Source organism: Stenotrophomonas maltophilia group sp. SKK55, assembly GCF_057179845.1.
Map to the genome: position 1 here is coordinate 618,558 of NZ_JBXUHP010000059.1, position 56,996 is coordinate 675,553.

Sequence of the window (56,996 nt, forward strand, 5' to 3'; positions counted from 1 at the left end):
GGTGCGCTCGATCTCGTCGCCACGGCCGACCAGGGGATCGATGCGGCCGGACCGGGCCTGTTCGTTGAGGTTGCTGGCGAATTCGGTCAGGGCATCGCCCTTCGGCTCGCCCTCCCCGCCTTCCATGCGGCCCTCGCCGTCGGAGGAGGAGGACGGCTGCTCGCCTTCCTCGCCCAGCTTGGCGATGCCGTGGGACAGGTAATTGACCACATCCAGCCGGGTCACGTCCTGCTGGTTGAGGTAGTAGACGGCGTGGGAGTCCTTTTCGCCGAAGATGGCGACCAGCACGTTGGCGCCGGTGACCTCCTTCTTGCCCGAGGACTGCACGTGGTACACGGCCCGCTGCAGCACCCGCTGGAAGCCCAGGGTCGGCTGGGTGTCACGGCCGTCATCCTCGGCCAGGCGGGACACCGAGGCCTCGATGGCCTGCTCCAGCTCCTGGCGCAGGCGTTCGGCGTCGGCACCACAGGCTTTCAGGACGGCCTGGGCGGACGGGTTGTCGAGCAGTGCCAACAGCAGGTGTTCGACCGTCATGAACTCATGCCGGGCCTCACGGGCGCGCTTGTAGCACTGGCCGATGGTGTGTTCGAGGTCTTTGCTGAACATGGATTACTCCGGCGGCAGATGGGAACAATATGCGGCCTGACTACGCGATTTCCATCACCCTAGCGGATTGCTGCGTTCAGATGGCGTTAGCACTGCAGAACGCTTGATCTTCGTTCACTCCAGAAGACCTCAACCGGCATGAGCGAACCCTACCTGAGCCGCTGGCGATTGCGGCGTGATGGCCCGGCCATCGAAACACCTCACGCCCGGCTCTGGCCGGTGCTGACCGCTGCCGGCGAGCCGGCGATGCTGAAGATCAGCAGCGAAGCGGAGGAGCAGAACAGCCATCGCCTGCTGCGCTGGTGGGACGGCGATGGCGCTGCCCGCCTGCTGGCCCACGCCGGGCCGGCGATCCTGATCGAGCGTGCCGGCGGCGACTCGCTGCGGCAACGCTCGATCGAGGGCGACGATGAGGCCTGTACCACGATCCTGTGCCAGGTCCTGCAACGGCTGCACCAGCCACGGAGCGCGCCGCCAGCGGAACTGGTCTGCCTGCGTACATGGTTCGCCGATCTGCTGCAGCCAAGGGCCGCGCTGCCGCCACTGCTGGAACAGTGCAGATCACTGGCGGAGGGGCTGCTGCGTGACGAACAGGAGATCCGGCCGCTGCACGGCGACCTGCACCACGACAACGTGCTGGATTTCGGCAGGCGCGGCTGGCTGGCGATCGATCCGAAGCGGCTGCTGGGCGACCGTGCGTTCGACTACACGACGCTGTTCAGCAATCCGGATCTCTGTGGCCCGGGCATCCACGTGGCCACGCGGCCGGAGCGGTTTGCCGCGCGGCTGGAACAGGTCACTGCACTGGCCGGCCTGGAACGTACAAGCCTGCTGCGCTGGATCGCGGCCAGTGCGGGGCTGTCGGCGGTATGGTTCAGGGATGATGGCGACCCGGCCGACGTGGACGAGGCGGTGGCGCGGATGGCGCTGGAGGCGCTGGCGGCGGGGTGATCTCGACCTGTAGAGCCGAGCCCATGTTCGGCTGTGCTTCCGGGAATGCGGAACATCTGAACGAAAAGCAGCCGAGCGCAGGCTCGGCTCTACAGGCCTCTGCTTCGGTAGGTGCCCGCCTTGGTGGGCACACTGGGTCCGGGATCGTTGTGCCCGGACGAGAATCGCCAGCCGGTCAGGCCTTTTCCATCGTGCACAGCAGCGGATGCTGGTTCATCCGCGAGTACTCGTTGACCTGGGCAACCTTGGTCTCCGCCACTTCACGGGTGAAGACACCGCAGACGCCGCGGCCGCGGGTGTGGACGTGCAGCATCACCTGGGTGGCCTTGTCTAGGTCCATGCTGAAGAACTGCTGCAGCACATCCACCACGAAATCCATCGGGGTGTAGTCGTCGTTGAGCAGCATCACCTGGTAGAACGGCGGCGGCGCCACTTCCGGGCGCGCGGGCTCTACGGCAACGCCGTGCTCGTGCTGGGAATCGGGGGAGGACTCATGGGGCATCCGTCCATTATAGGGGCTCGGGCAGGCCTGCGTCGGCCCGCCGCAGATTGGACGGCACGCACGCCCACCGTCACAATTGCATCCTCTCCCAACACTGTTTCACAGGATCTTCATGAAAAGGACCCTTCTTCCCGCCCTGCTGATCGCGCTGGCCGCTGCCGGCTCTGCCACTGCCGCAACCAGCGCCGACAAGTCCGTGGCCCGCCACCTGGACAAGCTGGGCTATACCTACGAAGTCGACGAGGATGGCGACTACCGCATGGTCTTCGACGTCGAGGGTGACCGCACCCAGATGGTCTACGTGCGCTCGGCGGTGGAGGATTTCGGCAGCCACAACATCCGTGAGATCTGGTCGCCGGCCTACAACGCCAAGACCAAGCAGTTCCCGGTGGCCGTGGCCAACCGCCTGCTGGAAGATTCGCAGGACGCCAAGATGGGCGGCTGGGTGAAGCAGGACACCACCGCCATGTTCGTGGTCAAGATCGACGCCGATGCCACCCCGGACCAGCTCAGCGACGCCATCGATGCGGCCATCCGCACCGCCGACGCGATGGAGCTGGAACTGACCAAGAAGGACGAGTTCTGAGTTGAACACCACGCCGGACCCGCGCTGGGCACCGCACGCCACCGTCGCCACGGTAGTGGTTGACGGCGGCCGCGTGCTGCTGGTCGAAGAGACCATTGAAGGCCGCCAGGTGCTGAACCAGCCGGCCGGCCACCTCGAGCCAGGCGAAAGCCTGGCCGAGGCAGCCCTGCGCGAGACCCGGGAGGAAACCGGCTGGACCGTGCAGCTGACCCATTTCATCGGCTGCTACCAGTGGACTGCCGGCGACGGCACCGCCTTCCTGCGCTTCTGCTACGCAGCGCGCCCGGTCTCGCACGACCCGGCCCAACCGCTGGATACCGGCATCGACCGCGCGCTGTGGCTGACCCCGGCCGAGCTGCAGGCCGCCGGTGAGCGCCAGCGCAGCCCGCTGGTCTGGGAGGTGGTGGCGGATTACCTGGGTGGCCAGCGCCATCCGCTTTCGCTGGTCCGGGAGGTCACATGAGCACGCCGCGCGTGATGGTGGGCGTCTCTGGTGGTGTCGACTCTTCGGTCGCCGCCTGGCGCCTGGTCCAGCAGGGCGAGGCCGTGGCCGGCCTGTTCATGCAGAACTGGGCCGACGACGGCAGCGGTGAATGCCGCGCCGAGGATGACCGCCGCGATGCGGTCGCCGTATGCGGCCTGCTCGGTATCCCGTTCCACTTCCGGGACTTTTCCAGCGAGTACTGGCAGGGCGTGTTCGAGCACTTCCTGGCCGAATACGCCGCTGGCCGCACGCCGAACCCGGACGTGCTGTGCAACCGCGAGGTGAAGTTCAAGCATTTCCTGGATGCCGCCCGCGAGCTGGGCGCCGAGCGCATCGCCACCGGCCACTACGCACGGGTGACCCAGCGTGGCCACCAGTGGCTGCTGCTGCGCGGCGCCGACCGTTCCAAGGACCAGAGCTACTTCCTGCACCAGCTGGGCCAGGAGCAGCTGGCGGCCACCCTGTTCCCGATCGGCGACCTGGAGAAGACCGACCTGCGGCGGATCGCACGTGACGTCAGCCTGCCGACCCACGCCAAGAAGGACTCCACCGGCATCTGCTTCATTGGTGAGCGCGACTTCCGTGAATTCCTCGGCCGTTACCTGCCGGCCAAGCCCGGCCAGATCCTCGACCCGGCCGACGGCAGCGTCATCGCCGAACATCCGGGCGTGTTCTATTTCACCCTGGGCCAGCGCGAAGGCCTGAACATCGGCGGCGTGCGTGGACGTCCGGCCGCGCCGTGGTACGTGGTCGGCAAGGATGTGGCCAGCAACGTGCTGTACGTGGATCAGGACCGCGACAGCAAGTGGATGCTGTCCGATCGCCTGCGCTCGGAAACCGCGCACTGGATCGCCGGCGCGCCGCCGGCACGGCGCTTTGAATGCACCGCCCAGACCCGCTACCGCCAGCCCGACGAGCCGTGTACGGTCGAGGTGCTGGACGATGGCAGCGTGCTGGTCACCTTCGCGCGCCCGCAGCGCGCCGTTACCCCCGGTCAATCACTGGTGCTGTATGACGGTGAGGTGTGCCTGGGTGGCGCGGTGATCGCCGCCACCGATGCGCCGCTGGAACAGCGCCTGCGCACCACCCCCTCCCCCTTTTGAGGTAATCTCTGCATGAGTTTCACTGTCGACGACCGCGTCCTGGCCCTGGCCGGCATTGCCCAGGCCCTGCAGCAGGTACGCCGCATCGCCGATACCGGCCATTCCGACGCCGCCGCCGTGCGCACCGCCGTGGACAGCGTGTTCCGTGTCGATGCGTCCTCGCCGCAGGCGGTGTTCGGTGACCGCCATGCACTGAAGGCCGGGCTGCGCCTGCTGCACAACTATTTCCGCAACCAGGGCCAGGATCCGATCCTGCCGAAACTGGCGCTGTCGGTGCTGCAGCTGGAGCGCCGCTTTGTTCAGGATGGCGCCACCGTGAACAAGGTTGCTTCGGGCATCGAGCGTGCCCAGCGCCAGGCCACCGAACTGGGCGACAGCGGCCACCCGGATGTGCTGGCCAGCCTGGGAAGCCTGTACGCGGACACCATCAGCCACCTCAAGCCGCGTGTGATGGTGCAGGGCAACCCGCACTACCTGGGCCAGGCCGGCGTGGTGGCCGAGATCCGTGCCCTGCTGTTGGCGGCGGTGCGCTCGGCAGTGCTGTGGCGCCAGCTGGGCGGCAGCTACTGGGACTTCCTGTTCGGGCGAAAGGCGATGATCGAGGCCGTGGACCGGCAGCTGGCCTGAGGGTGTGGGGTCAGAGCCCTTTTCCATGGAAAAGGGATCCGACCCCGAGACCGCACAGGCGCCGGAAAACTGGCGCATTCAGAATGCACTTCCAGGCACATCGACGTTAAAGAGAAAGGGGGGACGGCCGATACATCCTCCGTGCACCTCCCGAGAACGTCCATGTACTCACGCATTTTCATCCGTCTGGCCGCCCCCCTGGCTCTGACCCTGCTGCTCCCCTTCGCCATCGGATTCGAATGGCCGGCCGCCCTGCGCTGGGCGATCCTGACCACGATGACGCTGAGTTGGCTCGGCTTCGCGTGGTGGACCACCCGCGCCCAGGCGCATCGTTCCCCGGAACATGCCCGTGTCCTGCGTGAGCAGGACCAGCTGCTGACCGAACTGCGCAACTTCGTCGGCAACGAAATCGACGGTTCGCGTGGTGAAGTGGAACGCGCCCGCGACCTGATCCGCCAGGCGGTCTCCAGCCTGGGCGGCAGCTTCGATGCGATGAACCGCAAGTCGCGCCAGCAGAGCCAGGCGCTGTCGCGCATCGTCGACCGCGCCGGCGATGAAGGCAATGCCGGCCTCGACGTTGCCCGTTTCGCCCAGCACGCCAGCCACCGCATGGAACAGCTGGTGGAAGCGCTGGAACAGGTGAGCGGCCAGAGCAGCACCACCGTGCAGCACATCGACCAGATGGCGCAGCACCTGGATGGCATCTTCGCGCTGCTGGAAGACGTCAAGTCGATCGCCGACCAGACCAACCTGCTGGCGCTGAACGCCGCCATCGAAGCGGCCCGTGCCGGTGAAGCCGGTCGTGGCTTCGCCGTGGTCGCCGACGAGGTACGCAACCTGTCCGAGCGCTCGACCACCTTCAACGAGCAGATCCGCAAGCTGGCGCACAGCTCCAAGGACGCCATCGCCAAGGTGCGCGAGACCGTCTCGCACATGGCCTCGCGTGACATGGACCGCTCCCGCGAAGCGCGCCAGGAAGCGGCAGCGATGCTCGACAACGTCGCGCAGATCAACGCCTCGCTGGGTGACGGCATGCGCGAAGTGTCCGAATGCGCTCGTGCGATCGATGGCAGCGTGGCCGAAGCCGTGCGCGCCCTGCAGTTCGAAGACATCGCCACCCAGGCGCTGGGCGGCGTGCACACCCACCTGGACCGCCTGACCGCGATCAATCGCGAAGCGGTGGCCCTGCAGGAGCTGCTGCACCGCAATGGCGGCGTGTTCGACGAAGAGATCGCCAGCGCCCTGCAGCGCACCGGCAACCGCCTGCGCGAGCTGCGCAGCGAATGGGAACGCCCGCCGCACAAGCCCGTCGCCCAGCAGAGCATGGGCGCCGGCACCGTCGAGCTGTTCTGATCCTGATGTCCGCTGCCCTCGCTGGCAGCCCGCAAGGCCCCGGTTCGTCCGGGGCCTTTGCCTGTGACCCGCCGCTGGAAGCATCCTGTAAGCGCACCATGACCCTGATCCGCGCCCTGCCCTCCCTCACCGACACCGAGCGCCCGCGCAACGCGAGCGTGCGTGAGCAGCTGCAACAGCTGGAAGAGGTGGCACGTGAGGAGATCCGCGAACTGCAGCAGCTGGCGGACGCGCGCCCCGCTCCGTCGCGGGCGGACGAGGCGCTGCTGGGACTGGCCTGGGACCTGGGGTTGGATGGCGAAGCGCTGAAGTAGATCCACGCCATGCGTGGGGGGGGCATCCCGCATGGCATGATGCCCCGGTCCCGTTCATGGAAGACCGATGGCCATCGCCCTGATCGCACTCCTGCTGATCGAGACCGTCCTTCTGATGGCCTGGGTGGCCGGCTATTTCAGTTGGGGCATCACCCTGTTCAACGAACGCATCGCGGCGTCACCGGCAATACAGGCCCGGCTCTCGCTGGGTAGCCTGGAGCGTGACCTGCCGCAGGACAAGTGGCTGCGGCTGGCCTTCCACGCGCTGCCCGATGGCAGCATGGCGTTCCGCGAGAGCTTCGCGCCGAGCTTCGGCCTGCGCTACTTCCCGGTGATGCGTGGACGCATCGTGCTCAACGCACGGCGGCACGAGGTGCGGGTGATCGGCCTGTGCAGCTGGTTCGTGGCGATCCTGTCGCTGCTGCTGTTGCCACTGGTGGCGATGCGCCCGATGGTGGCGCCGATGCTGCTGGTGCTTCCGCTGTTCCTGGCCAGCTATCTGGTCCAGAAGCGGCGCTATGCAGCCATTGTAGAAGCGCTGCGCATGCAGCTGAGGGCGGATTTTCCGAGGTAGATCCACTCCATGCGTGGATGATGCCCCGCCATGCCAGCATTTCCGACTGTTTGCATGGACCGTGAACCATGCGCCCTTCATCGTGAAGGGGCCGATTGCGGTTCAGATCAAGCCAGCCCGATGACCAGCGCCCTTCTCTGCCTCTCAGTTGCCTTGCAGCTTCCGGCAACCCCTGTCCCATTGACCGTGGATCCCGATTCCCTTGGGGCGCTTCAGCAGGCGCTGAAGACGTTTGGAGCGTTCCAGCAGCCCTACTCCGCTCCGATCGATGCGTACAATCCTGACGCGGGCGTGATCGATTCAGCAGTTGAAGTGTCCGCGGGGTGCGTGCAGGACGGCCCGCCAGTCATCATCCTTGACGATGATGCCGAACAGGCGCCGCGACGTTATCTGGTCCTTGAAGCCCCGTGGCATGAGCTTCCAACGGGAGCGTTGTTGCTTGTCTCCGGAAGCATGGCAGGCGCCATTCCTGGCGAGGAATCGAACCTGGAGCTTGCACGGGCCGAGAGCATGCTGACATTTCTCAACCTGCTGCCGGAAGGTCCGGAGGGCCACGACCTCCCGGGGACCCTCTCGGCAGTTATGGATACCGATGCTTCCGCCCCGTTCACGACGAGCCTTCTGTCTCAACTGCAGGCCAGTACTCCAGGCTCGCCTGTTACTGACACCATGCTGGCCCTCTGGAAAGGCAGGTTTCCGGACGCATTGCTGGCACTGTGGCAGCGCGACGGTCTTGCGCGCTATCACGATGATCGACTGGCTTTGGTCAACCCCGCGGGGTACGAATCGGTGCTCGCCGCCCTTCTGGCGGGCAGCCCTCTATGGGGCAAAGATGATTTCCATGTCTATGCGATCTCGCCATTCGGCCAGATGCTGATCTGTGGCGAGCGAACCGGAGTCGAACTCACGCTTGAACCCCACGAAGGTTACCTATGCGCGCCTGCAACACTGACTCTTCCAGCAAGCAACATCGATCGCAACAAGCGCCTGCACGACTTCCTGCTGACATTGGATGATCCCGAAATGGATGTTCTGGCGGAGGACGGGGAGCCAATGTTCTGGAGAGCCCGTGAGATGTTGGGGCCGCTGGGCGACGGAGAGATTTACACCTCGACGGAGCCGGTGTCAGAGCACGGCTGGCGGCTGGGCAGTTTGGTGAAACGCGAGACGCTGGATGTGCTCGGAGAGCTTGCGCAACGTCGCTGACGGCGGACACTTGAGCGGGCGAACCGGCGTGCATGCCGACCAAGGTCGGCAACTACCAGATGCTGGCTCTTTGAGTAGATCCACGCCATGCGTGGATGATCGCGAGCGCCAGGGCATCCGTGCCGACCAACGGTCGGCACCCACCAGAGCTGGGCGCACCAGAGTCAGGCCACACCGGGCCGGCATCTGCCAGCGCAGATCGTCAGCGGACCAGCACCGCTTCGCTGCTGGCGTCGGTGCGCATCGGTAACGGACGCTGCTGGCGCAGCCACTGCGCCAGGTCGCGCGGACTGAGCGGGCGCGAGTACAGGTAGCCCTGGATCTCGTCGCAGCCCTGGCGGCGCAGCATGTCTTCTTCCTGGTGCGTCTCCACGCCCTCGGCCACCACCTTCATGCCCAGCGCGTGGCCCAGGTGCACGATGGCCTGGGTCACTTCGGCCGTGCCGGAGTCGTGCAGCATGCCCTGCACGAAACTGCGGTCGATCTTCAGGCGACCCACCGGGAAGCGGTTGAGGTAGTTGAGGTTGGAGAAGCCGGTACCGAAGTCGTCCACCGCCAGCGGCACGCCGTGCCGTTCGAGCACGTCGAAGCAGTGGCGCAGGATGTCGGTGTCACGGATCAGCGCCGACTCGGTCAGTTCCAGCTCCAGCCGCTGAGGCGGCCAGCCGTGGGCATGGCAGATGTCGATCACGCGCTCGGCGAAGCCGCGATCACGCAGCTGCACCGCCGACACGTTGACCGCGATGCGGTCGAAATGCAGTCCTGCCCGGTCCCAGGCGGTTGCCTGACGGCAGGCTTCGTTCAGTACCCAGTCGCCGATGCGTACGATCTCGCCGCATTTCTCGGCGATGGGAATGAACTCGGCCGGGCTGCAATAGCCGATGCCGGGGCGATGCCAGCGCAGCAGTGCTTCGATTGCCGGCGGCTCGCCCTGGTGGGCATGCAGCAGCGGCTGATAGGCCAGGCTGAACTCCTCGCGCTCGATCGCACCGTGCAGCGCGTGCTCAAGCTCCAGCCTGCGCTGGATGCGGGCCAGTGCGTCCTGGCTGTAATACTGGTAGGTGTTGCGTCCGGCTTCCTTGGCTGCGTACATGGCGGCGTCGGCAGCGCGCAGCAGTGAATCGAAATCGGTCTGCGCATCGCCCAGCATCGCGATGCCGACACTGGCACCGACCTTCAGCGTGGTCTCGCCACGGCGCAACGGCTCGGCCAGCGAGGCAATCAGCTTGCGGGCGACATGTCCCGCATCCTCGGGCTCAGCCAGGTCGCGCAGTACGACGATGAACTCGTCGCCGCTGAAACGGCCAAACAGATCGTTGTTGCGCAGGTTCTGGTGCAGGCGGGTGGCGGCAGCCTTCAGCAGCGCATCACCCGTGGCGTGGCCGAAGCTGTCGTTGATGGTCTTGAAGCCGTCCAGGTCGATGAACAGCATCGCCAACGAGGTGCCGCGATCACGCGCCTCCTCGATGGCCTCGGCAGTCTGTTCACCGAGCAGCACGCGATTGGGCAGGCCGGTCAGCAGATCGTAGTGGGCCAGCAGTTCGATGCGCTCGTTGGCCTCGCGCTCGCGGGTGATGTCACGGAACAGGACGACGAAGCGCGGCGGCAGTCCGTCACGACGATCCAGCTCGATCAGCACCTGCACCCAGACACGCAGGCCGGACTGGCGGTAGAAGCACAGGTCCAGCTGCTCGGGCAGGCCGCCGTTGGCGATGCGGGCCAGCGCCGCCTCGAACGCATCGCGCGAGTCTTCGGTGTACAGCGCCATCGCCTGGTCGAGGGTGATCGGTTCCTTGCGCAGGCCGTGGATGCGATAGCACTCCTCGGTCCATTGCATGCTCCGTGTCTGCACCTCGATCTCGCAACCGCCGATGCGGCCCAGCGCGGAAACCCGGTTCAGCAGTTCGGTGCGCCAGCGGATCAACGCATCGGTCTGGTGCTGCTCGGTGATGTTCTGCACCTGCCCCAGCAGGCGCTTGGGCTGCCCGTCCATGTCCAGCAGCGGCTGCATCCACAGCCGCAGGTGCTGTGATGGCTCATGGCCGCGGGTCAGCTCCAGCTCGAGATTGGCGGCACGACCATCGCGCCACAGCCGCCGCCATGCCGCACGCAACGCGCCGCGCGAGCGCGGATGCAGCTGCTTCAGCCAGCGCCGCTGACCGGGCACGGCGCCGTGCTCCAGCGCCAGCAGCGAGCGCAGTTCCGGCGACCACCAGAAGTGCCCGCTGTTGGGGTCGAACGACCAGCTGCCCATGCTGGCGATGCGTTGGGCTTCGCTCAGGTGCAGCTGCTGCTCCTGCAGCAGCGATTCGAGCTGCTTCTGCTGTTCGATATCGGTATGCGTGCCGACCATGCGCAGCGGCTGGCCATCGGCGGTGCGCGCGACCACGCGGCCGCGATCCAGCACCCAACGCCACTGGCCATCGGTCTGGCGGAAGCGGAACTGTGCGCTGTACTGCTCGCTGCGCCCGCGCAGGTGCTCGTCGAGCGCGGCACGCACCTGGTCGATGTCCTCGCTGTGGACGCGCGACAGCAGTTCGGTGGCCGTCTCGTCGACCAGCGCCGGCGTGCGCGCCACCCGGTCACTGGGGATGTCCCAGTCCCACAGGCTATGGCCGGCGCTGTCCAGTGCCAGTTCCCAGCGCCCGCCCCCGTCGACCGGCACCGGCTCGGGAATGCTCAGGGTGAACGCCAGCAGGTTGCCGGCACCGTCATGCACGGCGCGCAGGTGGCCGTCGTAGTGGCCGCGCGGGCCGCCTGGCAGCGTGCAGGGCACGATGCCGCCATCGGCGGCCATCAGGCGCAGATCTTCCAGCATCGGCGCATAGGCCGCCACGGTGGCCGGCAGGCCATGCTCGCGCGCGGCCGGATTGGCCGCCAGCGGGCGCCCGGTACGGTCGACGATGACCAGCGCCGACGCAAGCGGGTGCTGCAGCAGGCTGGCGATGATCCCTTGGTCCACGCGATCTTGCTCCGGATGACACGCCCGTCAGCGGGGCACGCAGTGGTTAACGGCGCCTGCGGCGGATAATTGAGTGGTGACGGCACGCTGCGGGGTAAGATGACCGGCGCCCCTTTCACCCGCCCCGTCCATGCCCGCAGAACCGACCGGCAACGCCCCAGTTCCCGACCCGCGGATGGCGCAGGCGCTGAGCCGTGACCGGCGGCGGGTGGTGTTGAGCTACCTGGTGATGGCGCTGGCCTGGATGATCTCTACCGACAGCGTGGTGCAGGCGCTGGTGCCCGATCCGCAGCAGGCGGCCCTGTGGCAGGGCCTGAAGGGCTCGTTCTTCGCCCTGGCCAGCGCGGGCCTGCTGTACCTGCTGCTGCGCCCGCTGGCCGAGCATGTGCTGCATACCCACGCCCGCCAGCAGGCCTCGGAGCTGCGCCTGCGGCAGATGTTCGAGGGCAACCCCGGCCCGATCCTCGTCTATGACCTGGACACATTGGCGATCCTCGATGCCAACCCAGCCGCCTGCACCGCTTTCGGCTGGGAGCGCGATGAGCTGCTGGAACAGACCATCGACGCCTTGTGGCCACCCGGCCAGGGCCAGGCGCTGCAGGCCAAGCTGGAGGCGATCCGCGAGGCGCCCGAAGAGCTGTGCATCCTGCGCGCGCAGCTGCAACTGCGCGATGGCGCGCTGCGGCACATGGAACTGCGCTCCAACGCGATCAGTTACGACGGCCACAATGCGCGCCTGCTGATCGCCATCGACCGCACCGCCGAGGATCTGGCCCAGCTGCGTCGCGACCAGGCGCTGGCACGGGTGGAAGAGGCCCACGAACTGGCCCGCATCGGTGCCTGGGAGCTCGACCCGTCCACCGGGCTGGGCCGCTATTCCAACCAGGTCTATCGCCTGCTCGGCCGCCGCCCGCCCGAAGCCCGTCGCTGGCACCGCTTCGACGAACTGCTGGTGCCGGCCGACCCGGCCACCGCTACCCAGACCGAGCAGCTGCTGGCCGAGCTGTGCTCCGGCGAGCCGGTGCAGGTGGACGTGCTGCTACCGCTGCTGTCGATGGACGGGCGCGCGCTGATGGTGCACCTGCGCGCCGCCAGTGGTCTTGATGAAGCTGGCCGCAACCGCGTGCTGGGCACGCTGCAGGACGTGACCGAACGCGAGCAGTCGCGGCGCCTGCTGCGCGAGCGCGAAGAGCAGTTCCGCGAGCTGGTGCGGGTACTGCCCGACGGCGTGGTGATCCTCTCCGACGAACATGTGCTGTACGCCAACGCCTGGGCCGCCGGCCTGTTCGGCTACGGCAGCCATACCCTGCTGGGCGAGCCCTTGTCGGCGCTGGTCGCTGCCGCAGACCTGCCGCGGGTGCGCAGCCAGCTGCGTGCCGGCCAGCCACACCTGGGACCGGGCCATAGCAGCGTGGTGGCCATGCAGCGCGGCGACGGCCGCAGCTTCCATGCCGGCCTGGCGGTGGGCGACGTGCGCTACGGTGGCCGCGACTGCAAGCTGCTGATCGTGCGCGACCTCAGTGATTCCGAACGCATCCGCAGCGCGCTGGAAACCAGCAACCGCGAACTGCAGGCGATGGCCGGGCGGCTGTTCTCGCTGCAGGAGGACGAGCGTCGTGCGATTTCGCGCGACCTGCACGATGACATCGGCCAGGCCATCACCGCGATCAAGCTGTCGGCGCACGCGGCGCTGGAAGAGGACGATCCGCAGCGGCGTGGGCAGGATCTGGCGCAGATCGTCAGCCTGGCCGACACCACCGTGGCCAAACTGCGCGACATCTCCACCCTGCTGCGCCCCCCGCAGCTGGATGCACTGGGCCTGGAGGCAGCGCTCAGCTGGCAGGCGCGGGTTCTGTTCCGCTCCTCGCCGGTGGAGCTGCTGGCCGAGATCGAGCCGTTGCCGCATCGCCCCGACAACAGCATCGAACAGGCCTGCTTCCGCATCGCACAGGAAAGCCTGACCAATGCGCTGCGCCATGCGCGCGCCAGCCAGGTCCTGCTGCAGCTGCGCGATGTCGGCCAGCGCGGCCTGCACCTGCAGATCCGCGATGACGGCGAGGGCTTCGATCCGGACGGCCCGCGCGGCCTGGGCCTGATCGTGATGCGCGAGCGCGCACAGAGCGTCGGTGGCCACGTGCGGATTGAATCCGCGCATGGCGAAGGCACCCTGGTCGATGTCCACCTCCCCTACCAGGCGGCCAGCAGGGCTGCCGTCGATTCACCGGAATACTGAGCCATGTGGAATCCCAACCTGCCCCCGGTCAGCATTGATGACGCTCCCGACCGCCTTGGCGCCGGCAACCCCGAACTGCAGGCAATGGTTGCCGAGGCAGCCTCCGGCGGCATCGCGCTGATGCTGATGCACGTGGACATCGACCATTTCGCATCGGTCAACGAAAACATGAGTGCCGAAGTGGGCGACCAGGCGCTGGTGCTGGTGGCACAGCGCCTGCAGTCTTACCTGCGCGGGCGCGGCAAGCTGTGGCGGCATGGCAGCGACGAGTTCCTGATCGCGGTGCCGCGTACCGCCGATCTGCCGTTGCCGGAGGATTTTGCCGAGGAGATCCGCCAGCAGATGGAACTGCCGCTGTCGGTGCTGCCGTACACGTTGTTCATGACCGGCAAGCTGGGCGTGAGCCTGTGCCCGGAACATGCCAGCAGCACCTCGCGCCTGCTCGACCATGCCGAGGATGCGCTGTACCAGGCCGCCCGCGAAGGCGGCAATGCCGTGCGCATCCATGCGGTGGACACCCCGCCGAGTGCGCACAGCGAGAGCATCATCGCGCGCCAGATCGTCGATGCCATTCCCAATGGCGAGCTGAAGCTGCGCTACCAGCCGCTGGTAAGCGCGCGCGACGGCCACGTGGTGGGCATGGAAGCGCTGCTGCGTTGGCAGTCGCCGACCCTGGGCATGCTGGTGCCGGAGCGCTTCATGCGCACCGCCGAACGCCTGGGCATCATCGTGCAGATCGGCACCTGGGTGCTGGAAGGAGCGTTGAAGCAGGCCCGGCTGTGGCGCGACCAGGGCTTCGACGACTTCACCATCGCGGTGAACGTCTCCACCCTGCAGCTGCTGCGGCCGAACTTCTTCGCCGAAGTGATGTCACTGCTGCAGGCGGCGGGCGTACCGGCGCACATGCTGACGCTGGAGATCAACGAGAGTGCGCTGACCAACAACGTCAATTTCGTCCACGAAACGCTGGCCAACCTGCGCAACGAAGGCATCAGCCTGAGCCTGGACAACTTCGGTACCGGCGACTCCAGCCTCAGCGCGCTGGTGCGCTACCCGGTGGACAAGCTGAAGATCGACCGCAGTTTCATCAAGAGCGCGCCGGCCGGCAATCGTGAAGCGGCCATCGCCCGCGCGATCATCGCCATGGGCCACCAGCTGGGCATGACCGTGATCGCCAACGGCGTGGAATCACAGGCCCAGCTGGGCTTCCTGCGCCGCAACGACTGCGACGTGTTCCAGGGCTACCTGTTCGGCGAACCGATGTCGGCTGATGCCGCCGGCATGACCCTGCGCCGCCGCTACCTGCGTCCGGAAGCCTTCGCCGAGACGCGCCCGGACCGGACGCTGCTGCTGCTGGATGACGAGGAGAACGTGCTGCGCTCGCTGGTGCGCCTGTTCCGCCGCGACGGCTACCGCATCCTGGCCGCCGGCAACGTGCGTGATGCGTTCGACCTGCTGGCGATCAACGACGTGCAGGTCATCCTGTCCGACCAGCGCATGAGCGACATGAGCGGCACCGAGTTCCTGGGCCGGGTGAAGATGCTGTACCCGGATACGATCCGCCTGGTGCTGTCGGGCTACACCGATCTGAACACGGTGACCGATGCGATCAACCGCGGCGCGATCTATCGCTTCCTGACCAAGCCGTGGAACGACGACGAACTGCGCAAGCACATCCACCAGGCGTTCCGCACGTACGAGGAACAGCGCCGCAGCAATGCCGGCCCGGCGCCGGTGGAGAGCGGAGATGGCGGCGAGGATCGCCCATTACGGTAACCATCCCCTCTGGTAGAGCCGGCCGCTGGCCGGCTGCTCTGGATATCGGGTTCAATGAGGTTGCCGGCCAGCGGCCGGCACTACCAGAAGCGGTCAGCGCGGCTGCTTGACCGGCAGCACCACGCGGAAGCGCGAGCCCACGCCGGGCGTGCTGTCCAGGTCGATGCGGCCGTGGTGCTTGTTGATGATGCTGTAGGAGATCGACAGGCCCAGGCCGGTGCCACTGCCCACCGGCTTGGTGGTGAAGAACGGATCGAAGATGCGCTGGCGCAGTTCCGGCGAGATGCCACCGCCGGTATCTTCGAACTCAACCCAAACGTGATCGCCATCAACGCCGGTACGCACCGTGATCGTGCCGCGCTCGGCGATGGCATGGCCGGCGTTGAGCAGCAGGTTCATGTAGACCTGGTTCAACTCCGATGGCAGGCACTCCACCAGGGGCAACTGGCCGAACTCGCGCACCAGGGTGACCTTGTACTTGAGTTCGTTCCAGATGATGTTGATGGTCGATTCCAGGCCCGCATGCAGGTCGACCAGCTTCCACGACTCGTCGCGGCCGGAATACGAGAAATCCTTCAGGTCGCGCACGATGCGGGTGACCCGCTCGATGCCTTCGCGCGATTCCGCCATCAGCTGCGGCAGGTCGCGGCTGATGAAATCGATATCCAGGCGGTCACGGATATCATCGATTTCCGGGATCAGCGCTTTCGGGTCCGGCGCACGCAGGGCGCGCTCGTAGGCTTCGATCACGGTAAACAGGCTGCGCAGGTATTCCTGCAGGCTGCCCAGGTTGGAGTGCACGTAACCGATCGGGTTGTTGATCTCGTGCGCGACGCCGGCGGCCAGCTGGCCGATCGACGCCATCTTCTCCGACTGCAGCAGCTTTTCCTGGGTGCCATTGAGGCGCAGGTAGGCCTGGCGCAATTCGGCATGGCGCTGCTGCAGCTCGCGTTCGTAGTCTTCCTGCCCTTCGATGTGGCGGAACAGGGCGAGGAAATGCCCCTGGCCGACCGGACCATGGTGGTACAGATGGGCGATGACCACGCCCTCGCCCAGCGGCAGGCTGCCATTCCAGTGACCATGCTGGCGAGCCTGTTCCAGCGCATCGGGCGGCAGCAGTTCGCGCAGGCGCTGCGGCGGCGGCAACCCGCCGTCCTCGCCACTGGCCAGCAGGTTCTGTGCGGCCGGATTGGCCAGGGCCACCCGCCCGTCATCGGTGAACAGCAGCAGGCCTTCGCGCAGGCGCTCAAGCAGGGCCTGCAGCACCGGCTGCGGCGGAAGGGGGGCGGTAACCAGGGCGTTGGCAGCGGACACGGCGACTCGGGACGTTCGAACAGGCGCCCAATATACGCGGTCATGCAGCGGGCTTCAGCCCGCCGGGAGGGGTTATGCGACCGCCGTCGCCTCAGGCCACGGCGAGCGGCCGGCCGATGCTGACCGTGTGCGACTGGCCCTTGGCATCGTAGGCCGACGCGTCTTCGGTGCGGCCGAGCTGGCGCAGCGCCCAGTTCACCTCGCGGCGGCGGCGCGACAGCAGTACGCCGTTGGCCCGGTTGCGCTCGGCCAGTTCCTGCAGCTGTTCGCCCTCGCCCACCGGCGGCGCGCCTTCCAGCGCACGCAACGCTTCCAGCTTGGCGCCGGTAGCCCGGATCAGGGCGTGCACGTCGTGCTCGACCAGGGCCTGGCGTTCAACGTCCAGGGCCTGGGCGAGACGCTGCAGCGGCTCGCTCATCGCCGCAGTCATCCGTGCAGCTGCTGGTCCAGATCGAGCATGCGCGATGCAATCGCGTCCGGATTGATCTTGTAGGTGCCGTTCTGCAGCGACTCGCGCACGGCGGCCACGCGCTGGGCGTCGATCGCCGGGGCGGTGGTCAGCTCGCGCTCGATGGCCTGCAGGTTGGTGGCCTCGCCGGTCAGGCGCAGGCTGTCGGCCGCCTCGACCGGGCGCGCCGCCGCATCGGTGCTGACACCGGGCTTGTTGGCCGGGGTCGTCACGCTGCGCAGTGCCTGGGGGACCTGCAGGTTGCCGTCGATTTTCTGGCTCATGGGGTGTCCTGGAGTTGCCGTTCACAAGGGATAACGGCCGCAGGGCCGTGATCTTTAGGGATATTTTGCGGTAATTCAACGCGCCACGATTACGTCACCTGCGGCATCGACCGTGCCTTGCACGATCCGCCGCGAGGACAGGTTCTCGACCGAGACCCGTTCGTTCTCACCGGCATCACCCATCGCACGGCCGGCAATGCGGACCTCGACCGAACCGCGACGCGACACCAGGGCCACATTGTCTCCCCGCTTGATGAGACGCTGCACCACCAGATCGTTGTTCGACAGCAGGGCCCCGGCCTGCAGCGGACGGCGGGCGACGCGGCCGATCGCTGCATTGGGATCGGACAGCACCGCGCCTGCAATCCGGGCAGCGTCACGCTGGGCAGTGGTGATATCGGCGGCAGTGAGGGTTTCTCCAGTGCCGATTCCGCGGTTGAGCACCAGTACGGTCTGGTTGCGCCGCACCTTTACCGGCACGAACAGGCGCCAGCCGCCCGCACCCGGACAGCTGACCTCCACCGTGGTGTTGGCGGTGGGTTGCACCTGCAACGCGCTGCCACATTTCGGCAGGCGCAGCGCATCGGCCACCTGGGCCTCGCCCTCGCTGCCCGCCGGCAGCGTCGACAAGGCCGCCGCGCGGATGCTCGCCACCGGCTGCCAGTCGGCGGCAGCCGCCCACGGCGAGGCCAGTGCCAGCGCGATGGCGAATAGAGATGTGACCCGGCGCATGGCGCCTCCTTCAATCGGCAAGAGCTGGCCCAGGTGCGTGCAAGGCGTGTGCCAGAGGGGCAGAGCTGCCTCGGTCGAACATGGCGCGACACCACAATTGCGGTGTGCAGCGCGCAGGTGGCAGAGCGCCCTCAAGTTTGGCGCCCAGCGCGCCGATACAGCAGCCATGTCCCATGACCTGCTCAACCGGATCGACCAGCGGACCCGCCTGGCCGGCCACAACCGCCTGGCGCTGCTGCTGTTCCGTCTCGGCGGACGTCAGCTTTTTGGCGTCAATGTCTTCAAGGTGCAGGAAGTCCTGCGCCGCCCGGAGCTGTTCCAGGTGCCCGGCCTGCCCAGCCAGTTCGCCGGCGTGGCCGACGTGCGCGGCCGCTCGGTGCCGGTGCTAGACCTGGGCCTGGCGATCGGCCACCCCGAACGTGAGCCCGATGCCGATACCTCGCCGGGTTACCTGGTCGTCACCGAATTCAACCGCTCGATCCAGGGGTTCCTGGTCAGCGGCGTCGAACGCATTGTCAACATCGCGGTCGAAGACATCCACCCGCCGCCGGAGCTTGGCGCCGAGTCGAGCTACCTGACCGCGGTAACCCGCTTCCAGGGTGAGCTGATCCAGGTGATCGACGTTGAAAGCGTGCTGGCCGATATCGCCCAGGTGCGCGGTGACGCCGTACTCGATCCGGCGATGGCAATGCCCGCCGATGGCCCCCAACTGCAGGTGCTGGTGGTAGACGACTCGCGCGTGGCCCGCCAGCAGATCCGCAGCGTGCTGGATCAGCTGGGCGTGGGTGCCACCCTGCTTTCCGATGGCAAGCAGGCTCTCGACCACCTGTTGCAGATCCACGCCTCGGGCGAAAACCCGGCCGAACGCTATGCCATGGTCATCTCCGACATCGAGATGCCGGCCATGGACGGGTACACGCTGACGACGGAAATCCGGCGCCATCCGGGCCTGGCCGGCCTCTACGTGCTGCTGCACACCTCGCTGTCGGGCGTCTTCAACAACGCCATGGTCGAGCGTGTCGGCGCCAACGCGTTCGTCGCCAAGTACTCGCCGCACGAGCTGGCTGACTTCGTGCTGGACCGCCTGCGCAAGGTGGCGATGGCGGCGTAGGGCCGCGTCACGGGTCTCCGCCGGGCATGGCCCGGCGCTACCACAACCTCCCCGACCCCTGGGGTAGCGCCGGGCCATGCCCGGCGGACGCGATGTCGCGCGTGCTTTGGCACACCCCTTGCAGCTTCCCGGGCAACGTTCCCGTGGGAGTGCACCGTGCGCAACCTGATTACCGACTACCTGGGCGTCCACGCCCAGGCCATGCCGTTGCGCGAACAGCGGATGAAGCTGATCGCCAGCAACCTCGGCAATGCCGACACCCCCGGCTACAAGGCCCAGGACCTGGACTTCGATGCCGCCCTGCGCCATGCCCAGGGGCAGGATGCCAACGGCCTGATGGCCACCACCCATGAGCAGCACTACGAAATCAGTAGTGGCCTGAACCCGTTCCAGATCGCGCGTGAGGGCGTGCAGCCCAGCCTGGACGGCAACACCGTCGATCCCGATGCCGAGCGTGCCGCCTATGGCCGTGCCGCGCTCGAGTACCGCGCCTCGCTCAGCTTCGTCGAGAGCAAGGTGCGTTCCATGCTGACCGCGATCACGGGGCAATAAGCCATGAGCAACCTGCCGATCTTCGATATCGCCGGCTCCGCGCTGCAGGCGCAGTCGGTGCGCATGAGCACCATCGCCTCCAATCTCTCCAACGCCGACACCGTGGCCGGGTCTGCCGACGCCGTGTACAAGCCGCTGGAGCCGGTCTTCCAGGCCGTCACCAGCAAGAACGATCCCAACATCACCTCGGTGAAGGTGAAGGAGATCACCCAGAGCGAGGCGGCGCCGATCAAGCGCTACGAGCCGGGCCACCCGCTGGCAGACGCCGATGGCTACATCTACCAGCCCGATGTCGATCCGGTGGCGCAGATGGTCAACCTGATCTCGACCTCGCGCAATTACCAGGCCGGCGTGGAGATGTTGACCACCGCCAAGGAACTGGCCCTGGCCACCTTGACCATGGGCCGCTGAGGCCCGCAGCACCGGATACCGCCATGACCACCGCCGTCAACAACCAGACCAGCCAGGACGTCTATTCCGCGCTGGGCCTGAACGCCCCCAACAGCAACGCCACGAAAAAGAAGAACACGCTCGACCAGGCCGACTTCCTGCGCCTGATGACCGAGCAGCTGCAGCACCAGGATCCGCTGAAGCCGATGGACAACACGCAGATGGTCGCGCAGATGGCGCAGATGTCCACCGTGCAGGGCATCACCGATCTGAACAAGACGGTGAAGGGCTTCCAGGAGTCGATGGCCAGCGACCAGGTGCTGCGTGGCGCGGCGCTGGTCGGCCACCAGGTGCTGGTGCCATCGGAAAAGCTGGTGCTGGAGAAGGAAGGCAGCGTCGAGGGCACGGTGGCCGCGCCGTCGGCCGGCATCATCACCGTGGATATCACCGATGCCACCGGCGCCAAGGTCACCACGCTGAGCGTGGAAGCCAAGGCGGTAGGCGAAACCGCCTTCCAGTGGGACGGCAAGGACGCCAACGGCAAGCGCATGGAACCGGGCAAGTACTCCATCGTTGCCAACCATGTCGATACCGCCGGCAAGAGCACCAAGCTGTCCACCTATGTGCAGGCGCCGGTGGAAAGCGTGACCGTCGGGTCCGACGGCCTGTACCTGAACCTCAAGGGCCTGGGCACGGCCCCGATCGACTACGTGCTCCGCGTCAGCTGAGCCGCACATCCCGCATCAACCAGGAGCATCCCATGGGCTTCAATGTCTCGCTGTCCGGCCTCAATGCCGCCAACACCGACCTGAGCGTCACCGCCAACAACGTCGCCAACGTCAACACCACCGGCTTCAAGCAGTCGCGCGCCGAGTTCGCCGATCTGTTCGCCTCCACCAGCTATGGCCTGTCGAAGAACCAGACCGGCTCGGGCGTGCGCGTCTCCAACGTCGCCCAGCAGTTCATCCAGGGCCACAACGAGCAGACCGGGCGCAGCCTGGACATGGCCATTTCCGGTGAGGGCTTCTTCACCATGAACATGAACGGTTCGCGTGTGTATTCGCGTGCCGGCAACTTCCAGACCGATTCGGCCGGCTACGTGGTCAATCCGCAGGGCGCGCGCCTGCAGGTGTTCGCGCCGAATGCCGATGGCACCAACTTCGACGCCGGCCGCCTGGTCGACCTGCAGCTGTTGACCACCGATAGCCCGCCGAAGCAGACCAGCGAAGTGAAGGTGGGCTTCACCCTGCCGGCCAACGCCAAGCAGCCGACCGTGGCCACGTTCGACCCGACCGACTCCAACAGCTACAACCACTCCAGCGGCGGCATCACCGTGTACGACTCGCTGGGCGTGAGCCATATCCAGGTCTCGTACTTCGTGAAGGGCGCCAACCCCAACGAATGGACCGTGCACAACTATGTCGATGGCCAGCCCGCCGGCACCCCGACCGCGGTCACCTTCGACAACAGCGGCAAGCTGACCGCCCCGGCCAACGGCAAGGTTGGCCTCGGCACCTTCACCCCGACCACGGGCGCTGGCCAGCTGAACATGACGCTGGACATCAGCGGTTCGACCCAGTACGGCGAGAAGTTCGCCCTGCGCAACACCCAGCAGGACGGCTACGCGGCCGGCAAGCTCAACGAAATCACTGTGTCCGAGTCGGGCGTGGTCTATGCGCGCTACTCCAACGGTGACGACAAGCCCCTGGGCCAGGTCGCACTGACCACCTTCAACAACACCCAGGGACTGGAATCGAAGGGCAACAACCTGTGGGTGGAGACCTTCGAGTCGGGCACGCCGCGCACCGGCATGCCGGACACCTCCAATCTCGGCAAGATCCAGGCCGGCTCGCTGGAAGCGTCCACCGTCGATCTCACCGAGCAGCTGGTCAACATGATCACCGCGCAGCGCAACTTCCAGGCCAACGCGCAGATGATCACCACGCAGGACCAGATCACCCAGACCGTCATCAACATCCGTTGATGAGCTGCTGACCCTGTCACGGAACTCCCCGCATGGATAAAGCCCTTTACGTGGCGATGACCGGTGCCCGCGCCTCCCTGCAGGCGCAGGGAACGCTCAGCCACAACCTCGCCAACTCGGATACTCCTGGCTTCAAGGAAGCGCTGGCCAACACCGAAGCCTTCCCGATCAAGGGTCAGGGCTTTGCCTCGCGGGTGGATGCGCTACACGTCGACGCCGGCTTCAACCGCCGGCCCGGCGCGCAGCACATCACCGGCAAACCGCTGGACCTTGCACTGCAGAGCGGCACCTGGCTGGCGGTGCAGGCGAGCGATGGCAGCGAAGCGTATACGCGTGGCGCAGCCCTGTCGGTGACGCCGAACGGCCAGCTGGTGACCTCTGGCGGGCGCACGGTGCTGGATGACAACAACAACCCGATCGCCATTCCGCCCTACCAGGCGATGGAGATCGGCGCCGACGGCACGATCTCGATCATCCCGCAGGGCGAAGGCCCGCAGACGATGGCGCAGATCGGCCGGATCAAGGTGGTGCAGGCGCCGGACGAGCGCCTCGAACGTGGCCTGGATGGCCTGTTCCGCAACACCGACCCGCGCCAGCCGTTCGCACCGGCACAGGGTACCGCCGTGCACAGCGGGCAACTGGAAGGCAGCAACGTCGATGCTGCCGGTGCGCTGGTGCAGATGATCCAGCTGCAGCGCCAGTACGAAATGCAGGTGCAGGTGATAAAGCACGGCGACGACAACGCGCGCAGCGCCAACAGCCTGCTCCGCCTGGGCAGCTGACGGATTTCCGGCGCCGCCCGGGCACGGCGCTGGCACACCGCTTGCACACCCGCTACCAAGGGCCGCATTGCGCGGCCGGCTTCACCCAGACAGGACTCCGAAGATGAACCAGGCATTGTGGATCGCGAAAACCGGACTGGATGCGCAGCAGATGCGCATGTCGGTGGTTTCCAACAATCTCGCCAACACCAACACCACCGGCTTCAAGCAGGACCGAGCCAGCTTCGAGGACCTGCTGTACCAGCAGGTGCGCCAGCCGGGCGGCTCTTCGTCGGCGCAGACCCAGCTGCCGACCGGCCTGCAGCTGGGTACCGGCGTGCGCGTGGTCGCCACCGCCAAGAACTTCGAGCAGGGTGGCCAGCAGCAGACCGGCCGCGCACTGGACGTGATGGTCAACGGACGCGGCTTCTTCGAAGTGCAGATGCCCGACGGCAGCTCGGCCTACACCCGTGATGGCTCGTTCAAGATCAACCAGGACAGCGAGCTGGTCACCAACAGCGGCTACCCGGTGCAGCCGGGCATCCAGATTCCCGAGGGCGCGCAGTCGGTCACCATCGGCAGCGACGGCACCATCAGCGTGAAGATGGCCGACAACGCCGCGTCGGTGGAAGTCGGTGCGCTGACCCTGACCGACTTCGTCAATCCGGCCGGCCTGCAGGCGCGCGGCGAGAACCTGTTCCTGGAGACCACGGCCTCGGGCCCGGCCCAGAACGGCAATCCCGGCCTGAACGGTCTCGGCACCGTGGTGCAGGGTGCGCTGGAAGGCAGCAACGTCAATGTGGTGGAAGAGCTGGTGTCGATGATCGAAACCCAGCGCGCCTACGAAATGAATGCCAAGGCGATCTCCACCACCGACTCGATGCTCGGCTATCTCAACAACAAGATCTGACCGGCCCAACCGGGAAACCGCCATGTCGCCCATTTCCAACCTCGCCCGTACTGCCCTCGCCTGCACTGTGGTCGCCCTGCTCGGTGGCTGCGTGATCGCGGGCGACGTGCGCCCCTATCCGGCGATGGCACCGATCCAGCCGATCATGCCGCCGCAGGCCGCGCCCACCGCCGGTGCGATCTACGCCGCTGGCCCGACCCTGCAGCTGTATTCGGACCGCCGCGCGCGCGATGTCGGCGACCTGCTGACGATCACCCTGCTGGAAAACACCACCGCGCAGACCAGCGCCAACACGGCCACCAACAAGGAATCCAACCTGAGCCTGGGCACGCCGTCCATCCTCGGTGCACCGGTCACCCTGGGTGGCAAGGACATCCTCAGTGCCACCGCCAAGGGCGCGCGTGACTTCACCGGCAAGGGCAACAGCGCGCAGAGCAACCGCCTGCAGGGCAGCGTCACGGTCACCGTGATCCAGCGCCTGCCCAACGGCAACCTGGTGGTGCAGGGGCAGAAGAACCTGCGGCTGAACCAGGGCGATGAACTGGTGCAGGTGCAGGGCATCGTGCGCCCGGGCGACATCAGCCAGGACAACACCATTCCTTCCAGCCGCGTGGCCGAGGCCCGCATCGTCTACGGCGGCCGCGGACCGGTCGCGCAGTCCAACGCGATGGGCTGGCTGAGCCGCTTCTTCAATTCCGGCCTGACGCCGTTCTGAGTATGGCCATGAACTTCTCCTTCTCTACCTTCTGGCAGCAACGCGTGGCGTTGATCGCGTCGCTGATGCTGCTGATCGTCGCCGCCCCGGCCAGCGCCGAGCGCATCAAGGACCTCGCCCAGGTCGGCGGCGTGCGCGGCAATGCGCTGGTGGGCTATGGCCTGGTGGTCGGCCTGGATGGCAGCGGCGACCGTACCAGCCAGGCGCCCTTCACCGTGCAGAGCCTGAAAAACCTGCTTGGCGAGCTGGGCGTGAACGTGCCGCCGAACGTCAACCCGCAGCTGAAGAACGTGGCCGCCGTGGCGATCCATGCCGAGCTGCCGCCGTTCGCCAAGCCCGGCCAGCCGATCGACATCACGGTGTCTTCGATCGGCAACGCGGTGTCGCTGCGCGGCGGTTCGCTGCTGATGGCCCCGCTGCGCGGCGCCGATGGCCAGATCTATGCCATCGCCCAGGGCAATCTGATCGTGGGTGGCTTTGGCGCGCAGGGCAAGGACGGTTCCCGTGTCTCGGTGAACGTGCCCAGCGTCGGCCGTATTCCCAACGGCGCCACCGTGGAGCGTGCCCTGCCCGATCCGCTGGCCAACGGCGGCGACATCACCCTGAACCTGCACAACAATGATTTCACCACGGTCTCGCGCATGGTCGCCGCGCTCAACAACGCATTCGGCGAAGGCGCGGCACGCGCGATCGATGGCGTGACCGTCGCCGTCACCGCACCGACCGATCCGGGCGCACGCATCGGCCTGCTGGCGCGCATCGAGAACCTGGAACTGACCCCGGGCAGCGCCCCGGCCAAGGTGGTGGTCAATTCGCGCACCGGCACCGTGGTCATCGGCCAGCAGGTGCGGGTCGGCCCTGCGGCGATTTCGCATGGTTCGCTGACGGTGACGATCCAGGAGAACACCAACGTCAGCCAGCCCAATGCGCTGTCGGGCGGCCGTACCGTGGCCAGCCCGCAATCCACCATCACTGCCACCAACGACGGCAGCCGCATGTTCAAGTTCAGCGGCGGCACCACCCTGGACGAGATCGTGCATGCGGTGAACGCCGTGGGTGCGGCACCGGGCGACCTGATCGCGATCCTGGAAGCCCTGAAGCAGGCCGGCGCACTGAGTGCCGAGCTCGAGGTGATCTGACATGCGCATCAATCCCGCATTCGACCTGCACCCGGCGCAGCAGAACGATCCGGCGAAGATCGACAAGGTCGCACGCCAGCTGGAAGGCCAGTTCGCACAGATGCTGGTCAAGAGCATGCGCGATGCCAGCTTCGGCGACTCGCTGTTTCCCGGCGAGAACAAGATGTTCCGCGACATGTACGACCAGAAGATTGCCGAGGCGATGACCCGCGGCAAGGGCCTGGGCCTTTCGGGCATGATCACCCGCCAGCTGTCCGGCCAGGCCGCCGAAGGTCCGGCACTGGATACCCGCGTGGATCCGGCCAAGGCCAGCCGCGCTTACCAGCTCAACGCGCCGGCCAGGCCGGCACCGTCGCTGCCCCTGGAAGATGGCAGCCAGGCCGTGCGCATGCTGCAGCAGATGGCCGCAGGCGCGCAGCACGGTGCGCAGGCCGCGCTGGCACCGATGGAGCAGGCACTGGACCTGATCGCCGGCCGTGAGAGCAGCGGCCTGCACCGCTCGCTGGGCACCGAGGATCCGTACATCGGCAGCCTGCAGGGCGAGGACTGGGCCGCCAACAGCGACCAGTGGACGGCGACGGCCAGCAATCGCGGCACGGCCGTGAGCCCGGCCGATGCCCTGGCCACGCGCACCGCCGTCGCCCAGCTCGGCGAGCATACCCCGGAGGGCTTTGTCGCCAGTATCTGGCAGCACGCACAGAGCGCGGCCAGGGAACTGGGCGTGGATGCCCGCGCCCTGGTCGCCCAGGCCGCGCTGGAGACCGGCTGGGGCAAGCGCCACATCAAGCATGCCGATGGCAGCACCTCGCACAACCTGTTCGGCATCAAGGCCACTGGCTGGAACGGCCAGCGCGCCACGGCCGGCACCCATGAATATGTCGATGGCGTGCGCCGCAACGAAACCGCCAGCTTCCGCGCCTACGGTTCAGCGGCCGAGAGCTTTGCCGACTACGTGCGCCTGCTGAAGACAAGCCCGCGCTACCAGCAGGCCCTGCAGGCCGGCACCGACGTGCAGGGCTTCGCCCGTGGCCTCCAGCGCGCCGGTTACGCCACCGATCCGCGCTACGCCGCCAAGATCGCTGCGATCGCCGGCGGCCCGACCATCGAGCGCGCCGTAGCCGCCGTGGCCGACGCCGGCTCGCGCCTTGGCCAGACCTTCGCCAGCACCGCGACCGCGGCGCTGGGTATCACTCGTCGTTGAGGAACACCATGTCCAGCGTACTTTCCACCGGTACCGGTGCCCTGCTCGCCTTCCAGCGAGCGTTGGCGACCACCAGCCACAACGTGGCCAACCTCAATACACCCGGCTACAGCCGGCAGAAGGTCAACTTCGCCACCGCCGATCCACAGAACTATGGCTACGGCACGGTCGGCAACGGCACCCGCATCACTGACATCCGTCGCACGGCCGACCAGCTGGCGATCTCGCGCCTGCTCGACAGCAGCGGTGAGCTGGCGCGCCTGAAGCAGCTTTCGGGCATGGCCGACCGGGTCAACGCGCTGTTCTCCGATGCTGCCACCAACGTGGCCGGCGTCTGGTCGAACTTCTTCGACTCGGTCAGTGGCCTGTCGTCCAACGCGGCCGGCACCGCCGACCGCCAGAACATGCTCGACGGTGGCAAGGCGCTGGCCAACCGCTTCGTGCAGCTCAACACGCACCTGAACAATCTCAACAGCGAGGTCAACAACGGCCTGCTGGCCGGTGCGACCGAGGTCAACCGCCTTGCGCAGGAGATCGCGCAGATCAACGGTGCCATCGGAACCAACATCGCCTCGGCTGCACCGGACCTGCTCGACCGCCGCGATCAGCTGATCACCCAGCTGATCGGCTACACCGGTGGCACCGCGGTGATCCAGGACGGCGGCATCATGAATGTCTACACTGCCGGCGGCAACGCGCTGGTGGTGGGCACCACGGCGACCAAGGTCACCACCGTGGCCGATCCGTACCAGCCAGAGCGCCTGCAGTTGGCACTGGAGACCCAGGGCAACACCATCCGTCTCGACCCGAAAGCGGTCGGTGGCCAGATCGGGGGCCTGCTGGAATTCCGCGACACCGTGCTGACGCCTGCGCAGGCCGAACTGGGCAAGCTGGCGGTGGGTCTGGCCGAGAGCTTCAACCAGGTCCACCACCAGGGTGTGGATCTGTATGGCCAGATGGGCGGGGACTTCTTCACCATCGGCAGCCCGCGCGTGACCGGCAACAACAGCAATACCGGAACCGCCAGCCTCAGCGCCACCTATGGCGACCTGGGCAAACTGGACGCGCAGAACGTGGTGCTGCAGTTCGATGGCACCACCTGGAAGGCCAGCCGCGCCGACACCGGCGCCAGCATTCCCCTGACCGGTACCGGCACCGCCGCCGATCCGCTGGTGATCAACGGCGTGAACCTGGTCGTCGGCGGCACCCCGGCAGCCAATGACCGCTTCCTGCTGCAGCCCACCGCTGGCGTGGCCGGCAGCCTGGAGATGGCCATCACCGATCCGTCGCGCATTGCCGCGGCCGCCGCAGTCAAGGGCGCAGCCGCCACCGCCAACACCGGTACCGGCAAGCTGAGCGGCGTCACCGTCACCGATTCGGCCAACGCGAACCTGCGCAATCCGTCGGCGATCGTGTTCACCTCGGCGACCACCTACACCATCGACGGTGGCCCGCCTCAGACCTATACGCCTGGGCAGACCATCAGTGCCAACGGCTGGAGCTTCGTACTGGACGGTGCGCCGAAGGTGGGCGATACCTTCAACATCACCCCGACCCCGGCCGGTTCGTCGGACAACAGCAACGCCTCCAGGTTGGCCAAGGTGGAAAGCACGAAGGCCTTCAACGCCGGAACAGTGACACTGAACGGTGCACTGGGTGGCCTGACCACCCAGGTCGGCGCCGCCGCCCGCTCGGCCGAGTACTCGCTCGATGCGCAGCTGGTGATCAATGACAAGGCACAGGAAGCCCGCGACGAGGTCTCCGGCGTGAACCTGGACGAAGAGGCCGCCGACATGCTGCGCCTGCAGCAGGCCTACCAGGCCGCCTCGCAGCTGATCTCCACCGCCGACAGCATGTTCCAGACCATCCTGGGAGCCGTCCGCCGATGAGCAGCCGCATCTCCACCAGCATGATGTTCAACCAGTCGGTGTCGCTGATGATGGCCAAGCAGGCCAAGCTCAGCCACCTGGAGCAGCAGATCGCTACTGGCAGCAAGATCGTCAGCGCCAAGGACGATCCGGTTGCCGCCGGCACTGCAGTCGGCCTTGACCGCAGCCTGGCCGCACTGGACCGCATGAAGCTCAACGCCGGCAATGTGCAGAACCGCCTGGGCGTGCAGGAAAACACCCTGGCGCAGGTCAACGACCTGATGGCGCGCGTCAACGATCTGACCATCCAGGCCAGCAATCCGGCGCTGAGCGCGGCGGACAAGAAGACGCTGATCACCGAAGTCAACCAGATCCGCGATGGCCTGCTGTCGCTGGCCAACGCCGACGATGGTACCGGCCGCTATGTGTTCGGTGGCACCAACGACGGTGACCCGCCGTTTGCCAAGATCAACGGCAAGGTCGTCTATCGCGGCGACCAGACCCAGCGCCAGGTTGAAGTCGGCCCCGATACCTATGTGCGCGACGCCCTGCCCGGCAGCGAGATCTTCATGCGCATCCCTACCGGCGACGGCTTCGTTGACGGCAGCGCCGCGGCCGGCAACACCGGCAACGGCGTGCTGACCAACATCACCCGCGACGGCAGCGACAGCTGGAACGGCCAGGGCTTCAGCGTGCGCTTCACCACCGGCACCCAGTACGAGGTGGTGGATGGTGCGGGCAACGTGACCGGCACCGGCACCTACAAGGCTGGCGACGACCTGGAAGTGAACGGTGTACGCCTGCGCATCACCGGCGCACCCGCAGCGGGCGACAGCTTCAGCGTACAGGCCGCCAGCAGCCGCGACATCTTCGCCACCATGGACAACCTGGTCGCCGCGCTGGGTGCCGACACCGGTACCACCGCGCAGATGACTGCGCAGCAGAATCAGCTGCAGAGCGCACTGCGCGACGTGGCGCGCGCCTCGGAGCGGATGATCGATTCGCGCGCTGCGGGAGGCGCGCAGCTGAAGGCGCTGGACAACGCGGCGGAGATGCGCGAGGCCAATGGCGTGACCCTGAAAACCACGCTGTCGCAGATGCGCGACCTGGATTACGCCGATGCGCTGAGCCAGTACCAGCTGCAGAGCACCGCACTGCAGGCGGCGCAGACGATCTTCTCGCAGATGCAGTCGATGTCGCTGTTCAACAAGCTGCGCTGACACCTCTCCTGCGTCACCCCTGATAGGCCGCGATGCCCTGCATCGCGGCCTTTTTCGTTTGCGCGCCTGCCCGCCACCACGCGGCCCTCTGGCCATCTCCGGCCGATTCTCCGTGATTGCCCATCAAGCCGGGTCGCACCCCGCCGATACCTTCATCAGCGCTGGTCAGGCCCTACCCGACCGCCCCTCCCGGGGTCGCTTCCATCCTGGCAACAGGGCTGAAAACCTCGGGAAAACAGCTTCAGGCAACGAATTCTGGCTTCAGCGGAATTCACGGCTAAAGGTTGTTGACAAAGCGCCGTTATTCATTTGGCAACGGCGAAGCACACAGCCACACAAAAAAACAGGCGGCGCTTCGTTTCATTCACCAACGGGTTCCATATAAGAGGAGACGACCCCATGGCACAGGTAATCAACACCAATACGATGTCGCTCAACGCTCAGCGCAACCTGAGCACCAGCGGCAGCTCGCTCGCCACCACCATCCAGCGCCTCTCGTCCGGCCTGCGCATCAACAGCGCGAAGGACGACGCGGCCGGCCTGGCCATCAGCGAGCGCTTCACCACCCAGATCCGTGGTCTGGACGTGGCCATCCGCAACGCCAACGACGGCATCTCGCTGGCCCAGGTCGCCGAAGGTTCGCTGAACGAAGTCGGCAACAACCTGCAGCGCATCCGCGAACTGGGCGTGCAGGCCTCCAACGCCACCAACTCGGCCAGCGACCGCAAGGCCCTGCAGGCTGAAGTGACCCAGCTGGTCTCGGAAATCGATCGTGTGGCCAAGCAGGCCGACTTCAACGGCACCAAGCTGCTGGACGGCAGCTTCACCAGCCAGCTGTTCCAGGTGGGCGCCAACGCCGGCCAGGCCATCGCCATCAACAGCGTGGTCAACGCCAAGGCCGATTCGCTGGGGGCTGCCACCTTCGCCAACGGCTACACCGGCACTGCGCTGGCGGTGGACAAGGCCACGGCCGACACCACCTACTCCGGCCTGCAGGTCTCGGTCACCCCGCCGGGCGGCACCGCCACCACGGTCACCATCAGCGACTTCACCGTGAAGGCCGGCGAGTCGATCACCTCGGCCACCGCTGCGGCGATCAACAACAAGCTGGGTGAAACCGGCGTGGTGGCCTCGGTCAATGCCGGCGTCATCAGCCTGGCTTCGGTTAAGGATGGCCAGACCTTCGCCCTGGGCGTCAGCGCAGCAACCCCGCCGGCCGGCGTCACCGCCGCGACCATCGCCGGCCTGGGCCTGACCGAGACCAGCACCGACGGCGGCACCCTGACCGGTGCAGCGGCCAGCTTCGTCAAGGACCTGAACGTCACCACCGCCGAAGGCGCACAGAAGGCGATGTCGATCGTCGACAAGGCCCTGGAATCGGTCAACAGCGTCCGCGCCGACCTCGGCGCGATCCAGAACCGCTTCACCTCGGTGGTCGCCAACCTGCAGACCTCCTCGGAGAACCTGTCCGCATCGCGCAGCCGCATCCGCGATACCGACTTCGCCAAGGAAACCGCCGAACTGACCCGCACCCAGATCCTGCAGCAGGCCGGTACGGCCATGCTGGCCCAGGCCAACCAGGTACCGCAGAACGTGCTCAGCCTGTTGCAGCGCTGACATGAGCCGCCCCCGGGGCACGTCGGGGGCGTCTGACCCAACTCACGTGCAACCGCTCAAGGACCTCTCCTCATGGCACAAGTCATCAACACCAATACGATGTCGTTGAATGCTCAGCGTAACCTGAGCACCAGCGGCAGCTCGCTGGCTACCACCATCCAGCGCCTGTCCTCCGGTTCGCGCATCAACAGCGCCAAGGACGACGCCGCCGGCCTGGCGATCTCCGAGCGCTTCGGCACGCAGATCCGCGGTACCGACGTCGCCATCCGCAATGCCAACGACGGCATCTCGCTGGCCCAGGTCGCCGAAGGTTCGCTGACCGAAATCGGCAACAACCTGCAGCGCGTCCGCGAGCTGTCGGTGCAGGCCGCCAACGCCACCAACTCGGCCAGCGACCGCAAGGCGCTGCAGGCCGAAGTGACCCAGCTGGTCTCGGAAATCGACCGCGTCGCCAAGCAGTCGGACTTCAACGGCACCAAGCTGCTGGACGGTTCGTTCTCCAGCCAGCTGTTCCAGGTCGGCGCCAACGCCGGCCAGGCCATCGCCATCGACAAGACCATCGATGCCAAGGCCAACGCCCTGGGCGGCGCCAAGTTCGACACCAACTCGCTGGCCCTGGCCGACCCGGGCACCAACGCCGACCTCAAGGTCACTGGCCTGCAGATCAATGGCGTCACCATCGCCGACGTCGATGTCAAGCAGGGTGCCGACGCCGCTGCCACCGGCAAGGCCTCCCGCGAGGCGCTGGTGACTGCCATCAACGCCAAGATCGGTGAGACCGGTGTCTACGCCGAAGTGAACGGCACCGCTGGCGTCACCCTGACCTCGGTCAAGGACAGCGTCAACGCCGATGGCTCGTTCAAGGCCATCACCGCTTCGGTGGGCACCTGGACCGGCGCTACCGCACCGACCTTCACCGCCACGCTGGCGACCGCCGCACCGGCGTCAAAGTTCGCCAGCGACCTGGACGTCAGCACGGTCAAGGGCGCACAGCAGGCGATGGAAGTGGTCGACAAGGCCCTGAGTGCGATCAACAGCACTCGTGCCGACCTGGGCGCCGTGCAGAACCGCTTCACCTCGGTGGTGGCCAACCTGCAGACCTCGTCGGAGAACCTGTCGGCTTCGCGTAGCCGCATCAAGGACACCGACTTCGCCAAGGAAACCGCAGAGCTGACCCGCACCCAGATCCTGCAGCAGGCCGGTACGGCCATGCTGGCCCAGGCCAACCAGGTGCCGCAGGGCGTGCTCAGCCTGCTGCGCTGATCCGCTCCCTGATCGACCGCCGGGCGCTGCATGACGCCGCGCCCGGATCCTGAAACACGTTCCACCTTCGCCAAAGGAAATGCACCATGGCACAAGTCATCAACACCAATACGATGTCCCTGAATGCTCAGCGCAACCTGAGCACCAGCGGCAGCTCGCTGGCCACCACCATCCAGCGCCTGTCCTCCGGTTCGCGCATCAACAGCGCCAAGGACGACGCCGCCGGCCTGGCGATCTCCGAGCGCTTCGGCACGCAGATCCGCGGTACCGACGTCGCCATCCGCAACGCCAACGACGGCATCTCGCTGGCCCAGGTCGCCGAAGGTTCGCTGACCGAAATCGGCAATAACCTGCAGCGCGTCCGTGAGCTGTCGGTGCAGGCCGCCAACGCCACCAATTCGGCCAGCGACCGCAAGGCGCTGCAGGCCGAAGTGACCCAGCTGGTCTCGGAAATCGACCGCGTCGCCAAGCAGTCGGACTTCAACGGCACCAAGCTGCTGGACGGCTCGTTCTCCAGCCAGCTGTTCCAGGTCGGCGCCAACGCCGGCCAGGCCATCGCCATCGACAAGACCATCGACGCCAAGGCCAACGCCCTCGGTGGCGCCCAGTTCGCCACGGCCACTGCTGCCGTCACCGGTGCCGACAACGTTGATACCGCTGTTGCCGCGTTCACCATCACCGACAGCAAGGGCACCGTCGTCAACTTCGACGCGATGACCGTGAAGAGCGTCGGCGATGCGGCCGCCAACACCGCGGCAGCCGGCAAGGCCGTCGCAACCGCGATCAATGCCAAGATCGGCGAGACCGGCGTCTATGCCGAAGCCGACGCGGCCGGCGCGCTCACCCTGACCTCGGTCAAGGACAGCGTCAACAATGCCGGTGCTTTCACGGCCTTCAGCAGCACCATCGCTGGGTTCACCGCAGGTGCCGCGCCGACCGCCAAGTTCGCCGACAAGATCGACGTGTCCACCGTGAAGGGTGCACAGCAGGCGATGGAAGTGGTCGACAAGGCCCTGGGTGCGATCAACAGCACCCGCGCCGACCTCGGTGCGATCCAGAACCGCTTCACCTCGGTCGTGGCCAACCTGCAGACCTCGTCGGAAAACCTGTCGGCTTCGCGCAGCCGCATCAAGGACACCGACTTTGCCAAGGAAACCGCAGAGCTGACCCGCACCCAGATCCTGCAGCAGGCCGGTACGGCCATGCTGGCCCAGGCCAACCAGGTGCCGCAGGGCGTGCTCAGCCTGCTGCGCTGATCCACGGCAAGAAGGCGCCGCTACCGTCGGGTCGAACCGACGGTAGCGGCAACCGCGAAGCCACGATGCACGAAGGCGCGGGCCATGCCCGGCCCGGGATCAGTCCCGAACCGGCTTGGCATCGCCCGCTCCTGCGGACCTCTCTTTCAGCGCTGTACCTTTGACTGTACGTACCGGGCGGCTTCGTCTCCCCCCGATTGTCAGTAGCCTGATCCCTCCCCTGCATTGGGGGAGGGCTTTTTGCAGACTCCCGGCAGCCCGCGGTGAACCCACCCGCACCCTGCCCCAGCTCTCCTGCAACCCGCGTGCCAGAACCTGCGCCAGGCGAGTGGCACGGCACGTGCATCAACGAAGTCCTCAAGACCCAGCGGCGCAGGCCGCTATTTTCGTTGACGACGGGCCAGCGCACGACGGCCGGGCCCGGATACCAGGAGAAACGACGTGGCAGACTTTGGATACGGTGGCATTGGCTCGGGACTGGATATTTCCAGCATCGTCAACCAGCTGGTCGCAGCTGACCGCAAGCCCGCCGACAATGCGCTGAACCTGCAGCAGTCCAAGGCCAAGATGCAGCTGTCGTCGATCGGCACCATCACTTCGGCCTTCGACAAGCTGAAGACGGCGCTGACCGCACTGAAGGCCACCACCGCGTTCGACACGCGCACGGTGACCGCCAGCAAAGGCGGCGACAAGGGCACCGACGAGATCCTGACGGCGTCGGTCGCGCTGTATGACGTTGGCACCACCAAGGCTGCGGCCTCCAACGGCACGCACGTGGTCAATGTCACCTCGCTGGCCACCGCGCACAAACTGATCGCCGATACTTCGGTACCCAAGACCGACACGTTTGCTGCCGGAACCTTGACGCTGACCGTTGGCGTGGGCGACAAGGCCAAGACCATGAACGTGGAGGTGGAGGACGGCGACACGCTGACCACCATCCGCAACAAGATCGATGCGGCCGGCCGCAAGGAAGGCGTGCAGGCCACCCTGATCAGCTCCGGCGACAACCAGTACCTGTCGATCGCCCAGGAGAAGACCGGTGCCGCCAACGCGATCAAGCTCGAGTACGCAGGCAGCGACGCCAAGCTGGGGGGGCTGGTCAACAGCCTGAAGCAGAACACCGCCGCCGCCGATGCCGAGCTGACCATCGATGGCGTGAAGGTCGTCAGCGCCAGCAATACCGTGGCCGATGCGGTTCCGGGGCTGACCCTGAACCTGAAGATGCCGGGCACCAGCACGGTGACCATCAGCACCGACACTGCGGCGGCCACCAAGGTGATGCAGGAGTTCGTAACGGCCTACAACGCCGCACTGGCGGCGATCAACACCGAAACCAAGTACGACGCCAAGACCAAGGAAGCCTCCACGCTGACCGGCGATGCGCAGATGCGCGGCGCCACCAGCCAGCTGCGCTCGGTGATGTCGAGCGTGCTCAAGGACCTGGCCGGTGACAAGCTCGATGCCAAGGCGATCGGTCTGGATACCCGCGGCTACCCCAATGCCGACGGCACGCTGATCCTGGACACCACCAAGTTCGCCGCCGCACTGGCCAGCCAGCCGGAGAAGATGCGCCAGGCGATCACCGGTGATTCCGGCGGTGCCGGCAAGCTGTACACGCTGGTTGACGGCTATGTCAGCACCACGGTCGGCAAGGAAGGCGCGTTCGTCGCGCGCACCAAAGGCCTGAACACCACGCTGGACAACATCGACAAGCGCCGCAAGGATCTCGACACGCGGATGAAGAGCGTGGAAGAGCGCTACAAGAAGCAGTTCATCGCGCTGGACAGCCTGATGGGCAAGTTGCAGCAGAGCAACACGGCGCTGCAGCAGCAGCTGGCACAGTTGAACCGCTGACGATGCGTGCGTGGCACTCAAGTTTGCCGCGCAATGCACCGATAACGGACGCAACAGCAATCATCGCCGCGCCGCCGGCACCGATCCCCACGATCACCCGACGGCACCCCGCGCAAGGAGAATCACGAATGTACGGTTCCAGCCGTCAATATGCCGAGCAATACCGCCAGGTGGGAGTGACCAGTGCGGTCGCCGATGCCGATCCGCACAAACTGGTGGCGATGCTGCTGGCCGGCGCGCTGGAGCGCGTGCGTCGCGCCCTGGCCAGCCTCGAGCGCGGCGACCAGGCCGGCAAGGGCAAGGCGATCGGCGAAGTCTGCGCGATCGTCGGCCATCTCAACGGCTCACTGGACCATGAGGCCGGCGGTGAGATCGCCGGCAACCTGTCGGCCCTGTACGATTACGTGCTGCAGCGCCTCACCGAAGCCAACCTGCACAACGACCGCGCCGCGCTGGATGAATCGCTGCAGCTGCTGGGCGAGATCGACAGCGCCTGGAACGCGATCCCGCACGAACAGCGCCGGCCGGCCGCGGTGGCGCCATGAGCCTGCCCGAACTGCACGCGCAGCTGGATGCCTTCGAGAAGGCACTGGGCGATGATGCCCTGGACCAGGCCGACAGCCTGCTCGACGGGCACGACAGCACCCTGCATGCCCTGCTCAGCCAGCCGCTGACCGCTGCGGACCACGCGCCGCTGAGCGCCCTGTTCGAGCGCCAGCAGAGCCTTCTCGGCCTGCTGCGCCAGCGCCGCGATGCAGCGGCCGCACTGATGAATGACGGCCAGCGCTCTCTTCGCGCCGCCCATGCCTACCTGCAGGCAGAATCGCTGGCATGACCCAGCTGCCGACCACGTCGCTGCACCATCCTGCGGAAAGCGAGCTGTTCGACGAAACGCTCAGCTGCGAGCTGGCCCTGCCGGCCGAGTTCCAGGCGGGCAGCGCGGCCGGACGCACCAGCGGTGCCGAAGGCCTGCTGCGCAGCCTGGCATTGGTCGAGGACAGCCGTGTTGACGAGCACGACGAACGCAACGAGGCCACCCTGCAGCTGCAACGCCTTGAAGCCAAGCTGGACCTGGCGATGGTGCTGCTCGGCCGCCTGGTGCGCCAGCAGGGCCTGGAACTGCCCCTGCGCCCGGTGCGCTGGTCGCGCCGTGGCATCCGCCTGCAGCTGGGCCCGCGCAGCGGTGCCAGCCCCGGCCAGGCCGGCGTGGTGCGCCTGCAGCCCAGCGACTGGCTGCCCGACCACATCGACCTGCCGGTGGAAGTGATCGCCGAGGCAGCCGACGGCGGCGGCGGCCACTTCCTGTGGCTGCGCTTCCAGCGCCTGGGCGACGGCCTGGAAATGGCCATGGAGCGGCACCTGTTCCGACTGCACCGCCGGCAGGTGGCCGAGGCACGTCGGGCGCGCTGAAAGCTGCCACCATCACGCTTGGCGGGCAAGCCTTGGCGCGCCCGTTCAGCTAAGTTAAGGTGGACTCCCCTACACGGATCTGTTGCGTGCCTGTGCGAGTTCTCATCGTCGACGATCACACCCTCGTCCGCGCCGGCCTGGCGCGGCTGCTGCAGGGGTTTGCCGACGTGCAGCTCGTCGCCGAGGCCAGCAACGCCGAACAGGCACTGCAGCTGGCCCTGCAGCATGCGCCGGATGTGGTGCTGATGGATCTCTCGTTGCCGGGCCGCACCGGCCTGGAAGCGCTCAGCGACATCCGCCTGCGCGCCCCCGGCACCCGGGTGGTGATGATGACCATGCACGACGATGCCGCGCATGTGCGCGATGCCCTGGATCGTGGCGCGGTCGGGTTCGTGGTGAAGGATGCAGCACCGCAGGAGCTGGAACTGGCGCTGCGCGCCGCGCATGCCGGCCAGGTGTTCCTGAGTCCCCAGATCTCGGCCAAGATGCTGGCCCCCATGCTGGGCCGCGAGAAGCCTACCGGCATTGCCGCGCTGTCGCCGCGCCAGCGCGAGATCCTGCGCCGCATCGGCAAGGGCGAAAGCAACAAGGAAATCGCCGCCGACCTCGGCATCAGCGTGAAGACGGTGGAAACCCACCGCGCACGCATGATGGAGTCATTGGGCTGCCGCCGCGCCAATGACCTGTTGCTGCTGGCCGCGCGCCACCAGCACGAGCTGGAGTAAGCGCCAGTAGCGGGCAAGGCCCTGCACTGACGACGAATTCCCGTCGCCCCGACATTCCCTGACAGGAATCCGTACACCGGCCGCCGCGAACCCCGCCGCTTCGGCACGACGAATCAATGACTTGGCGGCCGGCTTCGTCAATATCCCGAGCCAATGTAGGGATAATCCCTACATCCTGTCGGGACAACCACGAACCCCCTCAGGAACCCCCCGATTCCGCCCACGCCGGATCAAAAGCAAGATGCGTTCCACAAGGCGCCGGGGAGCGGCGCCGGGGAACCACGATGAAGGCTGCACTCTCGACCCAGCTGGGCCAACAACTTCACCTCACCCCTCAGCTGCTGCAGTCGATCCGGCTGCTGCAGCTCGATGGCCTGCACCTGGAACAGGAAATCCAGCGCCTGCTGGACTCCAACCCGCTGCTGGAGATCGAAGAGGCCGAAGCGCCTGCCGCTGATGCCACCGAGGCCGCCGCCACCACGCTGGACACCGCTGCGTTCGACGAGTTACCGGAGTCTTCGATGTGGGACGTGGCCGGCGCCAGCTGGCAGGACGGCGACGACGATCGCATGGCGCGCATTGCCGCCGGTGAGTCGACCGACCCGCAGCTACGCGTGCTGCAGCGCCTGGCGCTGGACATGGACGACCGCGAACTGGCGGTGGCCGCGTTCTGGCTCGACCACTGCGATGAGGCCGGCTACCTGCAGGCGCCACTGGCGCAGCTGCAGCTGCTGGCCAGCGCCCAGTTCGACATCGCCGCCGACGGCGTCGAGGCCATCCGCCAGCAGCTGCTGCACGGTGAACCGGCTGGCATGGCTGCGCAGGACCTGCGCGAAGGCCTGCAGGCACAACTGCGCAGCCTGCACGGTGTGGTCCCCGCGCGTCACCTGGCCGCCCGCATCCTCGATGGCGCGCTCGAGGCACTGGCCGCGCACGACTACCCCGCCCTCGCCCGCCAGCACGACGCCGAGATCGACGACGTGCGCGAGGCGGTGCGCCTGATCCTCTCGCTGCAGCCCCGCCCCGGCGACAGCCTGCTGCCCGAACGCAACGCGGTGGTGGTGCCGGACGTCGTGGCCTGGCACGCCGATGGGCAATGGAAGGTGGCACTGAACCCGGCCACCAGCCGCCGCGTCTCGATCAACAGCCAATACGAACAGGCGCTGGCCGAAACCAGCGAAGCCGCGCCGGCACTGCGTGAGATGCTGCAGGAGGCGCGCTGGTTCAGCCGCGGCCTGTCGATGCGCTACGACACCCTGCTGCGCACCGCGCGGGTGATCGTCGAGCGCCAGGCCGCCTTCCTGGTGCGTGGCGAAGAGGCGATGGCCCCGCTGACCCTGAAGGAAGTGGCCGAGGAAATCGGCATGCACGAGTCCACCGTCTCACGCATCACCACCGGCAAGTTCCTGCAGACACCGCGCGGCACCTTCGAACTGAAGCACTTCTTCGCCGTGCGCCTGGAAGGCGCCAGCGTCTCCGGCCAGGCGGTGAAAGCCATGGTCCGCCGCCTGATCGACGCCGAACCCGCCGGCCGTCCGCTGGCCGACGAGGCCATTGCCGGCCTGCTGTCACGCCAGGGGGTGAACATTGCCCGCCGAACCGTCGCAAAATACCGAGAACAACTGGATATCGCCCCGGCCCGCGAACGGCGCCGGCTCAGCGCCAGGCAACCGCAGCTGGCCCGGGTGGGCTGAAAAGGATGTTGGACATGAACAAGCTCACGGTCCTGCTGGTCGATGACCACGAGGGCTTCATCAACGCGGCGATGCGCCATTTCCGCAAGATCGACTGGCTGCAGATCGTCGGCAGTGCCGGCAACGGCCTGGAAGCGATCGAGCGCTCGGAAACGCTGCGCCCGCAGGTGGTGCTGATGGACCTGGCCATGCCGGAAATGGGCGGCCTGCAGGCCACCCGCCTGATCAAGTCGCAGGACGATGCACCGTACATCGTGATCGCCAGCCACTTCGATGACGCCGAGCACCGCGAACACGCGCTGCGTGCCGGTGCCGACAACTTTGTCAGCAAGCTGTCCTACATCCAGGAAGTGATGCCGATCCTGGAAGGCCTCAGGGAGGAACAGTCGTGAGTGAATCGCGCATCCTGGTGCTGGACAACGACGCCGTGCGCGCAGAGCGTACCGTTGCCCTGCTGGAATTCATGGACTTCAATCCGCGCTGGGTGTCAGACGCGACCGACTTCGACCTGGGCCGGCAGCGCCAGAACGACTGGATGGCGGTGATCGTCGGCAGCCTGGACGACAGCCCCGCCAGCACCGCGCTGTACAACTGGCTGGGCGGCAGCAGCCTGCCGCCTCCGGTGCTGCTGGCCGATGGTGATGCTGCAGTGTTTGCCCGGCAGCACGGGCTGCATGAAGCGAATATCTGGCCGCTGGAAACGCCGCTGCGCCACGCACAGATGGAAGCCCTGCTGCGCCGCGCCAGCCTCAAGCGCCTGGACGCCGAGCATCAGGCCGGCGCCGCGCAGGATCAAGGCCCGACCGGCAACGGCCCGGCGGTGACTGCACTGCGTACCATGATTGAGCAGGTTGCCGCATTCGATACCACCGTGCTCGTGCTGGGCGAATCCGGTACCGGCAAGGAAGTGGTGTCGCGCGCCATCCACCAGCGCTCGCCGCGCCGTGACGGCCCGTTCGTGGCGATCAACTGCGGCGCCATTCCGGCCGACCTGCTGGAAAGCGAACTGTTCGGCCACGAGAAGGGTGCCTTCACCGGCGCGCTGACGGCGCGCAAGGGCCGTTTCGAAATGGCCGAGGGCGGCACCCTGCTGCTCGACGAAATCGGCGACATGAGCCTGCCGATGCAGGTGAAGCTGCTGCGCGTGTTGCAGGAACGCAGCTTCGAGCGCGTCGGCGGCAACCAGACCATCCGCTGCAACGTGCGCGTGGTCGCCGCGACCCACCGCGACCTGGAGACCCGCATCGCCGAGGGCAAGTTCCGCGAGGATCTGTTCTACCGCCTCAACGTGTTCCCGATCGAAGTGCCCGCGCTGCGCGAGCGCCGCGAAGACCTGCCAGCGCTGGTGGAAACCATCGCCGCGCAACTGGCCCGCACCGGCCGTGGCGAAGTGCGCTTCACCCCGGAAGCGCTGCAGGCCCTTGCCGGCTACGAATGGCCGGGCAACGTGCGCGAGCTGACCAACCTGGTCGAGCGCCTGGCGGTGCTGCATCCGGGTGGTTCGGTGCGCGTGCAGGACCTGCCGGCCCGTTACCGTGGCGATGCGGCACTGGCCGCCGCCACGCCGGCACCGGCACAGCCGGTCGCCAGCGAAGAACGCCTGGACCTGCGTAGCTTCTCCTTCCACACCCCGGGCAGCGGCAACCAGCCGGCGCTGGAGCACGGCATCGCCGTCAATCGCCCGGCGGCGCCGGCGGCGCTGCCTGACGAAGGCATGGACCTGCGCAACCACATGGCCAACATCGAACTGGGCCTGATCAACGAAGCACTGGAACGCACCCAGGGCGTGGTCGCCCACGCCGCCCAGCTGCTCGGCCTGCGCCGCACCACCCTGGTGGAAAAGCTGCGCAAGTACGGCATCGAGCGCGAGCAGGCCGAACTGGCCGGCTGAAACGCATCGCCAGCATGAAGGGGGCACGAACGCCTGGGCTTGCCCGGGCGTTGGTGTTTCTGGCGCCTGGGCTCACATCCCTTTGCTACGGAACGCGATCTGAGCCCATTGCTTTTGCATGTTTTCCTAGAGACAACACGGCCGCAGTGCGGAGCATGGCAGGGACACCCCCATGGAGGTTCCACCATGCATCGCCTTGCCCTGCTCGCCAGCCTGCTCTACCCGGCCCTGGTCACTGCCGCCAACTGCACCCTGCCCGCAACGCTGGACCAGCGCCAGTTCATCAACCTCAGCGACCCGCTGTACGCATCCGACAACCCCAACGCCGGACGCATGGTGCAGCTCAGCTTTGCCGGCAGCCAGTACGTGCTGGACATCCTCGGCACTGACTTGCGCATCGGCGGCAGCTACCGCTACCAGCGCCTGGCCCCGCATATCGCGGAAATCCAGATGACCGAGGCCCACCCGGCCGGTCCCGCCCACTACACCCTGCTGCTGACCTGCCAGAGCGACCGCCAGGGTCGCTTCATCTACACCCAGCACGACGGCCCCATCGCCCCGCGCCAGCGCCAGAATTCCGGCCGCTGGACCCTGCAGCCCTAGGCCAGAAAACCGACGCCGGATAAATGGCGCCACGACCGGGGTCAGAGCCCGTTGCGTTGCAACGGGATCTGACCCCATCCGATTAGTGCCGACCAACGGTCGGCACCCACCATCAGCAGCAGGTTCCAACAGATCGCGGCCAACTGTCGAAGGCGGGGTGGGTCCGGTTGCGGGGGCGTGAGCGCCATGGATGGCGCGACCGAGCCTACAGGGACGTATTCACGGCGTCCCCCGCAACCGGACCCACCCCGCCACCCCACGGATAGCCCGATTTTGACGTTGATGTTGACGTCGCGTCGGCGGGTGCAGGGCGCAGCCCTGCCAGCACACCCACAACCCTCACTTCACTGAATCGAAAACCGGTTTCGGCACGGCACTTGCACTGGTTCCAGCAGACAACCCCATCCCTGTTTCTGGAACCGTTGCAGATGTCCCACTCCGTCACTTCGATCCTTTCGCAGATCCGCTCCTATCAGACCCAGATGGGACAGCCGGCGCTCAACCCGCTGGGCGAAGCGCCGCGCAGCAACGCCCTGCCGGGCACGGTGCTGGACGCGCCGCAAGCCCAGCCGGCCAGCTTCACCGAAACCCTGCGTGGTGCGATTGCCGGCGTCAACGATGCGCAGCAGAAGTCCGGCGCCCTCGCCAAGGCCTTCGAAATGGGCGACCCCAGCGCCGACCTGGCCAAGGTGATGGTCGCCTCGCAGCAGTCCCAGATCGCCTTCCGCGCCACCGTGGAAGTCCGCAACCGTCTCGTCCAGGCCTACCAGGACGTGATGAACATGCCGCTGTAAGGAACATTGACGCATGGCACTGACGCTCTCCAAGGACAGCCTGAACGCCGAGAAGGCCGGGCAATGGTTCGACCGCCTGCAGAGTCTGCAGATCACCCGTCGGCTGGGCCTGATGGCGATGATCGCGGTGGCGGTGGCGGCAGGCCTGTCCGTGTTCTTCTGGTCACAGAAGCCGGGCATGGTCCCGCTGTACACCGGCCTGGACCAGAAGGCGACCGCTGAAGCGACCGACCTGCTGCGCGCGGCACAGATTCCGTTCGCGCTCGATCCGGCCACCGGTGGCATCACCGTGCCGGAAAAGAACCTGCACGACGCCCGCCTGAAGCTGGCCGGCTCCGGCCTGACCGACAGCGGCAAGCTCGGCTTCGAGCTGATGGAACGCGATCCGGGCTTCGGCGTCAGCCAGTTCGTGGAAAGCGCGCGCTACCAGCACGCGCTGGAAACAGAGCTGTCGCGCACCATCAACACGCTGCGCCCGGTACGTGATTCACGCGTGCATCTGGCCATTCCCAAGCCCAGCGCCTTCACCCGCCAGCGTGACGTGGCCAGCGCCTCGGTCACCCTGGAACTGCGTGGCGGCCAGCAGCTGGAACGCAGCCAGGTGGACGCCATCGTGCACATGGTCGCGGCCAGCATTCCGGACCTGGCGCCGGAACGGGTGACCGTGGTCGACCAGAGCGGGCGCATGCTCAGCATCACCGACCCGAACAGCGAGGCGGCGGTCAACGCCGCGCAGTTCGAGCAGGTGCGACGCCAGGAAACCTCGTTCAACCAGCGCATCCGCGAGCTGCTGGAGCCGATGACCGGCCCCGGCCGGGTCAATCCGGAAGTGAGCGTGGACATGGACTTCTCGGTGACCGAGGAAGCCCGTGAGCTCTACAACGGTGAACCGCAGAAGCTGCGCAGCGAGCAGATGAGCGAGAACACCACCAGCACGCCGGGTCCGCAGGGCGTGCCGGGTGCCACCAGCAACAGCCCGCCGGGCCAGCAGGCCGCGCCGGCCACCGCGCAGGCCCCGACCGAAAGCAGCAAGAACGCCACCCGCAACTACGAGCTGGACCGCACCCTGCAGCACACCCGCCAGCCGGCCGGCCGCATCAAGCGCGTGTCGGTGGCGGTACTGGTGGACAACGTGCCGCGCGCCGGTGCCAACGGCAAGGTCAGCCCGCAACCGCTGTCGGCCGCGGAACTGACCCGCGTCGAGGCGCTGGTGAAGCAGGCCGTCGGCTTCAACGCCGAGCGTGGCGACACCGTGTCGGTGATGAATGCCCCGTTCGTGCGTGACACCACGCCGGTCGAAGGCCCGGCCTGGTGGGAACTGCCATGGGTGCACGATGCCGGCCGCATGCTCCTCGGCGCGGTGGTGGTGCTGGCGTTGTTGTTCGGCGTACTGCGCCCGGCGCTGCGCGCGATCACCGGCCAGAACAGGAAGGACGACCCGCAGGCACTGGAGCCGCACACCGCGGACGTGCAGCTGGTGGATGACGATGGCATGCCGCTGCCGGCGCTGGGCACCGACCGGGCAAGCCTGGGCGGACCGGATGCGCTCGCACTGCCGGTGGATTCATATGAGGAACGACTGCGGATGGCGCGTGAAGCCGTGAAGACCGACTCCAAGCGCGTGGCCCAGGTGGTCAAGGGCTGGGTGGCCAATGACTGAGGCACAACTGACCGGTGTACAGCGCGCGGCCGTGCTGCTGCTTTCGCTGGGTGAGCTGGATGCGGCCGAAGTGCTGCGCCACATGGAACCCAAGGAGGTGCAGAAGATCGGCATCGCCATGGCCACCATGACCGACATCACCCGCGAGCAGGTGGAACGGGTGATGGACCAGTTCGGCCAGGATCTGGGCTCGAAGACCTCGCTGGGCGTGGGCTCGGATGACTACATCCGCAACATGCTGGTGCAGGCGCTGGGCAGCGAGAAGGCCGGCAACCTGATCGACCGCATCCTGCTCGGCCGCAACACCACCGGCCTGGACGCGCTGAAGTGGATGGACCCGCGTGCGGTGGCCGACCTGGTGCGCAACGAGCACCCGCAGATCATCGCCATCGTGATGGCGCACCTGGAAACCGACCAGGCCGCCGACGCGCTTAAGCTGCTGCCGGACCGTACCCGCGTGGATGTGCTGCTGCGCATCGCCACCCTCGACGGTATTCCGCCGAACGCGCTCAATGAACTCAACGAGATCATGGAGCGCCAGTTCGCCGGCAACCAGAACCTGAAGTCATCGAACATCGGCGGCGTGCAGTGCGCGGCCAACATCCTGAACTTCATGGACAGCGGCCAGGACCAGGCGATCCTGGGCGAAATCGCGCGCATCGATGCGCCGTTGAGCAACCGCATCCAGGACCTGATGTTCGTGTTTGACGACCTGGTCGACCTGGACGACCGCGAGATGCAGCTGGTGCTGCGCGAGGTGAGCGGCGAGCGCCTGGGCCTGGCCCTGCGCGGTGCCGACATCAAGGTGCGCGACAAGATCACCCGCAACATGTCGCAGCGCGCGGCCGAAATCCTGCTCGAAGACATGGAGGCCCGCGGTCCGGTGCGCCTGTCCGACGTGGAAGGCGCGCAGCGCGAGATCCTGGCCATCGTCAAGCGCATGGCCGATGAAGGCACCGTCACCATCGGTGGCAGCGCGGAGGCCATGCTGTGAGCAACGTCGTGCGCTGGCTTGCCCCGGACCTGCTGGCCCAGCCCGAACCAGTGCTGGAGCAGGAGGATGCGTTCGCACTCACCGAGCCGGATCCGGAGCACGAACCGGAGCCGCCGCTGCAGCTGCCGACCCTTGAAGAGATCCAGGCGATCCAGGACAGCGCCGAGAAGGAAGGGTTCGAACAGGGCCATGCCGACGGCTACGGCCAGGGCCAGGCCGAAGTACGTCGCCTCGCCGCACAGATCGAAGGGATCCTGGACAACTTCAGCCGGCCGCTGGTGCGGCTGGAGAACGAAGTGGTCGGCGCCCTCGGCGAACTGGCGGTGCGCATCGCCGGCGCACTGGTCGGCCGCGCCTACGAAGCCGAGCCGGCACTGCTGGCGCAGCTGGTCGGCGAAGCGATCGACGCCGTGGGGGGCAGCACCCGCGAGGTGGAAGTGCGGCTGCATCCGGATGACATCGCTGCCCTCGCCCCGCTGTTGAATCTTTCGCCGACGCAGCGCCTGGTACCGGATACCAGCCTCAGCCGTGGCGACCTGCGCGTGCACGCCGAAGCCGTGCGCATCGACGGCACGCTGGAAGCCCGCCTGCGCGGTGCGCTGGATGCGGTGATCCGCCAGACCGGAGCGACGGCATGAGTGCCGGCCCACAAACCACTCCGCCGCCGGCCGACTGGGCCGTGGCCCGCAATCTGCGCCTGGCCCGGCGCCTGGATGGCCTGCGCGTGGACACCGCGCATGGTCGTGGCCTGATCCGCGAGGGCGTGTTGCGCCGTGCGGTCGGGCTGACCCTGGAAGCGGTCGGCTGCGAAGCGCCGCTGGGTGCCAGCTGCAAGGTGGAAGTGGTCGATGGTGGCTGGGTCGACGCCGAAGTGGTCGGCTTCGCCGGCGAACGCACCTACCTGATGCCCAGCGCCGAACTGCATGGCCTGCTGCCCAACGCGCGGGTGGTGCCATCGGCGCGCCGGGGCGGCGTGGAAGTGGGCGAAGGCCTGCTCGGCCGCGTCATCGACAGCGACGGCGTGCCGCTGGATGGCAAGGGCCCGATCCGCGCCGAAGGCCATGTTGGCATGGCCGGCGTGTCGATCAATCCGCTGGCGCGTGAACCGATCACCCAGCCGCTGGACGTGGGCGTGCGCGCGATCAACGCGCTGCTGCCGATCGGCCGCGGCCAGCGCGTTGGCCTGTTCGCCGGCTCCGGCGTCGGCAAGTCGACGCTGCTGGGCATGATGACCCGCTACACCGCCGCCGACGTGATCGTGGTCGGCCTGATCGGTGAACGTGGCCGCGAAGTGCGCGATTTCGTCGAGACCACGCTGGGCGAGGAAGGCCTGCGCCGCGCCGTGGTGGTCGCCAGCCCTGCCGACCGGCCGCCGCTGGCGCGACTGCATGGTGCCTACCGCGCCACCGCCATTGCCGAGTGGTTCCGCGACCAGGGCCTGAATGTACTGCTGCTGATGGACTCGCTGACCCGCTTCGCCCAGGCGCAACGCGAGATCGGGCTGTCGGTCGGCGAACCGCCGACCACCCGCGGCTATCCGCCGTCGGTGTTCGCCAAGCTGCCGGCACTGGTCGAACGCGCCGGCAATGGCGCCAAGGGCCGTGGCTCGATCACCGCGTTCTACACGGTGCTGACCGAAGGCGATGATCCGCAGGATCCGATCGCCGATGCCGCGCGCGCGATCCTCGATGGCCACATCCTGCTCTCGCGCCGCGTGGCCGACAGCGGGCTGTACCCGGCCATCGACGTCGAATCGTCAGTCAGCCGCGTGGTCACGGAAATCGCCGACGAACCGTGGCGCCTGCGCATCCGCAAGTTGAAGCGACTGGTCTCGGCCTACTCGGCCAACCGGGACCTGATCGCGATCGGTGCCTACCAGCGCGGCAACGACGCGGCCACCGACGAAGCCCTGGAACGCTGGCCGGAAATCATGGAGTTCCTCGGCCAGGACGTTGCCAAGGCCGCAGATCTCCCGCACAGCCAGGCGGCGCTGCAGCGCCTGGTGGAACAAGAGAGTTAAGCCATGAACCAGTCCAAGCGCATCGATCCCCTGCTCAAGCGGGCCCAGGAACATGAGGACGCGGTCGCCCGCGACCTGGCCGAACGCCAGCGCGTGCTCGACACCCATCTGTCGCGACTGGACGAACTGCGCCGCTATGCCGAGGAGTACGCCAACGCACAGATGGCGGCGACCAGCCCGGCACAGTTGCTCAACCGCCGCGCCTTCCTCGATCGACTGGACAGCGCGGTCGAGCAGCAGCAGGCCACGGTCAATGGCAACCGCGAAAAAGTGGAGGCCGAGCGCGCACGCCTGATCCTGGCCAGCCGTGACAAGGCGGTGCTGGAGCAGCTGGCCGCCAGCTACCGGGCGCAGGAAAAGGTGGTGACCGACCGCCGCGACCAGCGCGAGATGGACGACATTGGCGCACGGCGTGCACGCCTGGTGCAGGCCGAAGACCAGGACGGCGCCGAGCAGGGAGGCCGCTCGTGATGCCCGCCCCGCTCGCCAGCAGCGCCAACACGGCCACGCCCGCCACCAGCAACAGTGCCGCACGCGCCTCGCGCAGCGAAGGCGGAAAGGACTTCAGCCAGCTGCTGCAGGGCGGCGCACCGTCTGCACCCACGCCAGCCGGCAGCGCCACGACACCGATGCCATCCACGCCGAGCCAACCATCGACCGCCGACAGCAATGGCCAGGCACCGGGTGAACGCACCGCGGACGCCGAAGCGGCAACCGCTGAAACGTCGTCGCTGCCGCCCGTTGCCGTGACCCCGGCTGGACCCGGCACCGAAAAGGACAAGCCCGCCGCGACCGAGGACGCCCCGTGGCCACCGCCGGGCCTGGCCGGCCTGGTTCTGGCGATGCCGACGCCTGCCGATCCGGCCGTTGCGCTGCCGACCACCGCTGCACCAGCGCTGGCCAGCGACGGTAGCGCGCTGCCTGCTGCTGCCCCCGCCACGAACCCGACACTGCCTGCAGATGCGCCGGCGACGGCTACCACAACCCCAGCGGCGGCTGACGGCAAACCGGCGGCGACCAGCCCGGACGATGCCACGGCGCTGCCACTGCCGGAGATGATCCTGCCCGGCAAGCGCGCCGAGCGTGGCGAAGGCAGCGACGTGGCTGCACTTGGCGACCGCACCAGCGTACCCCTCCTGCACTCACCGCCAGCGGCCGCCGTACAGGACCTCAAGGCCGCACTCGCCACCGGCAACGCGATCTTCAATGGCGAACCGACGCCGAAACCCGTGCTGGGTGACGATGGCTTCGACCAGGCCATCGGCGCACGGCTGGGCTGGCTGGCCGACCAGAAGATCGGCCACGCCCACATCCGCCTGAGCCCGGACGACCTGGGCCCGGTCGACGTGCGCCTGCAGTTGAACGGCGACAAGGTGCATGCCAGCTTCAGCAGCCCGCACGTGGACGTTCGGCAAGCGCTGGAAAGCAGCCTGCCGCGCCTGCGCGAGCTGCTGGGCGAACAGGGCTTCCAGCTGGCCCACGCCGATGTCGGCCACCAGGCACCGGGCGGTGGCGGCAATGCGCCGGGCCAGCCCGGTGGCAGCGGCATCCTCGGCGACGGAGAACCGACGCCGGGCGACGCCAGCGTGTCGTCGGCGCAGTTGATCCGCCAGCGCGGACTGCTGGACGCTTACGCCTGACAGGCGTGCCGACCAAGGTTGGCACCTACCGGCACAGGTTTCCGACGGAATTCCGTCGCACCCGCTGCCCGGCCTTCGGCACACCCCTTGCATATCCCGGTGAAGCAACCCTCAGGAGCTTCACCCCGTGGCCGCAGCCGCTGACAAAACCAAGAAGACCGCCGAGAAGGACAAGGCCGCCAAGCCGCGTAGTCCGATCCTGATCACCGCGCTGGTGGCCGTACTGGCCGCCGCTGCTGCCGGTGGCGGCGTGTGGTTCTTCACCCAGTCCAAGCACGAAGAGAAGACCGCACAGGCGCCGAAGAAGAGCGCGACTCCAGCCCCGGCCCAGTACTTCGCACTGGATCCGGCCTTCGTGGTCAACCTCAATGGCCCGGTCGACGGCCCACGTTACCTGCAGCTGGAGGTTCAGCTGATGACCCGCGACCCGGCCGCGCTGGAAGCGATCAAGACCCACGCCCCGGCCATCCGTGCGCGCCTGCTGATGCTGTTCTCGCAGGTCAGCCCGGACCAGATCGCCGATGTCGCCGGCAAGCAGAAGCTGCAGGCCGCCTCATTGGCCGAGGTGCAGAAGGTGCTCAAGGCCGAGACCGGTAGCAACGGCGCCGACGATCTGCTGTTCACCAGCTTCGTGACCCAGTAAGGGCCCACCGATGAATGATCTGCTGTCCCAGGACGAGATCGATGCCCTGCTCCACGGCGTGGACAGTGGCGCGGTCGAGACCGATGCGGAACCCCCGTCAGGCGAAGCGCGCTCGTACGACTTCGCCAGCCAGGACCGCATCATCCGCGGTCGCATGCCGACCCTGGAAATGGTCCATGAGCGCTTCGCGCGCCTGTGGCGGATCGGCCTGTTCAACCTGATCCGCCGCTCGGCCGAACTGTCGGTGCGCGGCATCGAGCTGATCAAGTTCAACGACTACATGCACTCGCTGTATGTACCGACCAACCTGAACCTGATCCGCTTCAAGCCGCTGCGCGGCACCGGCCTGATCGTGTTCGAGCCGACCCTGGTGTTCGCCATCGTCGACAACTTCTTCGGCGGCGACGGGCGCTACCCCACCCGCATCGAGGGCCGCGAGTTCACGGCTACTGAAATGCGGGTGATCCACCTGCTGTTGAAGCAGACCTTCGCCGATCTGCGCGAAGCGTGGGCACCGGTGATGGATGTCGACTTCGAGTACATCAACTCGGAGATCAACCCGCATTTCGCCAACATCGTGACCCCGCGCGAGTACGTGGTGGTGTGCCGCCTGCACGTCGAGCTCGACGGTGGCGGCGGCGACATCCACGTCACCCTGCCCTACTCGATGCTGGAACCGATCCGCGAACTGCTCGACGCCGGCATCCAGAGCGACCGCAACGACCGCGACGAGAGCTGGGGCAAGACCCTGCGTGAGCAGCTCAACGTCGCCGAAGTCACCCTGTCCAGCGTGCTGGCCAGCAAGCGCATGACCCTGCGCGACCTGACCCAGTTGAAGGTCGGCGACATCCTGCCGATCGAGCTGAGCCCGCAGGTGCCGCTGTGCGTGGAGAACATCCCCGTGTTCACCGGCGAGTTCGGCATCGCCAACGGCATGAACGCCGTGAAGATCACCGCTACCCATCCGCCGGGCACCCGCCCGCGCGTACCCGTCATCCAGGAAGACCCGCAATGAACGATATCGACGCCCTCGAACCGACCCCGGCCCAGTTCAGCAGCCTGCAGGCCGATGAGGCGAATGGTCCGGACCTGAACCTGGACGTGATCCTCGATGTGCCGGTGACCCTGTCGCTGGAAGTCGGTCGTGCCCGCCTGCCGATCCGCAACCTGCTGCAGCTCAACCAGGGGTCGGTGGTGGAACTGGAGCGCGGTGCTGGCGAATCGCTGGACGTGTTCGTCAACGGCACCCTGATCGCCCACGGCGAAGTAGTAGTGATCAATGACCGCTTCGGCGTGCGCCTGACCGACGTGGTCAGCCCCAGCGAGCGTATCCGGAGACTGCGTTGAGCCTGCTGGCCTCCACCCTGCTGGCGGTCGGCAAGGCCGCCGCGCCGATCGGCCCCCAGGTCGGCCAGCATGCGGCCGCCGCACCCAGCCTGCTCGGTGCGGTGCTGGCGCTGCTGGCGGTACTTGCACTGGTGATCGGCCTGGGATGGCTGCTCAAGCGCATGCCTGGCAGCGGCTTCCGCCCGGCCGAAGGCATGAAGGTGGTGGCCAGCCTGAATGTCGGTGCCAAGGAACGCGTGGTGGTGGTGGAGGTCAACGGCCAGCAGCTGCTGCTGGGCGTCACCGCCGGCGGCATCAACACCCTGCACACCCTGCCCGAACCGCTGCCGCCACCGGCGCCGGTGCGCGTGCCGGACTTCAAGAATCTTCCGAATTTCGCCCAGCTGCTGCAGCAGCGGCTGCGCAAGGATCCCTGACATGCGTGTCCCCCGTACCCGTCCCGCCACCCTGATGCCGTGGCTGCTGTTGCTTGCCCTGTGCCTGTTGCCGGCACTGGCGTTCGCCGCGCCCGGCGCTCCGGCCACCCCGCTGCCGGACGTCAACGTCGGCAAGATCGGCGGCCAGCCGGTCAGCCTGCCGCTGCAGACCCTGCTGCTGATGACCGCGATCACCCTGATCCCGTCGACGCTGCTGGTGCTGACCTCGTTCACCCGCATCATCATCGTGCTGGGCCTGCTGCGCCAGGCGCTGGGTACCGGCCAGACGCCGTCCAACCAGGTACTGCTGGGCCTGGCCCTGTTCCTCACCGCGATGGTGATGATGCCGACCTGGGACAAGGCGTGGAGCGCGGGCATGGCGCCCTACCTCAACGGCGACATCGACTTCCAGACCGCATGGACGCTGACCACGCAGCCACTGCGCGGGTTCATGCTGGCGCAGATCCGCGAGACCGACCTGATGACCTTTGCGGGCATCGCCGGGCATGGCACCTACGCCAGCCCCGACGCGATCCCGTTCCCGGTGCTGGTCGCTTCGTTCGTCACCAGTGAACTGAAGACCGCCTTCGAGATCGGATTCCTGATCTTCATCCCGTTCGTGATCATCGACCTGGTCGTTGCCAGCGTGCTGATGTCGATGGGCATGATGATGCTGTCGCCGATGCTGGTCTCGGCGCCCTTCAAGATCCTGCTGTTCGTGCTGGTCGATGGCTGGGTGCTGACCGTGGGTACGTTGGCGGCGAGCTTCAATCCGGCCTGATATCCCCCGTAACGCGCAGTCGAGCAGGGCTCGACTCTACATGAGCAGATGGAACCCGAATGTCTCCCGAACTTGCCTTGACTGAACTGCGTGGCGGCCTGATCACCGTGTTGTGGGTGGCCGGCCCGCTGCTGCTCACCGTACTGGTGGTGGGCGTGGTGGTTGGTGTCGTGCAGGCCGCGACCCAGCTCAACGAACCGACCATCGCCTTCGTCGCCAAGGCGGCAGCGCTGACCGCAGTGCTGTTCGCGCTGGGCAGCCTGCTGATCGGCCACCTGGTTGAATTCACCACGCTGCTGTTCCAGCGCATTCCACACCTGATCGGCTAGGACACGCGCTTCGATGGACGCCGCCACCCAGATGGCTGCCGACGGCCTGCAGGCCTTCGGCATGATCGGCACCGTACTGTGGACCATGCTGCGCATTGGCGCGGTGGCCATGGCCATGCCCATGGTCGGGACCCGTGCGGTTCCGTCACGGGTGCGCGTGGTGCTGGCCGGCACCCTGGCCATCGCACTGGCCCCGCTGCTGCCCCCGGTGCCGGACTGGACCGGCTTCGACGCCGCCACGGTCCTGACCATCGCCCGCGAGCTGGCCATCGGCGTATCCATCGGCTTCATGCTGCGGTTGGTGTTCGAAGCCGGCGCGATGGCCGGCGAACTGATCGCGCAGGGCACCGGCCTGGCCTTCGCGCAGATGAGCGATCCGCTGCGCGGTGGCACCTCCGGTGTGATCGGACAGTGGTTCTACCTGCTGTTCGGGCTGCTGTTCTTTACCGCCAACGGCCACCTGGCGCTGATCTCGCTGCTGGTGGACAGCTATCGCGCGCTGCCGATTGGCGCCCCGCTGCCGGATCCCCATGCCTTCTTCAGCATCGCCCCGACCTTCCTGCTGACCGTGCTGCGCGGCGCGCTGAGCCTGGCCATCCCGCTGACCGTGGCGATGTTGGCGGTGAATCTGGCCTTCGGTGTCCTGGCGCGTGCCGCCCCTGCGCTGAACCCGATCCAGCTGGGCCTGCCGGTCTCGCTGCTGCTGGGCCTGTTCCTCCTGGCGCTGCTGGCCGGGGAAATGGGGCCGCCGGTACAGCGCCTGTTCGACGCCGCCTTCCAGGCCGCGGACGCGGTCACACGCTGACCCGGTCATCACGTTCTACTGCTTGCCATGCATTTGTTTCTGTAGAGCCGAGCCCATGCTCGGCTGCCTTCGGCAGGAGTGGCAGCCGAGCATCGGCTCGGCTCTACAGGGGCGCAATTTCACGGATTGCCGCTTGAAGTCCCCCCGGGTCTGCGCGTTAGAGTGAATGCGCGGCAACCGGGGGGATGCCGCACCTGGCCGACGCCCGTTCGCGTTGGCCTGCCTCATGCATGCCCCACCGTGGTTTCCGTCGACAGGCAAGTCCGGGAGACTGACGAATGCTGGTAGGCACGTACAACCCGTGGCTGGTGGCGATCTCGCTGCTGGTTGCCGTGATGGCGTCGTACACGGCGCTGGCCATGGCCGGGCGCACGGTCACCGCCCCGGGCCGGGCAGCCGCCTGGTGGTGGCGCCTGGGGGGCGGATTCGCCATGGGCCTGGGTATCTGGTCGATGCACTTCATCGGCATGCTGGCCTTCGATCTGCCCATTGCACTGGGCTACGACCTGCCCATCACCCTGCTCTCGCTGGCCCTGGCGATCGCCTCGTCGGTGTTCGCACTGTGGCTGGTCTCGCTGCGCACCCTGCCCCATCCGCGATTGGCCGGCGGTGCCCTGCTGATGGGCACCGGCATTGCCGGCATGCACTACGTCGGCATGGCGGCGATGCGCATGCAGCCCGGGATCGACTACGACCCGGGCTGGCTGCTGCTCTCCCTGGTGGTGGCGGTGGCCGCGTCATGGACCGCGCTGTACGTTGCGTTCCGCCTGCGCGCGCAGCGCACCCGCGTCGGTGACCGGTTGGCGGCCGCCGGCCTGCTCGGCCTGGCCATCGTCGGCATGCACTACACCGGCATGGCGGCCGCGCGCTTCCCGGAAGGCAGCATCTGCGGCGCGGCGGTCGGTGACGGCCTGCAGAGCGAGTGGCTGGCGATGCTGGTGGTGGTGTTGACGGTTGCGATCCTGGCGGTGGTGCTGGTGGTCTCGTGGCTGGACCAGCGGGTGGAGGCGCAGCTGCTGCGGCTGCGCAACTCGATGCTGAGCACCTCGTTGACCGATGCCCAGCAGGAATTGACCCAAGCCGCGCTGCACGACCCGCTGACCCGCCTGCCGAACCGCCTGCTGCTGCAGCGGCGCATCGTGCAGGCGCTGGCCGAAGCCGAACAGGGCGGCAGCCGTTTCGCGGTGATGTTCATGGACCTGGACGGATTCAAGCAGGTCAATGATGCCTACGGCCATCAGGCCGGCGACGCACTGCTGGTGGCGGTGGCCGAGCGTACCCGCCAGCTGCTCCGGCCCAACGATATGCTGGCCCGTCTGGGCGGCGACGAGTTCGTGCTGGTGGTGCGCATCGAGCACGACGAGGACCTGCCCACCCTCGCCCGGCGCATCCTGCAGGCGGTGGGCAGCGGCCCGTTGCTGCCGGACAACGAACTGCAGGTGACTGCCAGCATCGGCGTGGCGATCTGCCCCGACCACGCTGCCAGCGAGCGCCAGTTGATGGCCTTCGCCGACGCGGCGATGTACCAGGCCAAGGAATCCGGACGCAACGCCTTCGTGCTGTTCGCCGACTGGATGAACGACAGTGCCGAGCAGCAGTTCCGGCTGCTGGCCGACCTGCGCCGTGCGATCGGCAGCGAGCAGCTGTTCCTGCACTATCAGCCGAAGATCCGCGTGGCCACGCAGAAGGTGGCCGGTGCCGAAGCGCTGATCCGCTGGAAGCACCCGGAGCACGGGCTGATCCCACCGGACCGCTTCATCCGCCTGGCCGAACGCAGCGGCGCGATCAACGAGATCGGTCGCTGGGCACTGGACCAGGCCTGCCAGCAACTGCGGCGCTGGCGCGACGCCGGGCATGAAGGCTGGTCGATGTCGGTGAACCTGTCGCCGGTGCAGTTCAGTTCGCCACACCTGCTGCAGGATGTGCGTGAAGTGATCGAGCGCTATGGCATTGCCCCGCGCCACCTGGTGCTGGAGATCACCGAAAGCACGGTCATGCGCGATACCGATACCAGCCTTCGCCTGCTGCAGGCGCTGTCTGCGCTGGGCGTGGGCATCTCCATCGATGATTTCGGAACTGGGTATTCCAGCCTGCTGTACCTGAAGCGGCTGCCGGCCACGGAGATCAAGATCGACCACGCCTTCGTGCGCGACCTGGAACACAGCGCCGAAGACGTGGTGATCGTCTCGGCGATCGTAGCGCTGGGCCACGCGCTGGACATGGACATCGTCGCCGAGGGCGTGGAGACTGCGGCGCAGCGTGCCTACCTGGAGCGGCTGGGCTGCGACTACCTGCAGGGCTACCTGCTGGGCCGCCCGGTCGATGCCGCACGCTTCATGCAGCTGCACGACCTGCCGCGGCCGCGGGTGGAACTGGCGCAGAGCCCACCGCAACAACACCCGCCCGGATAACGCCGGGCAGCGCGACCACCCGCCATCACGGAACGATTCCTGCGGCACCCTCCTGTAGAGCCGAGCCCACGCTCGGCTGCGCCTCGCGCTTGGAGCCAACCGCAGCCGAGCATGGGCTCGGCTCTACAGGAGGGTCGTCGGTAGATCCATGCCATGCGTGGAACAGTTCTTGCACGCACCCCGGCACCCCCTGCCGCAGTGCCCGTGATGTCCGAGAACGAATCCGCCGGCGAAAAGACCGAACAACCGACCGAAAAGCGCCTGCGCGACGCCCGTGAACAGGGCAACCTGCCGCGCTCGCGCGAACTGGGCACCGCCGCCGTGTTCGGTGCCGGCGTGCTGGCGGTGATGGCCATGAGCGGCTCGATCGGACGCGGCGCCAGCGCCTGGATGAAGCAGGCGCTCAGCCCCGAGCAGAGCCTGCGGCAGAACCCGAAGGAACTGTTCGGCCACTTCGGTGATCTGCTGCTGCAGTTCATGCTGGTGATCGCGCCGCTGGTGCTGGTCTGCCTGCTGGCCAGCTTCGTCGCCCCGCTGGTGATGGGCGGCCTGCGCTGGTCGCAGAAGGCGTTGCTGCCTGACATCAACCGCATGAACCCGATGAGCGGGCTCAAGCGCCTGTATGGCCCGGAGGCCATTGCCGAGTTCACCAAATCGCTGCTGCGCGTGGCCTTCGTCGGCGTCGCCGCCGGGCTGGTGGTGTGGTCCGGCTTCGACACCCTGCGCGGCCTGATCCACCACCCGCTGGAGACCGCCATCACCGACGGCCTCGGCTTCACCCTGCGCCTGCTGCTGGCCACCGCCGGCGCGATGCTGGTGCTGGCCGCCATCGACGCGCCGTACCAGCGCTGGAACTGGATGCGCAAGCTGAAGATGACCCGTGAAGAGCTGCGCCGGGAAATGAAGGAAAGCGAGGGCAGCCCCGAGGTGAAGG

58 protein-coding genes (2 of these 58 cut by a window edge) are annotated in these 56,996 nt (G+C 67.1%); 51 read left to right on the forward strand and 7 right to left on the reverse strand.

Translation table 11 applies throughout. The features are described 5' to 3' along the window. Positions 1–606 carry the 5' end (the start) of an ATP-dependent Clp protease ATP-binding subunit ClpA gene (gene clpA, locus AC2A1N_RS20965; RefSeq protein WP_061478688.1) on the reverse strand. It extends 1,680 nt beyond the left edge of the window, so 606 of the gene's 2,286 nt are visible here — the first part of the coding sequence; the start codon lies at positions 604–606; its stop codon lies off the left edge, out of view. Between the two features lie 138 nt (positions 607–744). Here clpA and AC2A1N_RS20970 point away from each other — a divergent pair, with 138 nt between their 5' ends. Next, entirely contained in the window at positions 745–1,557 is an 813-nt protein-coding gene (locus tag AC2A1N_RS20970) for an APH(6) family putative aminoglycoside O-phosphotransferase (protein ID WP_242892553.1), read from the forward strand. A 175-nt stretch (positions 1,558–1,732) separates the two neighbouring features. On the opposite strand, the gene clpS is transcribed toward AC2A1N_RS20970, so the two are convergent. Continuing rightward, a complete protein-coding gene (clpS, locus tag AC2A1N_RS20975; protein WP_005416477.1) occupies positions 1,733–2,059 on the reverse strand; it encodes an ATP-dependent Clp protease adapter ClpS in 327 nt (108 codons plus the stop codon). Positions 2,060–2,171: 112 nt separating this feature from the next. On the opposite strand from clpS, the gene AC2A1N_RS20980 reads away from it, so the two are divergent. From AC2A1N_RS20980 to AC2A1N_RS21015, 8 genes are all read left to right on the forward strand, one after another. After that, positions 2,172–2,645, forward strand: coding sequence for a hypothetical protein (locus AC2A1N_RS20980; RefSeq protein WP_005416476.1), 474 nt, complete (start codon positions 2,172–2,174; stop codon positions 2,643–2,645). A gap of 1 nt (position 2,646) precedes the next feature. Beyond that, positions 2,647–3,108 (forward strand): NUDIX hydrolase, encoded by a 462-nt coding sequence (locus tag AC2A1N_RS20985; RefSeq protein ID WP_242892551.1) that lies wholly within the window; start codon positions 2,647–2,649, stop codon positions 3,106–3,108. Next, a complete protein-coding gene (gene mnmA / locus AC2A1N_RS20990; RefSeq protein WP_242892549.1) occupies positions 3,105–4,232 on the forward strand; it encodes a tRNA 2-thiouridine(34) synthase MnmA in 1,128 nt (375 codons plus the stop codon). Before AC2A1N_RS20985 ends, mnmA begins: the two co-directional genes overlap by 4 nt. A 12-nt stretch (positions 4,233–4,244) precedes the next feature. Continuing rightward, complete coding sequence (hflD, locus tag AC2A1N_RS20995) at positions 4,245–4,859, forward strand: high frequency lysogenization protein HflD (protein WP_005416473.1); 615 nt, start codon at positions 4,245–4,247, stop codon at positions 4,857–4,859. 162 nt (positions 4,860–5,021) lie between these two features. Then, the gene (locus AC2A1N_RS21000; RefSeq protein ID WP_014647075.1) at positions 5,022–6,212 is read left to right on the forward strand and encodes a methyl-accepting chemotaxis protein; all 1,191 of its coding nucleotides are present in this window, start codon (positions 5,022–5,024) and stop codon (positions 6,210–6,212) included. Positions 6,213–6,310: 98 nt separating this feature from the next. Further along, complete coding sequence (locus AC2A1N_RS21005) at positions 6,311–6,526, forward strand: hypothetical protein (RefSeq protein ID WP_005409586.1); 216 nt, start codon at positions 6,311–6,313, stop codon at positions 6,524–6,526. A gap of 67 nt (positions 6,527–6,593) precedes the next feature. After that, the gene (locus tag AC2A1N_RS21010; protein WP_242892547.1) at positions 6,594–7,100 is read left to right on the forward strand and encodes a hypothetical protein; all 507 of its coding nucleotides are present in this window, start codon (positions 6,594–6,596) and stop codon (positions 7,098–7,100) included. Positions 7,101–7,220: 120 nt separating this feature from the next. Then, positions 7,221–8,306: a GAD-like domain-containing protein gene (locus tag AC2A1N_RS21015; RefSeq protein ID WP_185807458.1), complete on the forward strand. Its 1,086-nt coding sequence runs from the start codon at positions 7,221–7,223 to the stop codon at positions 8,304–8,306. Positions 8,307–8,508: 202 nt separating this feature from the next. On the opposite strand, the gene AC2A1N_RS21020 is transcribed toward AC2A1N_RS21015, so the two are convergent. Further along, complete coding sequence (locus AC2A1N_RS21020) at positions 8,509–11,268, reverse strand: bifunctional diguanylate cyclase/phosphodiesterase (RefSeq protein ID WP_242892545.1); 2,760 nt, start codon at positions 11,266–11,268, stop codon at positions 8,509–8,511. Between the two features lie 130 nt (positions 11,269–11,398). Here AC2A1N_RS21020 and AC2A1N_RS21025 point away from each other — a divergent pair, with 130 nt between their 5' ends. Together AC2A1N_RS21025 and AC2A1N_RS21030 are read left to right on the forward strand one after the other, a co-directional pair. Continuing rightward, complete coding sequence (locus tag AC2A1N_RS21025; protein ID WP_061478697.1) at positions 11,399–13,501, forward strand: sensor histidine kinase; 2,103 nt, start codon at positions 11,399–11,401, stop codon at positions 13,499–13,501. A 3-nt stretch (positions 13,502–13,504) separates the two neighbouring features. After that, positions 13,505–15,277, forward strand: a complete 1,773-nt coding sequence (locus AC2A1N_RS21030) for an EAL domain-containing protein (RefSeq protein ID WP_005416466.1) — start codon at positions 13,505–13,507, stop codon at positions 15,275–15,277. A gap of 93 nt (positions 15,278–15,370) precedes the next feature. Here AC2A1N_RS21030 and AC2A1N_RS21035 read toward each other — a convergent pair whose 3' ends face one another. The 4 genes from AC2A1N_RS21035 to flgA all read right to left on the reverse strand — a co-directional run bounded on the left by AC2A1N_RS21035 (position 15,371) and on the right by flgA (position 18,055). Then, on the reverse strand, positions 15,371–16,591 hold the full coding sequence (locus tag AC2A1N_RS21035; protein WP_053496680.1) for an ATP-binding protein: 1,221 nt from the start codon (positions 16,589–16,591) through the stop codon (positions 15,371–15,373). A gap of 91 nt (positions 16,592–16,682) precedes the next feature. After that, complete coding sequence (locus AC2A1N_RS21040) at positions 16,683–17,021, reverse strand: FlgN family protein (protein ID WP_014037132.1); 339 nt, start codon at positions 17,019–17,021, stop codon at positions 16,683–16,685. Next, complete coding sequence (flgM, locus tag AC2A1N_RS21045; RefSeq protein WP_005409579.1) at positions 17,018–17,323, reverse strand: flagellar biosynthesis anti-sigma factor FlgM; 306 nt, start codon at positions 17,321–17,323, stop codon at positions 17,018–17,020. The genes AC2A1N_RS21040 and flgM overlap by 4 nt, the downstream gene beginning before the upstream one ends. A gap of 75 nt (positions 17,324–17,398) precedes the next feature. Further along, positions 17,399–18,055, reverse strand: a complete 657-nt coding sequence (flgA, locus tag AC2A1N_RS21050) for a flagellar basal body P-ring formation chaperone FlgA (RefSeq protein ID WP_242892541.1) — start codon at positions 18,053–18,055, stop codon at positions 17,399–17,401. Between the two features lie 166 nt (positions 18,056–18,221). On the opposite strand from flgA, the gene AC2A1N_RS21055 reads away from it, so the two are divergent. The 40 genes from AC2A1N_RS21055 to flhB all read left to right on the forward strand — a co-directional run. After that, entirely contained in the window at positions 18,222–19,166 is a 945-nt protein-coding gene (locus AC2A1N_RS21055; protein WP_019659622.1) for a chemotaxis protein, read from the forward strand. 156 nt (positions 19,167–19,322) lie between these two features. Beyond that, a complete protein-coding gene (gene flgB, locus AC2A1N_RS21060) occupies positions 19,323–19,718 on the forward strand; it encodes a flagellar basal body rod protein FlgB (RefSeq protein WP_005409576.1) in 396 nt (131 codons plus the stop codon). Between the two features lie 3 nt (positions 19,719–19,721). Beyond that, positions 19,722–20,129, forward strand: a complete 408-nt coding sequence (gene flgC, locus AC2A1N_RS21065) for a flagellar basal body rod protein FlgC (protein WP_072166972.1) — start codon at positions 19,722–19,724, stop codon at positions 20,127–20,129. Between the two features lie 23 nt (positions 20,130–20,152). Beyond that, positions 20,153–20,836 (forward strand): flagellar hook assembly protein FlgD, encoded by a 684-nt coding sequence (locus AC2A1N_RS21070; protein WP_242892539.1) that lies wholly within the window; start codon positions 20,153–20,155, stop codon positions 20,834–20,836. 32 nt (positions 20,837–20,868) lie between these two features. Further along, a complete protein-coding gene (flgE, locus tag AC2A1N_RS21075; RefSeq protein ID WP_242892530.1) occupies positions 20,869–22,092 on the forward strand; it encodes a flagellar hook protein FlgE in 1,224 nt (407 codons plus the stop codon). A gap of 32 nt (positions 22,093–22,124) precedes the next feature. After that, positions 22,125–22,874: a flagellar basal body rod protein FlgF gene (locus AC2A1N_RS21080; RefSeq protein WP_072166971.1), complete on the forward strand. Its 750-nt coding sequence runs from the start codon at positions 22,125–22,127 to the stop codon at positions 22,872–22,874. 103 nt (positions 22,875–22,977) lie between these two features. Then, complete coding sequence (gene flgG / locus AC2A1N_RS21085; protein ID WP_005416457.1) at positions 22,978–23,763, forward strand: flagellar basal-body rod protein FlgG; 786 nt, start codon at positions 22,978–22,980, stop codon at positions 23,761–23,763. Between the two features lie 22 nt (positions 23,764–23,785). Further along, the gene (flgH, locus tag AC2A1N_RS21090) at positions 23,786–24,478 is read left to right on the forward strand and encodes a flagellar basal body L-ring protein FlgH (protein ID WP_005416456.1); all 693 of its coding nucleotides are present in this window, start codon (positions 23,786–23,788) and stop codon (positions 24,476–24,478) included. An 8-nt stretch (positions 24,479–24,486) separates the two neighbouring features. After that, positions 24,487–25,617, forward strand: a complete 1,131-nt coding sequence (locus AC2A1N_RS21095) for a flagellar basal body P-ring protein FlgI (RefSeq protein ID WP_111200920.1) — start codon at positions 24,487–24,489, stop codon at positions 25,615–25,617. A 1-nt stretch (position 25,618) separates the two neighbouring features. Further along, positions 25,619–26,818, forward strand: a complete 1,200-nt coding sequence (gene flgJ, locus AC2A1N_RS21100; protein ID WP_005416454.1) for a flagellar assembly peptidoglycan hydrolase FlgJ — start codon at positions 25,619–25,621, stop codon at positions 26,816–26,818. 8 nt (positions 26,819–26,826) lie between these two features. Further along, a complete protein-coding gene (flgK, locus tag AC2A1N_RS21105) occupies positions 26,827–28,707 on the forward strand; it encodes a flagellar hook-associated protein FlgK (RefSeq protein ID WP_061478701.1) in 1,881 nt (626 codons plus the stop codon). Then, entirely contained in the window at positions 28,704–29,906 is a 1,203-nt protein-coding gene (gene flgL, locus AC2A1N_RS21110; RefSeq protein ID WP_053496687.1) for a flagellar hook-associated protein FlgL, read from the forward strand. The genes flgK and flgL overlap by 4 nt, the downstream gene beginning before the upstream one ends. A gap of 399 nt (positions 29,907–30,305) precedes the next feature. Further along, positions 30,306–31,523 (forward strand): flagellin, encoded by a 1,218-nt coding sequence (locus AC2A1N_RS21115; protein WP_061478704.1) that lies wholly within the window; start codon positions 30,306–30,308, stop codon positions 31,521–31,523. Positions 31,524–31,595: 72 nt separating this feature from the next. Continuing rightward, positions 31,596–32,786, forward strand: a complete 1,191-nt coding sequence (locus tag AC2A1N_RS21120; protein ID WP_061478705.1) for a flagellin — start codon at positions 31,596–31,598, stop codon at positions 32,784–32,786. A gap of 86 nt (positions 32,787–32,872) precedes the next feature. After that, positions 32,873–34,042: a flagellin gene (locus AC2A1N_RS21125; RefSeq protein WP_061478706.1), complete on the forward strand. Its 1,170-nt coding sequence runs from the start codon at positions 32,873–32,875 to the stop codon at positions 34,040–34,042. Positions 34,043–34,483: 441 nt separating this feature from the next. After that, a complete protein-coding gene (fliD, locus tag AC2A1N_RS21130) occupies positions 34,484–35,899 on the forward strand; it encodes a flagellar filament capping protein FliD (protein ID WP_061478707.1) in 1,416 nt (471 codons plus the stop codon). A gap of 128 nt (positions 35,900–36,027) precedes the next feature. Next, on the forward strand, positions 36,028–36,444 hold the full coding sequence (gene fliS / locus AC2A1N_RS21135) for a flagellar export chaperone FliS (protein WP_005416447.1): 417 nt from the start codon (positions 36,028–36,030) through the stop codon (positions 36,442–36,444). Continuing rightward, complete coding sequence (locus tag AC2A1N_RS21140; RefSeq protein WP_005416446.1) at positions 36,441–36,734, forward strand: hypothetical protein; 294 nt, start codon at positions 36,441–36,443, stop codon at positions 36,732–36,734. The genes fliS and AC2A1N_RS21140 overlap by 4 nt, the downstream gene beginning before the upstream one ends. Beyond that, positions 36,731–37,309, forward strand: a complete 579-nt coding sequence (locus tag AC2A1N_RS21145) for a PilZ domain-containing protein (protein ID WP_061478708.1) — start codon at positions 36,731–36,733, stop codon at positions 37,307–37,309. The genes AC2A1N_RS21140 and AC2A1N_RS21145 overlap by 4 nt, the downstream gene beginning before the upstream one ends. Positions 37,310–37,401: 92 nt before the next feature. Continuing rightward, positions 37,402–38,034 (forward strand): response regulator, encoded by a 633-nt coding sequence (locus AC2A1N_RS21150; protein WP_005413261.1) that lies wholly within the window; start codon positions 37,402–37,404, stop codon positions 38,032–38,034. 284 nt (positions 38,035–38,318) lie between these two features. Then, the gene (gene rpoN / locus AC2A1N_RS21155; RefSeq protein WP_154350734.1) at positions 38,319–39,728 is read left to right on the forward strand and encodes an RNA polymerase factor sigma-54; all 1,410 of its coding nucleotides are present in this window, start codon (positions 38,319–38,321) and stop codon (positions 39,726–39,728) included. Between the two features lie 14 nt (positions 39,729–39,742). Further along, positions 39,743–40,120: a response regulator gene (locus tag AC2A1N_RS21160; protein ID WP_005409556.1), complete on the forward strand. Its 378-nt coding sequence runs from the start codon at positions 39,743–39,745 to the stop codon at positions 40,118–40,120. Continuing rightward, complete coding sequence (locus AC2A1N_RS21165; RefSeq protein WP_484373389.1) at positions 40,117–41,619, forward strand: sigma-54 dependent transcriptional regulator; 1,503 nt, start codon at positions 40,117–40,119, stop codon at positions 41,617–41,619. Before AC2A1N_RS21160 ends, AC2A1N_RS21165 begins: the two co-directional genes overlap by 4 nt. Before the next feature lie 186 nt (positions 41,620–41,805). Then, positions 41,806–42,222: a hypothetical protein gene (locus tag AC2A1N_RS21170; protein WP_484373391.1), complete on the forward strand. Its 417-nt coding sequence runs from the start codon at positions 41,806–41,808 to the stop codon at positions 42,220–42,222. 428 nt (positions 42,223–42,650) lie between these two features. Next, complete coding sequence (fliE, locus tag AC2A1N_RS21175) at positions 42,651–43,016, forward strand: flagellar hook-basal body complex protein FliE (RefSeq protein WP_061478712.1); 366 nt, start codon at positions 42,651–42,653, stop codon at positions 43,014–43,016. Positions 43,017–43,029: 13 nt separating this feature from the next. Continuing rightward, positions 43,030–44,676 carry a flagellar basal-body MS-ring/collar protein FliF gene (fliF, locus tag AC2A1N_RS21180; RefSeq protein WP_061478713.1) on the forward strand — a complete coding sequence of 549 codons (1,647 nt, stop codon included), beginning with the start codon at positions 43,030–43,032 and terminating at the stop codon, positions 44,674–44,676. A gap of 7 nt (positions 44,677–44,683) precedes the next feature. Next, on the forward strand, positions 44,684–45,670 hold the full coding sequence (fliG, locus tag AC2A1N_RS21185; protein WP_484373424.1) for a flagellar motor switch protein FliG: 987 nt from the start codon (positions 44,684–44,686) through the stop codon (positions 45,668–45,670). Then, on the forward strand, positions 45,667–46,308 hold the full coding sequence (locus AC2A1N_RS21190) for a FliH/SctL family protein (protein WP_061478714.1): 642 nt from the start codon (positions 45,667–45,669) through the stop codon (positions 46,306–46,308). The genes fliG and AC2A1N_RS21190 overlap by 4 nt, the downstream gene beginning before the upstream one ends. Next, on the forward strand, positions 46,305–47,690 hold the full coding sequence (locus AC2A1N_RS21195) for a FliI/YscN family ATPase (protein WP_065178546.1): 1,386 nt from the start codon (positions 46,305–46,307) through the stop codon (positions 47,688–47,690). The genes AC2A1N_RS21190 and AC2A1N_RS21195 overlap by 4 nt, the downstream gene beginning before the upstream one ends. Before the next feature lie 3 nt (positions 47,691–47,693). Continuing rightward, entirely contained in the window at positions 47,694–48,161 is a 468-nt protein-coding gene (gene fliJ, locus AC2A1N_RS21200; protein ID WP_005416437.1) for a flagellar export protein FliJ, read from the forward strand. Then, complete coding sequence (locus AC2A1N_RS21205) at positions 48,161–49,330, forward strand: flagellar hook-length control protein FliK (RefSeq protein WP_484373394.1); 1,170 nt, start codon at positions 48,161–48,163, stop codon at positions 49,328–49,330. The genes fliJ and AC2A1N_RS21205 overlap by 1 nt, the downstream gene beginning before the upstream one ends. Before the next feature lie 127 nt (positions 49,331–49,457). Then, positions 49,458–49,973, forward strand: coding sequence for a flagellar basal body-associated FliL family protein (locus tag AC2A1N_RS21210; protein ID WP_005416435.1), 516 nt, complete (start codon positions 49,458–49,460; stop codon positions 49,971–49,973). Positions 49,974–49,983: 10 nt separating this feature from the next. Beyond that, a complete protein-coding gene (fliM, locus tag AC2A1N_RS21215; protein ID WP_005416434.1) occupies positions 49,984–50,988 on the forward strand; it encodes a flagellar motor switch protein FliM in 1,005 nt (334 codons plus the stop codon). Beyond that, positions 50,985–51,320, forward strand: coding sequence for a flagellar motor switch protein FliN (fliN, locus tag AC2A1N_RS21220; RefSeq protein ID WP_005409543.1), 336 nt, complete (start codon positions 50,985–50,987; stop codon positions 51,318–51,320). The genes fliM and fliN overlap by 4 nt, the downstream gene beginning before the upstream one ends. 17 nt (positions 51,321–51,337) lie before the next feature. Then, on the forward strand, positions 51,338–51,736 hold the full coding sequence (fliO, locus tag AC2A1N_RS21225) for a flagellar biosynthetic protein FliO (protein WP_484373426.1): 399 nt from the start codon (positions 51,338–51,340) through the stop codon (positions 51,734–51,736). A 1-nt stretch (position 51,737) separates the two neighbouring features. Continuing rightward, positions 51,738–52,517 carry a flagellar type III secretion system pore protein FliP gene (gene fliP, locus AC2A1N_RS21230; RefSeq protein WP_484373396.1) on the forward strand — a complete coding sequence of 260 codons (780 nt, stop codon included), beginning with the start codon at positions 51,738–51,740 and terminating at the stop codon, positions 52,515–52,517. A 59-nt stretch (positions 52,518–52,576) separates the two neighbouring features. Continuing rightward, positions 52,577–52,846 carry a flagellar biosynthetic protein FliQ gene (locus AC2A1N_RS21235; RefSeq protein WP_005413254.1) on the forward strand — a complete coding sequence of 90 codons (270 nt, stop codon included), beginning with the start codon at positions 52,577–52,579 and terminating at the stop codon, positions 52,844–52,846. A gap of 13 nt (positions 52,847–52,859) precedes the next feature. Beyond that, a complete protein-coding gene (gene fliR / locus AC2A1N_RS21240) occupies positions 52,860–53,651 on the forward strand; it encodes a flagellar biosynthetic protein FliR (protein WP_049412889.1) in 792 nt (263 codons plus the stop codon). 278 nt (positions 53,652–53,929) lie between these two features. After that, entirely contained in the window at positions 53,930–56,062 is a 2,133-nt protein-coding gene (locus AC2A1N_RS21245; protein ID WP_484373398.1) for a putative bifunctional diguanylate cyclase/phosphodiesterase, read from the forward strand. Between the two features lie 207 nt (positions 56,063–56,269). Then, positions 56,270–56,996, forward strand: the 5' portion of a protein-coding gene (gene flhB / locus AC2A1N_RS21250; RefSeq protein ID WP_484373400.1) for a flagellar biosynthesis protein FlhB. The gene runs 404 nt beyond the window's last position; only the first 727 of its 1,131 coding nucleotides appear in the window; the start codon lies at positions 56,270–56,272; its stop codon lies off the right edge, out of view.

Excerpts from the sequence above, each read along its gene's own strand:
- AC2A1N_RS20970 (WP_242892553.1), top strand. The coding sequence starts at position 745 with ATGAGCGAACCCTACCTGAGCCGCTGGCGATTGCGGCGTGATGGCCCG.
- clpS (WP_005416477.1), bottom strand. The coding sequence starts at position 2,059 with ATGCCCCATGAGTCCTCCCCCGATTCCCAGCACGAGCACGGCGTTGCC.
- AC2A1N_RS20980 (WP_005416476.1), top strand. The coding sequence starts at position 2,172 with ATGAAAAGGACCCTTCTTCCCGCCCTGCTGATCGCGCTGGCCGCTGCC.
- mnmA (WP_242892549.1), top strand. The coding sequence starts at position 3,105 with ATGAGCACGCCGCGCGTGATGGTGGGCGTCTCTGGTGGTGTCGACTCT.
- hflD (WP_005416473.1), top strand. The coding sequence starts at position 4,245 with ATGAGTTTCACTGTCGACGACCGCGTCCTGGCCCTGGCCGGCATTGCC.
- AC2A1N_RS21000 (WP_014647075.1), top strand. The coding sequence starts at position 5,022 with ATGTACTCACGCATTTTCATCCGTCTGGCCGCCCCCCTGGCTCTGACC.
- AC2A1N_RS21005 (WP_005409586.1), top strand. The coding sequence starts at position 6,311 with ATGACCCTGATCCGCGCCCTGCCCTCCCTCACCGACACCGAGCGCCCG.
- AC2A1N_RS21010 (WP_242892547.1), top strand. The coding sequence starts at position 6,594 with ATGGCCATCGCCCTGATCGCACTCCTGCTGATCGAGACCGTCCTTCTG.
- AC2A1N_RS21015 (WP_185807458.1), top strand. The coding sequence starts at position 7,221 with ATGACCAGCGCCCTTCTCTGCCTCTCAGTTGCCTTGCAGCTTCCGGCA.
- AC2A1N_RS21025 (WP_061478697.1), top strand. The coding sequence starts at position 11,399 with ATGCCCGCAGAACCGACCGGCAACGCCCCAGTTCCCGACCCGCGGATG.
- AC2A1N_RS21030 (WP_005416466.1), top strand. The coding sequence starts at position 13,505 with ATGTGGAATCCCAACCTGCCCCCGGTCAGCATTGATGACGCTCCCGAC.
- AC2A1N_RS21040 (WP_014037132.1), bottom strand. The coding sequence starts at position 17,021 with ATGACTGCGGCGATGAGCGAGCCGCTGCAGCGTCTCGCCCAGGCCCTG.
- flgM (WP_005409579.1), bottom strand. The coding sequence starts at position 17,323 with ATGAGCCAGAAAATCGACGGCAACCTGCAGGTCCCCCAGGCACTGCGC.
- flgA (WP_242892541.1), bottom strand. The coding sequence starts at position 18,055 with ATGCGCCGGGTCACATCTCTATTCGCCATCGCGCTGGCACTGGCCTCG.
- AC2A1N_RS21055 (WP_019659622.1), top strand. The coding sequence starts at position 18,222 with ATGTCCCATGACCTGCTCAACCGGATCGACCAGCGGACCCGCCTGGCC.
- flgC (WP_072166972.1), top strand. The coding sequence starts at position 19,722 with ATGAGCAACCTGCCGATCTTCGATATCGCCGGCTCCGCGCTGCAGGCG.
- AC2A1N_RS21070 (WP_242892539.1), top strand. The coding sequence starts at position 20,153 with ATGACCACCGCCGTCAACAACCAGACCAGCCAGGACGTCTATTCCGCG.
- flgE (WP_242892530.1), top strand. The coding sequence starts at position 20,869 with ATGGGCTTCAATGTCTCGCTGTCCGGCCTCAATGCCGCCAACACCGAC.
- AC2A1N_RS21080 (WP_072166971.1), top strand. The coding sequence starts at position 22,125 with ATGGATAAAGCCCTTTACGTGGCGATGACCGGTGCCCGCGCCTCCCTG.
- flgG (WP_005416457.1), top strand. The coding sequence starts at position 22,978 with ATGAACCAGGCATTGTGGATCGCGAAAACCGGACTGGATGCGCAGCAG.
- flgH (WP_005416456.1), top strand. The coding sequence starts at position 23,786 with ATGTCGCCCATTTCCAACCTCGCCCGTACTGCCCTCGCCTGCACTGTG.
- AC2A1N_RS21095 (WP_111200920.1), top strand. The coding sequence starts at position 24,487 with ATGAACTTCTCCTTCTCTACCTTCTGGCAGCAACGCGTGGCGTTGATC.
- flgJ (WP_005416454.1), top strand. The coding sequence starts at position 25,619 with ATGCGCATCAATCCCGCATTCGACCTGCACCCGGCGCAGCAGAACGAT.
- flgK (WP_061478701.1), top strand. The coding sequence starts at position 26,827 with ATGTCCAGCGTACTTTCCACCGGTACCGGTGCCCTGCTCGCCTTCCAG.
- flgL (WP_053496687.1), top strand. The coding sequence starts at position 28,704 with ATGAGCAGCCGCATCTCCACCAGCATGATGTTCAACCAGTCGGTGTCG.
- AC2A1N_RS21115 (WP_061478704.1), top strand. The coding sequence starts at position 30,306 with ATGGCACAGGTAATCAACACCAATACGATGTCGCTCAACGCTCAGCGC.
- AC2A1N_RS21120 (WP_061478705.1), top strand. The coding sequence starts at position 31,596 with ATGGCACAAGTCATCAACACCAATACGATGTCGTTGAATGCTCAGCGT.
- AC2A1N_RS21125 (WP_061478706.1), top strand. The coding sequence starts at position 32,873 with ATGGCACAAGTCATCAACACCAATACGATGTCCCTGAATGCTCAGCGC.
- fliS (WP_005416447.1), top strand. The coding sequence starts at position 36,028 with ATGTACGGTTCCAGCCGTCAATATGCCGAGCAATACCGCCAGGTGGGA.
- AC2A1N_RS21140 (WP_005416446.1), top strand. The coding sequence starts at position 36,441 with ATGAGCCTGCCCGAACTGCACGCGCAGCTGGATGCCTTCGAGAAGGCA.
- AC2A1N_RS21145 (WP_061478708.1), top strand. The coding sequence starts at position 36,731 with ATGACCCAGCTGCCGACCACGTCGCTGCACCATCCTGCGGAAAGCGAG.
- rpoN (WP_154350734.1), top strand. The coding sequence starts at position 38,319 with ATGAAGGCTGCACTCTCGACCCAGCTGGGCCAACAACTTCACCTCACC.
- AC2A1N_RS21160 (WP_005409556.1), top strand. The coding sequence starts at position 39,743 with ATGAACAAGCTCACGGTCCTGCTGGTCGATGACCACGAGGGCTTCATC.
- AC2A1N_RS21170 (WP_484373391.1), top strand. The coding sequence starts at position 41,806 with ATGCATCGCCTTGCCCTGCTCGCCAGCCTGCTCTACCCGGCCCTGGTC.
- fliE (WP_061478712.1), top strand. The coding sequence starts at position 42,651 with ATGTCCCACTCCGTCACTTCGATCCTTTCGCAGATCCGCTCCTATCAG.
- fliF (WP_061478713.1), top strand. The coding sequence starts at position 43,030 with ATGGCACTGACGCTCTCCAAGGACAGCCTGAACGCCGAGAAGGCCGGG.
- AC2A1N_RS21195 (WP_065178546.1), top strand. The coding sequence starts at position 46,305 with ATGAGTGCCGGCCCACAAACCACTCCGCCGCCGGCCGACTGGGCCGTG.
- fliJ (WP_005416437.1), top strand. The coding sequence starts at position 47,694 with ATGAACCAGTCCAAGCGCATCGATCCCCTGCTCAAGCGGGCCCAGGAA.
- AC2A1N_RS21205 (WP_484373394.1), top strand. The coding sequence starts at position 48,161 with ATGCCCGCCCCGCTCGCCAGCAGCGCCAACACGGCCACGCCCGCCACC.
- fliM (WP_005416434.1), top strand. The coding sequence starts at position 49,984 with ATGAATGATCTGCTGTCCCAGGACGAGATCGATGCCCTGCTCCACGGC.
- fliN (WP_005409543.1), top strand. The coding sequence starts at position 50,985 with ATGAACGATATCGACGCCCTCGAACCGACCCCGGCCCAGTTCAGCAGC.
- fliP (WP_484373396.1), top strand. The coding sequence starts at position 51,738 with ATGCGTGTCCCCCGTACCCGTCCCGCCACCCTGATGCCGTGGCTGCTG.
- AC2A1N_RS21235 (WP_005413254.1), top strand. The coding sequence starts at position 52,577 with ATGTCTCCCGAACTTGCCTTGACTGAACTGCGTGGCGGCCTGATCACC.
- fliR (WP_049412889.1), top strand. The coding sequence starts at position 52,860 with ATGGACGCCGCCACCCAGATGGCTGCCGACGGCCTGCAGGCCTTCGGC.
- AC2A1N_RS21245 (WP_484373398.1), top strand. The coding sequence starts at position 53,930 with ATGCTGGTAGGCACGTACAACCCGTGGCTGGTGGCGATCTCGCTGCTG.